The organism is Rhodanobacter sp. GW835-FHT13D09 (assembly GCF_058793995.1).
Genome location: NZ_JBXAGL010000001.1, coordinates 143,934 through 199,228 on the forward strand (window position 1 = coordinate 143,934; position 55,295 = coordinate 199,228).

General features: G+C 68.1%; 57 protein-coding genes, 2 tRNA genes and 1 riboswitch (2 of these 60 cut by a window edge). Of the genes, 34 read left to right on the top strand and 25 right to left on the bottom strand.

Annotated elements, in window-relative coordinates; genetic code table 11:
* The 6 genes from AC1Q5A_RS00730 to AC1Q5A_RS00755 form a co-directional block, all read right to left on the bottom strand.
* Positions 1-932 carry the beginning of a GldG family protein gene (locus tag AC1Q5A_RS00730; protein ID WP_492697248.1) on the bottom strand. The gene continues 979 nt to the left of window position 1, outside the view, so the window shows 932 of its 1,911 coding nt (coding positions 1-932); it begins with the start codon at positions 930-932; its stop codon lies off the left edge, out of view.
* A 4-nt stretch (positions 933-936) separates the two neighbouring features.
* On the bottom strand, positions 937-1,671 hold the full coding sequence (locus tag AC1Q5A_RS00735; RefSeq protein ID WP_492697250.1) for an ABC transporter permease subunit: 735 nt from the start codon (positions 1,669-1,671) through the stop codon (positions 937-939).
* Positions 1,668-2,609 (bottom strand): ATP-binding cassette domain-containing protein, encoded by a 942-nt coding sequence (locus AC1Q5A_RS00740; protein WP_492697251.1) that lies wholly within the window; start codon positions 2,607-2,609, stop codon positions 1,668-1,670. The genes AC1Q5A_RS00735 and AC1Q5A_RS00740 overlap by 4 nt, the downstream gene beginning before the upstream one ends.
* A gap of 180 nt (positions 2,610-2,789) precedes the next feature.
* Positions 2,790-4,151, bottom strand: coding sequence for an SRPBCC family protein (locus tag AC1Q5A_RS00745; protein WP_492697253.1), 1,362 nt, complete (start codon positions 4,149-4,151; stop codon positions 2,790-2,792).
* A gap of 234 nt (positions 4,152-4,385) precedes the next feature.
* Positions 4,386-5,027, bottom strand: coding sequence for a response regulator (locus AC1Q5A_RS00750; RefSeq protein ID WP_492697254.1), 642 nt, complete (start codon positions 5,025-5,027; stop codon positions 4,386-4,388).
* Positions 5,028-5,133: 106 nt separating this feature from the next.
* The gene (locus tag AC1Q5A_RS00755) at positions 5,134-6,357 is read right to left on the bottom strand and encodes a sensor histidine kinase (protein WP_492697256.1); all 1,224 of its coding nucleotides are present in this window, start codon (positions 6,355-6,357) and stop codon (positions 5,134-5,136) included.
* A gap of 191 nt (positions 6,358-6,548) precedes the next feature.
* On the opposite strand from AC1Q5A_RS00755, the gene AC1Q5A_RS00760 reads away from it, so the two are divergent.
* From AC1Q5A_RS00760 to AC1Q5A_RS00780, 5 genes are all read left to right on the top strand, one after another.
* Positions 6,549-7,169 (top strand): GNAT family N-acetyltransferase, encoded by a 621-nt coding sequence (locus AC1Q5A_RS00760; RefSeq protein ID WP_492697258.1) that lies wholly within the window; start codon positions 6,549-6,551, stop codon positions 7,167-7,169.
* Between the two features lie 8 nt (positions 7,170-7,177).
* The gene (gene minC / locus AC1Q5A_RS00765; protein ID WP_492697260.1) at positions 7,178-7,921 is read left to right on the top strand and encodes a septum site-determining protein MinC; all 744 of its coding nucleotides are present in this window, start codon (positions 7,178-7,180) and stop codon (positions 7,919-7,921) included.
* 37 nt (positions 7,922-7,958) lie between these two features.
* Positions 7,959-8,774 (top strand): septum site-determining protein MinD, encoded by an 816-nt coding sequence (gene minD / locus AC1Q5A_RS00770; protein WP_492697262.1) that lies wholly within the window; start codon positions 7,959-7,961, stop codon positions 8,772-8,774.
* A 5-nt stretch (positions 8,775-8,779) separates the two neighbouring features.
* Positions 8,780-9,064, top strand: a complete 285-nt coding sequence (minE, locus tag AC1Q5A_RS00775; RefSeq protein WP_492697264.1) for a cell division topological specificity factor MinE — start codon at positions 8,780-8,782, stop codon at positions 9,062-9,064.
* Positions 9,065-9,156: 92 nt separating this feature from the next.
* A complete protein-coding gene (locus AC1Q5A_RS00780; protein WP_492697266.1) occupies positions 9,157-9,651 on the top strand; it encodes a hypothetical protein in 495 nt (164 codons plus the stop codon).
* 10 nt (positions 9,652-9,661) lie between these two features.
* Here AC1Q5A_RS00780 and chaB read toward each other — a convergent pair whose 3' ends face one another.
* The 4 genes from chaB to AC1Q5A_RS00800 all read right to left on the bottom strand — a co-directional run bounded on the left by chaB (position 9,662) and on the right by AC1Q5A_RS00800 (position 11,980).
* A complete protein-coding gene (gene chaB / locus AC1Q5A_RS00785) occupies positions 9,662-9,889 on the bottom strand; it encodes a putative cation transport regulator ChaB (RefSeq protein WP_492697268.1) in 228 nt (75 codons plus the stop codon).
* 105 nt (positions 9,890-9,994) lie between these two features.
* Entirely contained in the window at positions 9,995-10,585 is a 591-nt protein-coding gene (locus tag AC1Q5A_RS00790) for a DNA-3-methyladenine glycosylase (protein WP_492697270.1), read from the bottom strand.
* Positions 10,586-10,648: 63 nt separating this feature from the next.
* Positions 10,649-11,110: a carboxymuconolactone decarboxylase family protein gene (locus AC1Q5A_RS00795; protein WP_492697272.1), complete on the bottom strand. Its 462-nt coding sequence runs from the start codon at positions 11,108-11,110 to the stop codon at positions 10,649-10,651.
* 33 nt (positions 11,111-11,143) lie between these two features.
* Positions 11,144-11,980, bottom strand: a complete 837-nt coding sequence (locus AC1Q5A_RS00800) for an isocitrate lyase/PEP mutase family protein (RefSeq protein WP_492697273.1) — start codon at positions 11,978-11,980, stop codon at positions 11,144-11,146.
* A 140-nt stretch (positions 11,981-12,120) separates the two neighbouring features.
* Here AC1Q5A_RS00800 and AC1Q5A_RS00805 point away from each other — a divergent pair, with 140 nt between their 5' ends.
* Together AC1Q5A_RS00805 and AC1Q5A_RS00810 are read left to right on the top strand one after the other, a co-directional pair.
* The gene (locus tag AC1Q5A_RS00805; protein ID WP_492697275.1) at positions 12,121-13,881 is read left to right on the top strand and encodes a DUF885 domain-containing protein; all 1,761 of its coding nucleotides are present in this window, start codon (positions 12,121-12,123) and stop codon (positions 13,879-13,881) included.
* Positions 13,882-14,181: 300 nt separating this feature from the next.
* A complete protein-coding gene (locus AC1Q5A_RS00810; protein ID WP_492697277.1) occupies positions 14,182-15,324 on the top strand; it encodes a T6SS phospholipase effector Tle1-like catalytic domain-containing protein in 1,143 nt (380 codons plus the stop codon).
* Between the two features lie 15 nt (positions 15,325-15,339).
* Here the strand turns inward: AC1Q5A_RS00810 and AC1Q5A_RS00815 are convergent, their stop codons facing one another.
* A complete protein-coding gene (locus AC1Q5A_RS00815) occupies positions 15,340-16,605 on the bottom strand; it encodes a multidrug effflux MFS transporter (RefSeq protein WP_492697279.1) in 1,266 nt (421 codons plus the stop codon).
* Between the two features lie 77 nt (positions 16,606-16,682).
* Positions 16,683-16,777: riboswitch (Fluoride riboswitch) on the top strand.
* Positions 16,778-16,846: 69 nt separating this feature from the next.
* On the opposite strand from AC1Q5A_RS00815, the gene crcB reads away from it, so the two are divergent.
* From crcB to AC1Q5A_RS00865, 10 genes are all read left to right on the top strand, one after another.
* On the top strand, positions 16,847-17,233 hold the full coding sequence (crcB, locus tag AC1Q5A_RS00820) for a fluoride efflux transporter CrcB (protein WP_492697281.1): 387 nt from the start codon (positions 16,847-16,849) through the stop codon (positions 17,231-17,233).
* A 13-nt stretch (positions 17,234-17,246) separates the two neighbouring features.
* Positions 17,247-17,585, top strand: coding sequence for a DUF190 domain-containing protein (locus tag AC1Q5A_RS00825; RefSeq protein ID WP_492697283.1), 339 nt, complete (start codon positions 17,247-17,249; stop codon positions 17,583-17,585).
* A gap of 14 nt (positions 17,586-17,599) precedes the next feature.
* Positions 17,600-18,733, top strand: a complete 1,134-nt coding sequence (gene cfa / locus AC1Q5A_RS00830) for a cyclopropane fatty acyl phospholipid synthase (protein ID WP_492698077.1) — start codon at positions 17,600-17,602, stop codon at positions 18,731-18,733.
* 222 nt (positions 18,734-18,955) lie between these two features.
* The gene (locus AC1Q5A_RS00835; protein WP_492697285.1) at positions 18,956-20,311 is read left to right on the top strand and encodes a dihydrolipoyl dehydrogenase family protein; all 1,356 of its coding nucleotides are present in this window, start codon (positions 18,956-18,958) and stop codon (positions 20,309-20,311) included.
* Positions 20,312-20,612: 301 nt separating this feature from the next.
* Positions 20,613-21,020 carry an MAPEG family protein gene (locus AC1Q5A_RS00840; RefSeq protein WP_492697287.1) on the top strand — a complete coding sequence of 136 codons (408 nt, stop codon included), beginning with the start codon at positions 20,613-20,615 and terminating at the stop codon, positions 21,018-21,020.
* A gap of 96 nt (positions 21,021-21,116) precedes the next feature.
* Entirely contained in the window at positions 21,117-21,989 is an 873-nt protein-coding gene (locus AC1Q5A_RS00845) for a TraB/GumN family protein (RefSeq protein WP_492697289.1), read from the top strand.
* Between the two features lie 186 nt (positions 21,990-22,175).
* Positions 22,176-24,413: a DNA topoisomerase IV subunit A gene (gene parC / locus AC1Q5A_RS00850; RefSeq protein ID WP_492697291.1), complete on the top strand. Its 2,238-nt coding sequence runs from the start codon at positions 22,176-22,178 to the stop codon at positions 24,411-24,413.
* A gap of 203 nt (positions 24,414-24,616) precedes the next feature.
* Complete coding sequence (locus AC1Q5A_RS00855; RefSeq protein WP_492697293.1) at positions 24,617-25,042, top strand: hypothetical protein; 426 nt, start codon at positions 24,617-24,619, stop codon at positions 25,040-25,042.
* 71 nt (positions 25,043-25,113) lie between these two features.
* Positions 25,114-25,434: a lipoate-protein ligase small subunit gene (lplB, locus tag AC1Q5A_RS00860; protein ID WP_492697295.1), complete on the top strand. Its 321-nt coding sequence runs from the start codon at positions 25,114-25,116 to the stop codon at positions 25,432-25,434.
* On the top strand, positions 25,431-26,207 hold the full coding sequence (locus AC1Q5A_RS00865) for a lipoate--protein ligase family protein (RefSeq protein ID WP_492697296.1): 777 nt from the start codon (positions 25,431-25,433) through the stop codon (positions 26,205-26,207). Before lplB ends, AC1Q5A_RS00865 begins: the two co-directional genes overlap by 4 nt.
* 179 nt (positions 26,208-26,386) lie before the next feature.
* On the opposite strand, the gene AC1Q5A_RS00870 is transcribed toward AC1Q5A_RS00865, so the two are convergent.
* The gene (locus AC1Q5A_RS00870) at positions 26,387-26,875 is read right to left on the bottom strand and encodes an NUDIX hydrolase (RefSeq protein WP_492697298.1); all 489 of its coding nucleotides are present in this window, start codon (positions 26,873-26,875) and stop codon (positions 26,387-26,389) included.
* Between the two features lie 138 nt (positions 26,876-27,013).
* Between AC1Q5A_RS00870 and AC1Q5A_RS00875 the strand changes: the two genes are divergently transcribed.
* The 3 genes from AC1Q5A_RS00875 to tatA are packed head-to-tail and all read left to right on the top strand — an operon-like array spanning position 27,014 to position 30,425.
* Positions 27,014-27,799 (top strand): phosphodiester glycosidase family protein, encoded by a 786-nt coding sequence (locus tag AC1Q5A_RS00875; protein ID WP_492698078.1) that lies wholly within the window; start codon positions 27,014-27,016, stop codon positions 27,797-27,799.
* Positions 27,796-30,225, top strand: a complete 2,430-nt coding sequence (locus AC1Q5A_RS00880; protein ID WP_492697300.1) for a penicillin acylase family protein — start codon at positions 27,796-27,798, stop codon at positions 30,223-30,225. Before AC1Q5A_RS00875 ends, AC1Q5A_RS00880 begins: the two co-directional genes overlap by 4 nt.
* Before the next feature lie 5 nt (positions 30,226-30,230).
* Positions 30,231-30,425, top strand: coding sequence for a twin-arginine translocase TatA/TatE family subunit (gene tatA / locus AC1Q5A_RS00885; RefSeq protein ID WP_492698080.1), 195 nt, complete (start codon positions 30,231-30,233; stop codon positions 30,423-30,425).
* Between the two features lie 54 nt (positions 30,426-30,479).
* Here the strand turns inward: tatA and AC1Q5A_RS00890 are convergent, their stop codons facing one another.
* The 3 genes from AC1Q5A_RS00890 to AC1Q5A_RS00900 form a co-directional block, all read right to left on the bottom strand.
* Positions 30,480-30,971 carry a group I truncated hemoglobin gene (locus tag AC1Q5A_RS00890; RefSeq protein ID WP_492697302.1) on the bottom strand — a complete coding sequence of 164 codons (492 nt, stop codon included), beginning with the start codon at positions 30,969-30,971 and terminating at the stop codon, positions 30,480-30,482.
* Positions 30,972-30,998: 27 nt separating this feature from the next.
* Positions 30,999-31,904, bottom strand: coding sequence for a DUF3034 family protein (locus AC1Q5A_RS00895; RefSeq protein WP_492697305.1), 906 nt, complete (start codon positions 31,902-31,904; stop codon positions 30,999-31,001).
* Positions 31,905-31,992: 88 nt separating this feature from the next.
* Positions 31,993-32,355 carry a COG4315 family predicted lipoprotein gene (locus tag AC1Q5A_RS00900; RefSeq protein WP_492697307.1) on the bottom strand — a complete coding sequence of 121 codons (363 nt, stop codon included), beginning with the start codon at positions 32,353-32,355 and terminating at the stop codon, positions 31,993-31,995.
* Between the two features lie 194 nt (positions 32,356-32,549).
* Between AC1Q5A_RS00900 and AC1Q5A_RS00905 the strand changes: the two genes are divergently transcribed.
* The 11 genes from AC1Q5A_RS00905 to AC1Q5A_RS00955 all read left to right on the top strand — a co-directional run bounded on the left by AC1Q5A_RS00905 (position 32,550) and on the right by AC1Q5A_RS00955 (position 42,809).
* A complete protein-coding gene (locus AC1Q5A_RS00905) occupies positions 32,550-33,110 on the top strand; it encodes a sigma-70 family RNA polymerase sigma factor (protein WP_492697311.1) in 561 nt (186 codons plus the stop codon).
* Complete coding sequence (locus tag AC1Q5A_RS00910) at positions 33,107-33,898, top strand: anti-sigma factor (protein WP_492697316.1); 792 nt, start codon at positions 33,107-33,109, stop codon at positions 33,896-33,898. Before AC1Q5A_RS00905 ends, AC1Q5A_RS00910 begins: the two co-directional genes overlap by 4 nt.
* Before the next feature lie 34 nt (positions 33,899-33,932).
* Positions 33,933-35,351: a cryptochrome/photolyase family protein gene (locus tag AC1Q5A_RS00915; RefSeq protein ID WP_492697321.1), complete on the top strand. Its 1,419-nt coding sequence runs from the start codon at positions 33,933-33,935 to the stop codon at positions 35,349-35,351.
* Between the two features lie 92 nt (positions 35,352-35,443).
* On the top strand, positions 35,444-36,439 hold the full coding sequence (locus tag AC1Q5A_RS00920) for an acyl-CoA desaturase (protein WP_492697326.1): 996 nt from the start codon (positions 35,444-35,446) through the stop codon (positions 36,437-36,439).
* 3 nt (positions 36,440-36,442) lie between these two features.
* Positions 36,443-37,738: an NAD(P)/FAD-dependent oxidoreductase gene (locus tag AC1Q5A_RS00925; protein WP_492697331.1), complete on the top strand. Its 1,296-nt coding sequence runs from the start codon at positions 36,443-36,445 to the stop codon at positions 37,736-37,738.
* Entirely contained in the window at positions 37,735-38,517 is a 783-nt protein-coding gene (locus tag AC1Q5A_RS00930) for a DUF1365 domain-containing protein (protein WP_492697333.1), read from the top strand. Before AC1Q5A_RS00925 ends, AC1Q5A_RS00930 begins: the two co-directional genes overlap by 4 nt.
* 22 nt (positions 38,518-38,539) lie before the next feature.
* Entirely contained in the window at positions 38,540-39,832 is a 1,293-nt protein-coding gene (locus tag AC1Q5A_RS00935) for a class I SAM-dependent methyltransferase (RefSeq protein ID WP_492697335.1), read from the top strand.
* Complete coding sequence (locus tag AC1Q5A_RS00940; RefSeq protein WP_492697337.1) at positions 39,829-40,380, top strand: DUF2878 domain-containing protein; 552 nt, start codon at positions 39,829-39,831, stop codon at positions 40,378-40,380. The genes AC1Q5A_RS00935 and AC1Q5A_RS00940 overlap by 4 nt, the downstream gene beginning before the upstream one ends.
* Entirely contained in the window at positions 40,377-41,159 is a 783-nt protein-coding gene (locus AC1Q5A_RS00945; protein WP_492697339.1) for a DUF1295 domain-containing protein, read from the top strand. Before AC1Q5A_RS00940 ends, AC1Q5A_RS00945 begins: the two co-directional genes overlap by 4 nt.
* Positions 41,156-42,232: an SAM-dependent methyltransferase gene (locus tag AC1Q5A_RS00950; protein WP_492697341.1), complete on the top strand. Its 1,077-nt coding sequence runs from the start codon at positions 41,156-41,158 to the stop codon at positions 42,230-42,232. Before AC1Q5A_RS00945 ends, AC1Q5A_RS00950 begins: the two co-directional genes overlap by 4 nt.
* Before the next feature lie 31 nt (positions 42,233-42,263).
* A complete protein-coding gene (locus tag AC1Q5A_RS00955) occupies positions 42,264-42,809 on the top strand; it encodes a lipocalin family protein (RefSeq protein ID WP_492697343.1) in 546 nt (181 codons plus the stop codon).
* 5 nt (positions 42,810-42,814) lie between these two features.
* On the opposite strand, the gene dapE is transcribed toward AC1Q5A_RS00955, so the two are convergent.
* The 5 genes from dapE to dapD are packed head-to-tail and all read right to left on the bottom strand — an operon-like array spanning position 42,815 to position 46,923.
* Entirely contained in the window at positions 42,815-43,954 is a 1,140-nt protein-coding gene (dapE, locus tag AC1Q5A_RS00960) for a succinyl-diaminopimelate desuccinylase (protein ID WP_492697345.1), read from the bottom strand.
* A 37-nt stretch (positions 43,955-43,991) separates the two neighbouring features.
* The gene (locus AC1Q5A_RS00965; protein WP_492697347.1) at positions 43,992-45,053 is read right to left on the bottom strand and encodes a VIT1/CCC1 transporter family protein; all 1,062 of its coding nucleotides are present in this window, start codon (positions 45,051-45,053) and stop codon (positions 43,992-43,994) included.
* Positions 45,046-45,561, bottom strand: a complete 516-nt coding sequence (locus tag AC1Q5A_RS00970; protein ID WP_492697349.1) for a DUF2165 family protein — start codon at positions 45,559-45,561, stop codon at positions 45,046-45,048. The genes AC1Q5A_RS00965 and AC1Q5A_RS00970 overlap by 8 nt, the downstream gene beginning before the upstream one ends.
* A gap of 7 nt (positions 45,562-45,568) precedes the next feature.
* Positions 45,569-45,925, bottom strand: a complete 357-nt coding sequence (locus tag AC1Q5A_RS00975) for a Spx/MgsR family RNA polymerase-binding regulatory protein (RefSeq protein ID WP_492697351.1) — start codon at positions 45,923-45,925, stop codon at positions 45,569-45,571.
* Complete coding sequence (gene dapD, locus AC1Q5A_RS00980; RefSeq protein ID WP_492697352.1) at positions 45,922-46,923, bottom strand: 2,3,4,5-tetrahydropyridine-2,6-dicarboxylate N-succinyltransferase; 1,002 nt, start codon at positions 46,921-46,923, stop codon at positions 45,922-45,924. The genes AC1Q5A_RS00975 and dapD overlap by 4 nt, the downstream gene beginning before the upstream one ends.
* A 90-nt stretch (positions 46,924-47,013) precedes the next feature.
* Here dapD and AC1Q5A_RS00985 point away from each other — a divergent pair, with 90 nt between their 5' ends.
* Both AC1Q5A_RS00985 and AC1Q5A_RS00990 read left to right on the top strand, forming a co-directional pair.
* Positions 47,014-47,295 carry a hypothetical protein gene (locus tag AC1Q5A_RS00985; protein ID WP_492697354.1) on the top strand — a complete coding sequence of 94 codons (282 nt, stop codon included), beginning with the start codon at positions 47,014-47,016 and terminating at the stop codon, positions 47,293-47,295.
* 89 nt (positions 47,296-47,384) lie between these two features.
* On the top strand, positions 47,385-47,702 hold the full coding sequence (locus AC1Q5A_RS00990; protein WP_492697356.1) for a hypothetical protein: 318 nt from the start codon (positions 47,385-47,387) through the stop codon (positions 47,700-47,702).
* Between the two features lie 204 nt (positions 47,703-47,906).
* Here AC1Q5A_RS00990 and AC1Q5A_RS00995 read toward each other — a convergent pair.
* A tRNA-Val gene (locus AC1Q5A_RS00995) sits at positions 47,907-47,981 on the bottom strand.
* 94 nt (positions 47,982-48,075) lie between these two features.
* Entirely contained in the window at positions 48,076-50,100 is a 2,025-nt protein-coding gene (uvrB, locus tag AC1Q5A_RS01000; RefSeq protein WP_492697358.1) for an excinuclease ABC subunit UvrB, read from the bottom strand.
* Between the two features lie 197 nt (positions 50,101-50,297).
* Between uvrB and AC1Q5A_RS01005 the strand changes: the two genes are divergently transcribed.
* A complete protein-coding gene (locus AC1Q5A_RS01005) occupies positions 50,298-50,807 on the top strand; it encodes a GspH/FimT family pseudopilin (protein ID WP_492697360.1) in 510 nt (169 codons plus the stop codon).
* A gap of 107 nt (positions 50,808-50,914) precedes the next feature.
* Here AC1Q5A_RS01005 and AC1Q5A_RS01010 read toward each other — a convergent pair.
* The 3 genes from AC1Q5A_RS01010 to AC1Q5A_RS01020 all read right to left on the bottom strand — a co-directional run.
* Positions 50,915-50,991, bottom strand: a tRNA-Asn gene (locus AC1Q5A_RS01010).
* 68 nt (positions 50,992-51,059) lie between these two features.
* Entirely contained in the window at positions 51,060-52,460 is a 1,401-nt protein-coding gene (ppnN, locus tag AC1Q5A_RS01015) for a nucleotide 5'-monophosphate nucleosidase PpnN (protein WP_492697362.1), read from the bottom strand.
* 166 nt (positions 52,461-52,626) lie between these two features.
* A protein-coding gene (locus AC1Q5A_RS01020) for a TonB-dependent receptor (RefSeq protein ID WP_492697364.1) crosses the window boundary here: on the bottom strand, positions 52,627-55,295 show its 3' portion. 646 nt of this gene lie beyond the right edge of the window; 2,669 of the gene's 3,315 nt are visible here — the last part of the coding sequence; its start codon lies beyond the right edge, outside the window; it ends in the stop codon at positions 52,627-52,629.

Sequence of the window (55,295 nt, forward strand, 5' to 3'; positions counted from 1 at the left end):
AGCCGCGGCAGGTCGGAGGCATGGTCCGGGAACGTGATGCTGTCGGGCGCGTACGGCGAGGTGTCGAGTTCCGCGTCGGGGTCGACGAACACCGCCAGATGGCCGCCGCGCAGCACGTACTGGTCGATCGCGTACTGCGCATCGGGCGGCAGCCGCTTGGGGTGGATCAGCAGCAATACCCTGATGTTGTCGTCGACCGTGCGCAATGTGGCCGGGTCCAGCATCTTCACGTCGAACAGCTGGCCCAGCTGCTGCAGCACTGCCCACCGCTGCTCGCCGAGCACCGGGTTGCCGTCGACCGGCAACGAGCTGATCACGCCGACCACCGGCTTGCTGGCCTGGTTCAACTCGTACAGCAGCCGGGCGATATCATATTCGAGGAAGGCCTCGCGCGCCGGGTCGAAGAACGCGATCGCCAGCGTCTTGTCCGGCACGCGCTCGTCGCCGCCTTCGCTGCTGTCGGCACTGCCCGACATCACGCTGCCGGCCAGCCCGAAGAACACCCGCTCGCCGTTGCTGCCGCCATTGGCCGCGGTCAGGCCGCTGCCTTCGGCACTGGCTTCGTCGTCGGAATACGGCACCGGGTCGACGATCTGCAGGCGGATGCGGCCGTGCGAACGCGCCACCATCTCCTGCAGCATTTCGCGCACGCGTTGCTCGTAGCTGCGCAGTTGCGGCAGGTCGCGTGTGGCATGCTCGGAAAAATACAGGGTCAGCCGCAACGGCCGCTGCAGCTTGTCGACGATGTGCAGCGTGCCGGGCGTCAGCGTGTACAGCTTGTCGGTGGTGAGGTCGATCCGTGATCCGTGCAGCCAGCGGCTGCTGACCACGATCAACGGCACGAACAGCAGCACCAGCAGGACCAGCGCGCCATACAGCACGCCGCGCCGGGTCGGCTTGGTGAACAGGCGATGCGGACGCGGGCGGGGCATGGGGTCAGCGTGTCCGTTTCAGGTCGAGCAACAGCACGCCGGCGGTCAGCCAGCCGACCATGCTGAGCAGGAAGTAGACCAGGTCGCGGGTGTCCAGCACGCCGCGCGCGATCGCCTCGAAGTGCCGCAGCATGGACAGGTGCGCCACCGCGTTGATCAGCTTGCGCGGCAAGGTGCCGGAGAAGAAATCCTGCACCTGCGGCTGGCCGACCAGGATCAGCAGCACGCACACCAGCGCGGTAAGGATGAACGCCACCACCTGGCTGCGGGTCAGCGCGGACAGGCAGGCGCCGATCGCGATGAAGCTGCCGGCCATCAGCCAGCTGCCCAGGTAGCTGGCCAGGATCACCCCGTTGTCCGGCGACCCCAGGTAGTTGACGGTGATCCAGATCGGGAACGTCAGCACCAGCGCCAGCCCGATGAACAGCCACGCGGCGAGGAACTTCCCGAGCATCGCCTGCCACAGCGTCAGCGGCAGGGTCAGCAGCAGTTCCAGCGTGCCGCCCTTGACCTCCTCCGCCCACATGCGCATGGTGATCGCCGGCACCAGGATCAGGTACAGCCACGGATGCATCGTGAAGAACGGCTGCAGGTCGGCCTGGCCGCGCTCGTAGAAGTCGCCCGCATAGAAGGTGAGGATGCCCGCCAGTACCAGGAAGATCACCAGGAACACGTACGCCACCGGCGTCACGAAGTAGCTGCGCAGCTCGCGCCGCAACACCGCGTCGACCGGACTCATGCGCGCCTCTCCGCGACGTCGCCGCCGGTGGTGATCTGGCGGAACACCTCGTCGAGCCGGCCGCGCTCGAGCTGGATCTCCGACACCTCCAGGCCCTGCTCGCGCAACAGTGTCTCGACCGGCTCCAGGATCCGCGCGCCCGGTTTCGGAAACACGGTGATGCGGCCGTCCAGCGGGTCGACCTCGATCGCCGCCACCTGCGGCAGGCGGCCCAGCATCTCCTGCGACATGCCGCTGCCCGGCGCGCTGAACGACACCGCACCATGATAGCGCGAGCGCGCCTCCAGCTCGGCCGGGGTGGCGTCTGCCAGGAGCCGGCCGCGGGCGATGATCACCACCCGGTTGCACAGCGCGTGCACTTCCTCCAGCAGATGCGTGGAGACCAGGATGGTGCGGTCACGCGCCATCACGTCGATCAGCTGGCGCACCGCGTGCTTCTGGTTCGGGTCGAGGCCGTCGGTAGGTTCATCCAGCATCAGCACCGGTGGATCGTGCAGGATCGCCTGGGCCAGCCCGACACGCCGGCGCAGGCCCTTCGACAGCGTCTCGATGCACAGCCCCAGCACTTCCTCCAGCTGCAGCTGCTGCACCACCGCGTCGTAGCGCCGGTAAGCGGCCTCGGCCCTGAGCCCGCGCATGCGCAGGATGAACTGCAGGAACTCGCGCACCGTCATCTCGCCGTAACTGGGGGCGCCTTCGGGCAAATAGCCCAGCGCGCGCCTGGCCTGCAGCGGCTCGCGGCCGACATCGTGCCCGCACACCCGTGCGGTGCCCGAGGTGGGTACCAGGAACCCGGCGATCATGCGCATCGCGGTGGACTTGCCGGCACCGTTGGGACCGAGCAGCCCCAGCACCTGGCCCGGCTCGACGCGGATGCTCAGCGCGTCCACTGCGGTCAGGTTGCCATAGCGTCGGGTGAGCTGGTCGGTTTCGATCATGTCCGCTGGAGGGCTGTGACGGGGCATCGCGTCGAACGCGCGGCTGCGGGGGTGGCGGCGCGGATCGCCCTGCAATGTACCGCAAGACACCGGCAAAGTTCGGCGCCGGACGCATCGCCGGAAAAGAAAAGGCCCCTCCTGGACGGAAGGGCCTTTCGCCATGCGCCAACCACGCCTGGCTTACTTGCCGGCGCTGGCCGCCTTGGCCGGTGCCGCGGCACTGACGGCCGGAGCCGGTGCCGCGGCGGGCGCTGCCGGTGCACCGTCGAGGCTCGGCGGCTGCACGCCGGCTTCCTGCTCGGGGGTCTTTTCCGGCGCGTTGCTGACCGGCAGGTACACCGCGTACTTCGCATAGGCGGTGATGTTGCCGCCGGCGTCCTTCACTTCCGGCGTCACGACGAGGTCGTACGGGCGGTTGACCACGTCGTCGAACTTGTAGCCGTGGGTCTGCGCATAGGCCTTGAGCATGTCGCGGGTCTGCGGCACGCCGGCGAAGGTACCGTTCCAGATGCCTTTCAGCGCGGCGCCGCCGAAGGCCAACGTGGCGCGCACGTTGCCGTCCACCACCAGGCGGCCGTAGCGGTCGCGGCTGCCGACGGCGACATTGCTGTCCGCAGCGGCGGCCGTGCTGCCGGCAGCAGCCGGTGCGGCGGCATCGATCGCCGGCGGAGCGGCCGCGGTTAGCTGCTCGGCATGGCCGTTGACGGTCAGCGTGCTGGAGTCGATCGGATACGCCACGTCGAAGCTGAAGGTCTGGTCGCCGTAGTTGGTGGTGATCAGGATCCGCGAGCCGGTGACGTGCACACCCAGCTTCTTGGCGGCGGCCTGCACTTCGGTGTTCGCCTTGGCGACGGCGTCGTCGACCGCCTCGATGCCGTTCTTGCGCTCGATCGAGGTGGACACCAGCAGCACCGGGGTCGGCTGGGTCTGCTCGATGTACGGGATCAGCTGGCTGTAGTCGATGTTGGGGACGCCGGCCAGCACGTTCTGCAGGTTGTTCAGGCTGAACTGGATGAACGAATCCGGATCGCCATGGATGTACAGGTTGGCGAAGCGGTTGACCAGGTTCCAGCCGTACGAGACGTCATACGACCAGGTCACCTGGGTCAGCTGGCCGCGGCTGCCCTGGCGCTCCAGGTCCAGCGTGAAATGCTTGTCCAGGCCGCGCCAGTTGTTGTCCAGGTTCCACACGATGCTGGCGTTCTTGGTGTTGCCGTCGATCTTGTCGAACTCCGGCGTGGCGCTGGCGATGGTCAGGCCACCCTTGCCGAGCTTGGCGTCGGAGCTGGTCCAGCTGACCTCGGCGCCGGGGCCGTAGGACTTGCCGGAGAAGCTGAACTGGACGTTCGGGTCGAGCGAGCGAAGCACCGCGTAATCCGGCAGCCGGCGGTAGTTGTCGAGCACGTCATAGACCTGGCGCATGTCCTTGCCGATGACCAGCTGGCGTTCCACATGGCCGCTACCGGGCATGACCACAGCTGCCAGGACACCGATCAATGCGACGATGACCAGGGCAACAAGAAATTCAAAGACACGCATCATTCCAGAGTTCTCCGAAGCGTCTTTACGCCATACCTGAAGTGTCGCCCCGGCCGCCACACAGGCCTGCCGGGAGGATTGGCCGGGGCTCGTGGCGAGGGGGTCGGCAAACGCCGAAGCAACGGATGTTACTTGCTCGCGGGCTGGAACGCCATCGGCCCGCATCGACGGCTTCGCCGGACCCGAAACGGGCCGCGGCAAGCCCTCCGGCGGCCCGAATGCGGCTCCCCCGCCGGCTCAGACGATGCCCATCTCCAGCGCCTTCAACACGGCGCGCGTGCGATCGCGCACGCCCAGCTTGGAGAGGATGTTGGAGACGTGGTTCTTCACCGTGCCCTCGGCGACCTTCAGCGAGTTGGCGATTTCCTTGTTGCTGTAGCCGCCGGACAGCAGGCGCAGGATCTCGGTCTCGCGCTCGGTCAGCGGGTCCGGCTGCTCCAGGCTGGTGAACTGGTTCTGCATCCGCGCCACCCCGGCCATCAGGCGCTGGGTGACCATCGGCGCCACCAGCGAGCCGCCGCCGGCCACCGTGCGCACGGCCTCGACCAGCTGCTCCAGCGAGACATCCTTCAGCAGGTAGCCGCGCGCCCCGGCCTTGAGGCCCTGCAGCACCAGCTGGTCGTCGTCGAATGTGGTCAGGATGATCGTGGGCGGCAGCTCGTTGCGGGCGGACAGCGCCTGCAGTACCTCCAGCCCGCTCATGTTCGGCATGCGCAGGTCCAGTAGCACCACGTCGGGCTTGATCCGGGGGATGTCGGCCACTGCCTGGGCGCCGTCGGCGCACTCGGCCACCACGCGGATGTCCTCGGCCAGGTCCAGCAGCGAGCGGACGCCCTGGCGTACCAGATTCTGGTCGTCGACGAGACAGACGGAAATCATCGCGGATCCTCAGGCAAGCGTGACTCAAGCAAGTAATGCTGACAGCCGGCTGGCCGGGCCGCTGCCGACACCGGCGCATTTTCGCACGCCGCGCGGGCCGCCAAGACTACGACACATTCAACGCCGGCGGCTCGAACCGGGTCGGCGCGTGCGCCAGCGCCGCGTGCTCGCCCAGCGGCAGCCGCACGGTCAGCGCGAAACCCTGGCTCATGCCGGTGTCCAGCACCACGCTGCCACCGAATTCGGCCAGCCGTTCGCGCATGCCGGACAGGCCGTTGCCCGGCTCGACCTGGTCGGCGCCACGGCCATCGTCGCGCGCATGCAGGCCGATCAGGTCGTCCGCGGCGTAGGCGAAGTTGAGCCACAGGTTGCGCGCGCCGGCGTGCCTGGCCGTATTGGTGATGACTTCCTGCGCGCAGCGCAGCAGCACCTGCGCACGGCGCGGGTCCTCCACGCTGAAACGCGGCGGCATCACCACGTGCACGTTCAGGCCGGGCACGCCCTCGGCGAGGCTGCGCAACGCCTGGGTCAGGTCGATCGCGTCGTCCTGGCGCAACTCGCTGACCACCTCGCGCACGTCGGCCAGCAGCAGCTTGGCTGTGCTCTGCGCCTTGCGCACGTGCGCGTCGGCCGCCTCGTTGGTGAGGTGGCTGGCCACTTCCAGGTTCAGGCTCAATGCGGTCAGGTGGTGGCCGATCAGGTCGTGCAGGTCGCGCGCGATGCGCATGCGTTCGGCGATCCGGCTGGATTCGGCCAGCAGCGCGCGGGTAGCCCGCAACTCGGCGTTGAGCCGGCGCTGCAGCTCGCGCTGCTCGGCCTGCTGGCTCGCCACCGTCGAGGTGATGAACACCAGCACCGAGATCCCCAGGTAGATGCTGGCCTGCAGGAAGCCCAACGCGACGCTGTGGTCGTACTCGGGAAACGTGGCGAAGACCGCCACCAGGCTCAGGTGCTGCAGCACCAGCCAGGACACCGCCAGCCAGAACGGCAGCAGCCACGGCAGCACCAGCGAGGCAACCACCATCAGCATCGCCGACAGCCCGCTGTGGCTGTACCAGCCCACCGCCACCGCCGCCGCCGTCATCAGCGTCAGCCCCAGCAGCTTCAGCACCGGATAGCGCCGCGAACCGAGGTTGCTGGTCAGCATCCAGTACATCAGGCCGAAGATCAGGTAGCACAGCGTCCACAGCAGCAGCGAGAAGTTCGGCCGCTGCAACTGGTTCAGCCGCTCGGTGGCCCAGTTGGTGATCAGCGGCGTGCCCACCGACAGGTAGGTGAAGAAGCCCGCGTAGCGGAGCAGGCGGATGTGGTTGAAGAAGGGCCAGCGCATGGCCGCATCATTGGCTGAACGCGCATCCCGCGCAATGCGCGGGAAGTCATGGCCGTGGCGCCATCGACGGCTTTACGAAGCTTTTACATGTGCCCTTGCGGGATGTAAGGACCCCGGCCGCATGTCATAATGGGCCATTGCGCGAGGCCGCCGGTCGACCTTGTCCCGATTCCACCATTGCGGAGCAACGAATGGCCCTTGCCATCCGCGACGTGCGCGAGCACGACCTGGATGCCGTACTGGCGCTCAACAACGCCGCCGGTCGCTCCATCCTCGCCCTTGATACCGCCCAGCTGCGCTACTTCCACGAGCACGCCGAGTATTTCCGCGTGGCCGAGATCGACGGCCACCTGGCCGGGTTCCTGATCGCACTGCGCGAGGGCGGCGATTACGAAAGCCCGAACTACCGCTGGTTCGCCGGACACTATCCGCAGTTCGTCTACATCGACCGTATCGTGATCGCGAACGCCTATCGCCGCCACGGCCTGGGCCGCATCTTCTACTGCGACGTGCACAGCTACGCGGAAGCGCGCGTGCCGCTGCTCACCTGCGAGGTGTTCCTGGAGCCGCGCGACGACGTGGTGGTGCTGTTCCACGGCACCTACGGCTTCCAGGAAGTGGGCCAGCAGCGCATGGGCGAGCACGGTCCGAAAGTCAGCCTGCTGGCCCGCGACCTGCCCAGCTACGCCTACGTCCGCGACACCTGGCTCGAACACGGTGGCCTGCCCGACGTGCCCTGGCTGGCCGAGCGTGAGCGCCCTTTCCTGCATGACTCCACCCCGCGCCGCCTCGCCGGAGAGCGGCGCCCGTGAATGCAAGAATGGATGCCAATGATGCTTGCGACCTGCGCTTCGGCCAGGTCGGCATTGCCTGCGTGCGCGTGCGCCGGGTCGACGCCGCCGCGTTGTGCGACGAGCTCGAGCGCCGCATGCGCGCCGCACCGCAGATGTTCGCCCGTGCCGCGGTGGTGCTGGATCTGAGCCACCTGCCCGCCTTGCCCGACGATGGCGCCGTCGACGCCCTGCTGGAAGCCGTGCGCAGCGCCGGCATGCTGCCGGTGGGCCTGGCCTACGGCACCAGCGAGACCGAGGCGCTGGCCAAACGCATGGGCCTGCCGCTGATCGCCAAGTTCCGCGCCGCCTACGAACCTGCCGCCGGGGCACCGGCACCCGCGGTCGAGCCCATCGCGCAGATCCAGCGCGAACCGATCCTGTCGGCGCCGGCGCCGGGCAGCATGCAGGGAACGCTGCACCATGCCGGTTCGGTGCGCTCGGGCCAGCAGGTCTACGCGCGGGACCGCGACCTGATCGTCACCGGCGCCGTCGCCAACGGCGCCGAGGTGATCGCCGACGGCAACATCCACATCTACGGCAGCCTGCGCGGCCGCGCCATGGCCGGCGCGCAGGGCGACGGCAAGGCGCGCATCTTCGTGTCCGACTTCCGCGCCGAACTGGTGGCGATCGCCGGGCAATACCGGGTGTTCGAGCAGATCCCCCGCGACCTCGACGGCCAGTCCGTGCAATGCTGGCTCGAAGGCGACAAGCTGTTGATCGCCAGGCTGTAACCCCTTACAACAAGAACAATCATGCGGAGATGGGCCCTTGACTGCTGAGATTATCGTTGTCACCTCCGGCAAAGGCGGCGTCGGCAAGACGACGACCAGCGCTTCCCTCGCCACCGGCCTGGCCATGGCCGGCAAGAAAGTCGCCGTGATCGACTTCGACGTCGGCCTGCGCAACCTCGACCTGATCATGGGCTGCGAGCGGCGCGTGGTGTACGACTTCGTCAACGTCGTCCACGGCGAAGCCACGCTGAAGCAGGCGCTGATCAAGGACAAGCGCCATGACAACCTGTTCGTGCTGGCCGCCAGCCAGACCCGCGACAAGGACGCGCTGACCCAGGAAGGCGTCGAGAAGGTGCTCGACGGGCTGTCCGAGGACGGCTTCGACTACGTGGTCTGCGACTCCCCGGCGGGTATCGAGAAAGGCGCCCACCTGGCGATGTACTTCGCCGACCACGCGGTGGTGGTGGTCAACCCGGAGGTTTCCTCGGTGCGCGACTCCGACCGCATCCTCGGCCTGCTCGCCAGCAAGACCCGGCGCGCGGAGAAGGGCGAGAGCCCGGTCATCCAGCACCTGCTGCTGACCCGCTACAACCCGGCGCGGGTGGCGATCGGCGAGATGCTCAGCGTGAAGGACGTCGAGGAGATCCTCGGCATCGAGGTGGTCGGCGTGATCCCCGAGTCGGAGAACGTGCTGACCGCCTCCAACAACGGCATCCCGGTGATCGTCGATACCGAGTCGCAGGCCGGCCAGGCCTACAGCGACACCGTGGCCCGCATCCTCGGTGAAGAGCGCCCCCTGCGCTTCATCGACGTGCCCAAGAAGGGCTTCCTGCAGCGCGTGTTCGGAGGTTGATCGCGATGGGTATTCTTGATTTCCTGAAGCGCAAGCCCGAGGCCACCGCCACGGTCGCACGGGAACGCCTGCGCATCATCGTGGCGCAGGAGCGTTCCACCCGCGGCGCGCCGGACTACCTGCCGATGATGCGCAACGAACTGCTCGAAGTGATCAAGAAATACGTCCACGTCGACCTCGACGCGATCAGCATCAATTTCGAGCGCGACAGCGGCCACGAGATCCTCGAGCTTTCGGTCACCCTGCCGGAAGGCAAGCAGGCGCCCAAGAGCGAAGCCAAGACCGGCTGAGTCGCTGCCGCCGCTGCCTGTCCACCGGGCGACCGAACCGCGTCTGCCCGGTGCCTCTCCATCGAAGCCACCTGCGCCCGACGCGCACGCCCATGCACCCCGACACTCCCCTTTCTCCCGGCGACCCGACCGGCACCGTGCTGCGCCTGGGCCAGATCGGCTTCATGGCGCCGGCCGCCCTGCTCGGCCGCTTCGGCCTGCAGCTGCAGCGGGTGGCGCCGGGCGAGCCGATTCCCGGCAGCTTCTGGGGCGACGAGGAGGCCGGCATCATCGGCAGCACCGTCTACGCCCGCGACGACACCCCGGTGCATTCGCTGCTGCACGAAGCCGGCCACCTGATCGTGCTGCCACCGGAAAGACGTCCAGACGTCCATACCGACGCCACCGACTCGATCGAGGAAGAGGACGCCACCTGCTTCCTGCAGATCGTGCTGGCCGACGAGCTTCCCGGCGTGGGGCGCGCACGCCTGATGGCCGACATGGACGCCTGGGGTTATACCTTCCGACTCGGCTCGGCCCACGCGTGGTTCGAGCAGGACGCAGCCAGCGCCCGCGAATTCCTCCAGGCACGCGGCCTGCCGCACTGACCGGCGGCCGCTACTTCGCGTGCCAGTCGCCGTCGGCGCCCTTGCTGTACTTCTTCTTCACCGCTGCCCAGGCCACCTTGTGCGCGGCCTCCTCGCGCGACTCGCTGCCGCGACGCTCATCCTTGTCGGCATACTCGTCCCAGGCGCTGTTGAACGCCTCCTTGTAGATTTCCTGCGCATGCTTCGGCACATGGCTGCGCACGGCATCGGGCAGTTCGCTGATGGATGAATACGGCATGGCTCCGGCTCCGCAGCTGATGAAACGATGCCGGCAACCGTGGACCAGGCGCGATCAAACCTCCGTCAACTTCATGTTGCCGCCGCCGTAACCACGGCCCTGCGCTCAGCGACGCGAGACGTGCAGGTCGCGGGGCACATACCAGCGCCAGGGCTGCTCCACCGCCCGGCTGATGCCGACGCGCGCCGTGGCCACGGGCGCAACGGGCGGCGGCACGCCGTCGTCGACGATGCTGAATCCGCCGGCGCCGTCGACCAGGTCGATGCCGTCCTGCGCGCGGTCGATGCCCATGGCCCGGCACAATCGTGCCGGCCCGCGGCACAGGTCGCGGTCGCTGCGGCAACCTGGCCGCGCCGCACGCATCGCGGCCAACCCGGTCAGCGGCGCCAGCGCACGCAGCAACACCGCGACGCCTTCGCCCTGCTCGCCGCACACCGGGTTGCAGCACCAGTGCATGCCATAGGTGAAATACACATAGAGCAGCCCCGGTGCACCGAACATCGTCGCGTTGCGTGCCGTGCGGCCGCGCCAGGAATGCGCAGCCGCATCCGCCGCCCCGCAGTAGGCCTCGGTTTCCACGATGCGGCCGCTGCGGCCGTCCGCATTCAGCAACACCTTGTTCAGCAGATCGGGGGCGACCGCGCGCGAATCGCGCCGGTAGAACGCGCGATCCAGCGTTACCGCACGCTCAGCCATGCACACGCGGCCACGCCGCGGGAACCGACGCCCGCGTTCGACGCGACACTGCCCGCGTCATGCTCAGCCTGCCGGCTTCGTCTGGTAGCTGCCCACGTCCGCGCGAAAACCGATCGCCAGGCGGTTCCAGCCGTTGATGGTGATGATGGCCAGGGTGAGGTCGACCATCGACTTGTCGTCGAACTGCGCGTGCACCTCCTCGTACAGCGCATCGGGCAGTTCATTCGTCGACACCAGGGTGACCGCCTCGGCCCAGGCCAGCGCGGCCCGCTCGCGTGCCGAGTAGAACGGCGCCTCGCGCCATGCCGCCAGCACGTGCAGGCGTTGCTCCGTCTCGCCGGCGGCGCGCGCGTCCTTGCTGTGCATGTCCAGGCAGTACGCGCAGCCGTTGATCTGCGACACCCGCATCTTCACCAATTCGATCAGCGAATGCTCCAGGCCGGAGCCCTGCACATACATCTCCATGCCCAGCATGGCCTTCAGGCCCGCGGGTGCCGCCTTGCGGTAGTCGATACGCTTGCTCATTGCAGACTCCTCGATGAAAAACTGCTGCGCCGCTCAGCCGCGCTCGAACAGCCGCTGCGCGTCCGTGTAGGTGAACGTGGCGGCCAAACCGTCGAAGCGGCTGCTCTCCAGCAACGCTGCCGCCGCGTGATCCACGGCCGCCAGCGCCAGCGTGGCGAAACGCGTGGCCGTGCTCACGCGGGCCACGCCGAGCCGGGCCAGTTCGGCCAGGTCGGGCATGCCGGGGCCGGCGGCCACGTTGACCGGGGCAGCGACCGCCTGCACCAGCGCGGCCAGCGTGGCGCGGTCGCCCAGCCCGATCGGATAGATGCCATCGGCGCCCGCCGCCAGATAGGCCTGCGCACGCTGCACGGCATCGGCGAGCGGTGCAGCCGGGTCGGCAGCGTGTTGCATCCAATTGTCCACCCGTGCGTTGATCACGATCGGCACGCCAGCCGCATCGGCTGCCCCGCGTGCGGCGCGGATGCGGGCCGCGGCTTCCCCGACGGGTCGCAGCGGGCCGTGGCCGGGGCGGCCGTCCTCCAGGTTGATGCCCACCGCGCCGGCCGCGATCACCGCGCGCACCGTGGCGGCCACCGCCTCCGGCGTCTCGCCGTAGCCGGTCTCGATATCCGCCGTTACCGGCAGCTCGACCACCCGCGTGATCCGCGCGATCGCCGCCAGCACCTCGGCCAGCGGCGCCCGTTCGCCGTCGGCGTAGCCGAGCGACCAAGCCATGCCGGCGCTGGTGGTGGCGACCGCGGCGAAGCCGCGTTGCGCGAACAGCCGCGCGCTGCCCGCATCCCACGCGTTCGGCAACAGCAGGATCGCCGTGCGGTCGTGCATCCTGCGAAACACCTGCGCCCGGTCGATCTGCACCTGCTGGTCCATCGCTTGCAACCCTCGTCCGCCGACGGCGGTGAAACACGCAGCGTACGCCGCTTGCGCCCCGCGCGGAAACTGCTGAAAAATGGCCGCTTCCGGTGCCGGCAATCCCACGCCGATGGCACGCCCTTCGAAAGAGAACCAGCATGCTCCGAACCACACGCCTCCTGCTCGGCCTGGTCGCCGCGCTGACGCTGGGCAGCGCCACGGCGGCGGCCGCCGACAGCGCCGCCGCGGACCAGGCCTTCATGCACCTGGCCGACGGCTACTTCGACAGCTACTACTTCCCGGCCAACCCCTCCACCGCCACCATCGACGGCATCCACGCCTACGACGACAAGCTCGAGGGCTACTCGCGCGCCGACATCGAGGCCAACGTCAAGGCGCTCAGGCAATGGGAGCGGCGCGTGGCGGCGGTCGATCCCGCGCCGCTGGGCGAACGCGTACGTGGCGACCGCGAGCTGGTGCTGAACAACATCCGCAGCACCCTGCTGACGCTGGAGACGATCCGGCCATGGCAGAAGAACCCGGACATCTATTCCAGCGGCATCACCAGCAGCGCGTTCACCCTGATGGAACGCAAGTTCGCCCCGCCGGAAACCCGCCTGCGCGCGCTGATCGCACGCGAACGGCTGATGCCGGCAGTGCTCGCCGCGGCACGCCAGAATCTCGACAACCCGCCGAAGATCTACGTGCAGATCGCGCTGGAACAGCTGCCGGGGCTGGTGCAGTTCTTCCGCAACGACGTGCCGGCGGCCTTCACCGCGGTCGCCGACGGGGAGCTGAAGCGGCAATTCGCCAGCAGCAACGCCGCCGTGATCCAGGCGCTGGAGGATTACCAGGGGTGGCTGAAGAGCGACGTGCTGCCGGGCGCGCACGGCGACTTCCGCATCGGCGCCGCCGCGTTCCGCGACAAGCTGAAGTACGACGAGATGGTCACCCTGCCGCTGGACCGGCTGCTCGCCATCGACATGGCCGACCTGCGCCAGAACCAGCGCCGTTTCGCCGAGGTGGCGCACCAGCTCGACCCGGCCAAGACCCCGCGCCAGGTGCTGGCGGAACTCGGCTCCGACTACCCTCCCCCGGACAAGCTGCTCGACAGCTTCCGCGCCACCTTCGACCACCTGACCGCCTTCATCCGGCAGAAGCGGATCATCACGATTCCCTCGGACGTGCGGCCGATCCTGGAGGAAACCCCGCCATTCATGCGTGCCACCACGTTCGCCTCGATGGACACGCCCGGGCCGTACGAGACCGTCGCCAAGGAGGCCTACTTCAACGTCACCCTGCCCGAGCCCGGCTGGAACAGCCAGCGCACGCAGGAGTTCATGGCGCAGTTCAACTACCCGGTGATCAGCTCCGTCGCCACCCACGAGGCCTATCCCGGCCACTACATCCAGTTCCTGTGGATGCAGCGCCTCGATGACCGCGTGCGCAAGCTGCTCGGCGCCAACACCAACATCGAGGGCTGGGCGCACTACTGCGAGCAGATGATGCTGGACGCTGGGCTGGCGCAGTTCGAGTTTCCGCACGACCGACGCCAGCAGTTGCTGCTGCGGCTCGGCCAGCTGCAGGATGCCCTGCTGCGCAACGCGCGCTTCGTGGTCGGCATCAAGCTGCATACCGGGCAGATGACGATGGACCAGGCGGTCGACTTCTTCGTCAACGAGGGCTACCAGTCGCGTGCCGTCGGCGAGGTCGAGACCAAGCGCGGCACAGCCGATCCCACCTACCTGTACTACACCTTGGGCAAGCTGCAGATCCTGAAGCTGCGCGCCGATCTCGAGGCGCGGCAGGGCAAGGACTTCAACCTGATGGCGTTCCACGACGGCTTCATGCAGCAGGGCTCCGCACCGATCAGCATCGTGCGCCGGGCGATGCTGCACGACGACTCGCCCACCCTGTAGGGAGTCTCGAATAACCCGTCATTCCTGCGCAAGCAGGAATCCGGGTCAGCATATTTCTCAGCCGTTGCTTGAGGTCCCGAATAGCCCGTCATTCCTGCGCAAGCAGGAATCCAGTGCCTTCCAAGCTCTTGAAAAGCAACGGCGCTGGATCCCAGCTTGCGCTGGGATGACGAACGAAAGCGGGTTTTCGAGGTTCCCTGCAGGAAGGCAGCCGTCGCGGCCACGGTTGCCGGCGACACTGGCCGCGGGCGGCATCACCACCTAGAGTCGCCGCAGGCGAAGTGGAAGGTGGAGGGCGCCATGGCCACGCGCAGGCTCGTGCTGCTGTTCGACGGCACCTGGAACAAGCCCGAATCGAACACCAACGTCGAGCGCCTGCGCCGGCTGCTGGCACCGCGCGACGACGCCGACAACGCGCAGCTGGTCAACTACATCCCTGGCGTGGGCGTGAAGCCCGGGCTGGCCCACCTGCTCGGCGGCGCGTTCGGCTACGGCCTGTCCGACAACGTGCTCGATGGCTACCGCTGGCTGTGCGAGACCTGGCAGCCCGGCGACCTGCTCTACCTGTTCGGCTTCAGCCGCGGCGCCTATACCGCACGCAGCCTCGGCGGCCTGATCCGCAAGTGCGGTCTGCTCCGCTGCGACACCCACGGCAGCGTGGCCAGGGCCGACGTTTCCGCCGCCTACGCGTTCTACCGCGACCGCCGCAGCAAGCCCGACGACCCGGCTGCGGTGGCATTCCGCGCCAGCCATTCGGTGGTGATCGACATCCACTTCATCGGCGTGTGGGATACCGTCGGCTCGCTCGGCATCCCGGGCACCGCCTCGTGGTTTCCGTTTGCGCGCAAGCGCTACCAGTTCCACGACACCGAACTCAGCAAGATCGTGAAATACGCCTATCAGGCGCTGGCGCTGGACGAGCACCGCGCCGACTTCGCGCCCACGGTATGGACGCGCAACCCGTACACGGTGAAGCCCGGCGAGACGCTGACCTCGAAGAAACCCGGGCAGATCGAGATCGAGCAGCGCTGGTTCATCGGCGCGCACTCCGACGTCGGTGGCGGCAACGAGCGCGACGGCGCCGGGCGCCGGCCCGATCCGCTGCCCGACCTGCCGCTGGCGTGGCTGCAGCACAAGGCGATCGACGCCGGCCTGGGCTGCCGCGAGTTGCTGCTGCCATCGGTCGACGCCGACAGCGGCATGCCGCGCAATTCGTACCGGGAGTTCATGGGCGGCATCTACAAGGAATTCAAGCCGCCGTTCGACCGCCTGCTCGGCACCGGCGTCAACGAGAAGATCGACGCCTCGGTATGGCAGCGCTGGCTCGCCGACGCCAGCTACCGTTCACCGTCGCTGGTCCGGGCGCTGGCCGATGCCTCCGTGCTGATACCGGCGGAATCGGCGCTGGACGTTGCGGCGCCGACGCCGCCTTCGCCGGTCTGACCCGGTCTGCTCCTCTCAGCGCGGTTCGGCGATTTCCGCCTGCATCGCCGCCGTCCCGGTGTCGGCCAGCGGCTGCTCCAGCGGATAGCGCGTGATGCGGTGATACCACCACCACGCCAGCACGCCGAGCGAAGTCAGCGCCGACGCCCCCAGCGCCAGATGCAGCATGCTCGCCGACAGCAGCGGCGACATCACCCCGGCCACGAAACTGCACAGCAGCAGGCTGGCGAAGGCCTGCACCGAGGAAATCCCGCCGCGACGGTGCGAAAAGCGATCCAGCAGCAACAACGTGAGGGTCGGGAACGCCAGCTGCACGCCGATGCCGTGTAGGATCAGCGGCAGCATCGACCACGGCAATCGCGGCACGGGGAGCAGCAGCGCCAGCAGCAGGTGCGCCGCGCACGCCAGCAGCATCACCGCATAACCCAGGCTCACCGTCGACTTCGCGCTGTGCCGCCCGGCCATCCGCCCGGACAGCCAGGCGCCGCCGATCAGGCCGCCCACCACCGGCAGGAACAGCCACGGAAAGCCCTGCGCCGACAGCCGCAGCAGCCCGCGCACGATATGCGGCGCCGAGGCGATGTACAGGAACAGCCCGGCGAAATTGACCGAGCTGGAAACCAGCAGCGGCCAGAACAGCCGGTCGCGGCCGAACGCGAGGTAGCCGGCCAGCAGCGGCCTGGGCGCAAATCTGGTACGCCGCGCCGGCGGATGGGTTTCGTCCAGGAACAGCTGCAGGGCCAGCGCCAGCAGCACGGTGAACGCGGCCAGCAGCCAGAAGATGCCGTGCCAGCCATCCAGCGACAGCAGCAGCGCGCCGACCATCGGCGCGATCACCGGCGCCACCCCGAAGATCATCATCACCTGCGACATCAGCCGTTGCGCAGCCGGTCCTTCCAGGCTGTCGCGGATCACCGCGCGCCCCACCACCAACCCGGCGCCGGCGCACATGCCCTGCAGGCCGCGGCAGGCCAGCAGCATCGCGAACGAGGTGGACGTCGCCGCGCCCACCGATGCCAGCGCATACACCAGCAAGCCGGCGACGACCACCGGCTTGCGCCCGACCGCGTCGGAGATCGCACCATGGAACAGGCTCATCACGGCATAGGTGACCAGGTACACGCTGATCAGCTGCTGCAGCGCCGCGGCGTCCACGCCGAAGCGCGCGCCGACCAGCGGAAACGCCGGGAACACCGCGTCGATCGAGAACGGCCCGATCATCGACAGCGCGGCCAGCAGCCAGGGCAGGCTGCGGCGCACGGGACGATGGGCTGGGCTCATGGCGGCACGGTGGCGACGAGGGGCCGCGCAGTATAGAGCTGCTGCGCTTGACGATCGACCAGCCCGATCCATTAGGATGTCCGCTCGGAGATGGCATGCCTCCTGTTCCGGCACCTTCGGGACAAACCGCTACTCGCGATCCCGCGTTGAAGCTGATGATGCCTGCACCTCCGGTTCCCGGCGGCGCAGGCGCGCCTGCCGCCGCGGCAACCGGACACTTTCACTGTCGGGAGGCACGCACGTGGGCTTGAACGGATTTGTGGCAATCGGCGTCGGCGGCGCCCTGGGCTGCTGGCTGCGCTGGGGTCTGGGCGTGCTGCTCAACCCCGTCTTCCCCACGCTGCCGCTGGGCACGCTGGCGGCGAACCTCGTCGGCGGCCTGCTGATGGGCTGCGTGATGGGCCTGTTCGACCACTTCCAGACGCTGTCACCGGCGCTGCGGCTGTTCGTGTTCACCGGTTTTCTCGGCGGGCTGACCACGTTCTCCACCTTCTCGGCCGAGTCGGCCACGCTGCTGCTGCGCCAGCAGTACCTGTGGTTCAGCGGCCACCTGGCCGTGCATGTGGCTGGCTCGCTGGCGATGACCGTGCTCGGCATCGCCCTCACCCGCAGCCTCTTGCACCACTGACCGGGAGCACCGCATGAACCAGGAAAACCTGCAGCAAGGCGTACACCTGTATTTCTACTGCCACTCGCGCGCGAAGCACGACGGCATGCTGCTTTCCGAGTGGCTGCTCGAACAGGCCAAGGCCCACGGCCTGGGCGGCGGCTCGGTGTTCCGCGCGATCGCCGGCTTCGGCCGGCATGGCGTGCTGCACGAGGAGCAGTTCTTCGAGCTGGCCGACGACCTGCCAGTCAGGATCGAGTTCCTGCTGCGCGAGGAACAGGCCGAGCTGCTGCTGCAGCTGGTGCGCCGTGCGGGCGTCGACGCAACGTATGCATATTCGCCGGCAAGCTTTGCGGTACTGGGCGAACACTGACCACGGATCCATTCATTGACGAGGCGCGCATGAGCCAGGACGACTTGAAGAATCGTGCCAGCGAGCTGCTCGAACAGGCCGGTATCCACATCGACGGCGACGCCCCGACCGACCTGCGCGTGCACGACGAACGCCTGTACGCGCGCGTGTTCGCGCATGGCTCGCTCGGCCTGGGCGAGGCCTACATGGACGGCTGGTGGGATGCCGACGACCTGCCCGCGCTGTTCGCCCGCCTGCTGACAGCCGGGCTGGACCAGGAACTGAAGACGCTCGATACCCTGCTCGCCCACCTCAAGGCGCGCTTCATCAACCTGCAGCGCGGCGAGCGCGCGTTCGAGATCGGCAAGGTCCACTACGACCTCGGCAACGACCTGTTCCACGCCATGCTGGGCAAGCGCCTGGTGTATTCCTGCGGCTACTGGTCCAAGGCCGGCAACCTCGACGACGCACAGGCAGCCAAGCTCGATCTGGTCTGCCGCAAGCTGCAGCTGAAGACCGGCCAGCGCGTGCTGGACATCGGCTGCGGCTGGGGCGAGGCGCTGAAGTACGCGGCCGAACACTACGGCGTCGAGGGCGTCGGCATCACCGTCTCGCAGCAGCAGGCCGATTACGCGCGCGAGCTGTGCACCGGGCTGCCGATCGAGATCCGCCTGCAGGACTACCGCGAGGTCAACGAGCAGTTCGACGCGGTGTATTCGATCGGCATGTTCGAGCACGTCGGCGGCAAGAACTACCGCACCTACTTCGAGACGGTGCGCCGCTGCCTCAAGAACGACGGCCTGTCGCTGCTGCACTGCATCGGCAGCAACGGCGCGCCGGCGCAACCCGATCCGTGGATCGAGAAGTACATCTTCCCGAACTCGATGATCCCCGCCGCCAGCCAGGTCGCCGCCGCGCTGGAGGACCTGTTCGTGGTCGAGGACTGGCACAACTTCGGCGCCGACTACGACCGCACCCTGAGCGCATGGCGCGCCAACGTCGAAGCCGCCTGGCCCAGCCTGCCGCCGAGCTACGACGAACGCTTCCGCCGCATGTGGCGCTACTACCTCGCCGTCTCCGCCGCGGTATTCCGCAGCCGCCGCGACCAGCTGTGGCAACTCACCCTGAGCCCGCACGGCGTGCCGGGCGGGTGTCGCGTGCCGCGGTGAGCCGCCCCCTCGGTTGCCCGCGCAGCGGCCATGGCGAAGAAACGCCACACGGCCAGTTCCTGTCCCGCCCGAACGGCGGCCGCATGGCGATGTACGATGACCACTTGCCCCAAAGAGCCTTGGGCACAAGACGCCCCTGCAAGCGATGCAAGCGTGGCGTCAGAAGCGGCGCGATCTCTCTGTTGGACGACTGAATAACCAGACGGGACTGGACCGAATGCCATGACCGATGCATACGACTATGACCTGCTCGTGATCGGCGCCGGCACCGGTGGCAATGGCGTCGCCCGGATGGCCGCGATGGCGGGCTGGAACGTCGCCATCATCGACAGCCTGCCCTATGGTGGCACCTGTGCGTTGCGCGGGTGCGACCCCAAAAAGATGCTGATCGCCGTCACCGAAGGCGTGGAATGGGCGCACAACCTGAAGGGCAAAGGGCTCGACGCCCACACCTCGATCGACTGGCCCGCCATGATGGCGTTCAAGCGCACCTTTACCGATGCCATGCCGTCACGAATCGAGGCGGGAATGCAGCGCGCACGAGTGGCCACGCTGCACGGCGACGTGCGTTTTACCGGTCCGGATACGGTCGAGGTCAACGGCGCCACGCTGCGCGCGAAGTACTTCCACTTGGCCACCGGCGCACGGCCGATGACGCTGAACATCCCCGGCGAAGATCTGCTGCTCACCAGCACTGAGTTTCTTGAGCTGCCGGAGACACCGCAGAAGATCGTCTTCGTCGGCGGCGGCTTCATCGCCATGGAGTTCGCCCATGTGGCCAGGCGGGCGGGAGCCAGCGAAGTCACCGTCCTCGAGATGGCCGAGCGCCCCTTGAGTAATTTCGATCCGGATCTGGTCGATCTCTTGGCCGATGCCACGACCGAATTGGGCATCCATCTGCAAACCCAGGCCAAGGTCCGGAAGATCGAGCAGACCGGCGAGGCATATACCGTGACCTATGAAACGCCCTTTGGCGTTAAGACCCTCACCTGCGAGCGTGTCGTGCATGGCGGCGGCCGGGTGCCGAACATCGAGCACTTGAATCTGGCGGCGGCGGGCGTCGAAAGCGGTCGGCGCGGCATCACGGTGAGTCCCTACATGCGAACCACCAATCCCGCGATTTTCGCCGCCGGCGATTGTGCCGATAGCGGCCCGAACCTCACGCCGGTTTCGGCTTACGAGGCACGCATTGCGGGCAAGAACCTACTGGCCGGCAAAGACGAGCACGCGATCCAATACCCGCCGATCCCGAGTGTTGTGTTCACGTTGCCGCCGGTGGCCGCCGTCGGACTGTCCGAAGCCACGGCGCGCGAGCGCGGCCTCCAGTTCGACGTCAAATTCGAGAAAACCAGCGGCTGGTATTCCTCGCTGCGCGTCGGGGCGCGCAGAAGCGCTTACAAGACGCTCGTCGAGCGCGGGACGGGCCTGATCCTGGGCGCGCATGTGATGGGGCCCGGTGCCGAGGAACAAATCAACCTGTTCGCGATGGCGATGGGTGCGGGCCTGACCGCCAAGCAGATCAAGGCCACCATCTTTGCCTATCCGAGCTTCGCCTCCGACATTAGTTCGATGGTGTAGTTCCGGCGCGACGACGCGCTCGCGCGGGGTGGGCCACCGATGCGAGAACGGCATGGCCCGCTGCGGCGCGTACACCCGGCCACCTCGGGCAAGGCATCCGCTTCGTGGACCGACGCGGTGGTCAGGGGCGCTAAGATGATCGATGCATGACGTCACACGACCTGTTGCGAAATAACGGGACCGAAATAACGGGACGGAGGAAATTGAGTCGGCTCTTCGAGCAAAGTAGACGCAGGTGATCAATTTGACTTGATCACCTACGCCCCCGAAATCATCACCACACGCGAATCGCAGACCGGACATGACCACCTCAGCCCTGGTACTCACTCTGTTCCTTGCCTGGACACTGCTCCTGCTGGTCGTCATGGAGGCGGTGCGCAGCCACCTCGTGGTCACGGGCCGCGTCCGTTCGAATGAGTTCAAGCCCGACAACTCGAATATCTCGCCGTTCATGCAGCGGCTCGCCCGCGCACACGCAAACTGCGTCGAGAGCCTGCCGGTCTTCGGCGGCCTGCTGCTGGTCGCCATCGCGACAGGCCGGGCGGAAGTCACGGATCCGCTCGCGCCCTGGCTGCTGGGCGCCCGGATCGTCCAGTCCGGCATCCACCTGGCCTCGACCAGCGTCATCGCCGTCAATGCCCGCTTCACCGCCTTCGCCGTGCAGATGAGCATCGGCGTCTATTGGGCCTGGAAGCTGCTTGGCCTGTAGCCACGGACGGTCATCGCAAACCCACACGGGCTCGATGCCGGGACTTTTTCCTCTCGGCCGATTGAACAACTACGAGCCTGCCGCGACACTCCCCGCATGAAGCGCTCGCTCACCCTGCGCCTGCTCGCCTGCCTCGCCCTGCTGTTCGCCTGCACGTCGGTGCTGGCGAAACCGGCCCTGTGGGTGGTGAAGAACGCCGACACCACGATCTACCTGTTCGGTACCGTGCACCTGCTGCCGAACGACGCCAGCTGGCATTACCCGGCGCTGGACCGCGCGCTCTCGAACAGCCGGACGCTGTATATCGAGCTGGTCGACGACGATGTGGCAAACATGGCCGCGCTGATGCTGCGCCACGGCATGGACCCGGCGCACCCGCTGTCGACCCAGCTCGGCGAGGCGGATGCGCAGCGGCTGCGCATCCTCGCGAACCAGGCCGGCGTACCCGGCGGCATGCAGACGCTGGACATGATGCGCCCGTGGCTGGCCGCGCTGACGCTCACCGTGTCGCCGCTGCTGAAGGCCGGGCTCGATCCGGAGCATGGCGTGGACAAGCAGCTGAAGGCGCAGGCATCCGCGGCCGGCAAGCCGGTGCTGGGGCTGGAAACCGCCGAGCAGCAGATCCGCCTGCTCGCCGACATGCCGCGCGCCGTGGAGCTGGACTTCCTGCGCTCGACCATGCGCGAGGCGGCGGACGACTCGGCCAAGTTCACCAGGCTGATCGACGCCTGGAAGGCCGGCGACGTCGATGCGATCGCCCGCATCGGCAACGACGACATGCGCCGGCGCGAGCCGAAGCTGTACCAGCTGCTGCTGGTACAGCGCAACGAGGCCTGGGCAACGAAGATCGCCACGATGCTGCAGCAGCCCGGCACCGTCTTCATCGCGGTCGGCGCCGCCCACCTGGCCGGGCCGGACAGCGTGCAGGCGCAGTTGCGGCAGCTGGGCATCGAGGCGATGCGCCAGTAGACACCGCCTGCCCCGCACCGTAGGGCGGGCACCGCCCGCCGGCTTTTGACCGGTTGCGGCAAAGAGCGGCGGGCGGTGCCCGCCCTACGCAACGGCCGACCTTGCGCTCCTACAAGTACCGGGCGCTTTCTGGCACCATCGACCGGCTATCCCGCGCGTCGCGCGCCACTTCCCTGATCCAACCCCATGAACCTGCAAGCCAATTACGAACAGATCCCGCTCAAGGAATACGCCGAGCGGGCCTATCTCGACTACTCGATGTACGTGGTGCTGGACCGCGCGCTGCCGTTCGTGGGCGACGGCCTGAAGCCGGTGCAGCGGCGCATCATCTACGCGATGAGCGAGCTGGGCCTGGCCGCCACGGCGAAGCCGAAAAAGTCGGCGCGCACCATCGGCGACGTGATCGGCAAGTTCCATCCGCACGGCGATTCCTCGTGCTACGAGGCGATGGTGCTGATGGCGCAGCCGTTCTCGTACCGCTACCCGCTGGTCGACGGCCAGGGCAACTTCGGCTCGCCGGACGACCCGAAAAGCTTCGCGGCCATGCGCTACACCGAGAGCAAGCTCAGCCCGATCGCCGAGGCGCTGCTGGGCGAGCTGGGCCAGGGCACGGTGGACTGGGTGCCGAACTTCGACGGCACGCTGGAGGAACCGAGCTGGCTGCCTTCGCGCGTGCCGCACGTGCTGCTCAACGGCTCGATGGGCATCGCGGTGGGCATGGCCACCGACATCCCGCCGCACAACCTGCGCGAGCTGGCCAGCGCGTGCATCCGCCTGCTGGACGAGCCGGACGCCACCATCGCCGACCTGTGCGAGCACGTGCGCGGACCGGATTACCCGACCGAGGCGGAGATCATCACCCCGCGCGCCGACCTGCTGGCGATGTACCAGAGCGGCGGCGGCTCGGTGCGCGCCCGCGCGGTGTACCGGCGCGAGGAAGGCAACATCGTGATCACCGCGCTGCCGCACCAGGTCAGCCCGTCGAAGATCCTCGAACAGATCGCCGCGCAGATGCGCGCGAAGAAGCTGCCGATGATCGAGGACCTGCGCGACGAATCCGACCACGAGAACCCGATCCGGCTGGTGATCGTGCCGCGCTCGAACCGCGTCGACGCGGACGAGACCATGCAGCACCTGTTCGCCACCACCGACCTGGAGAAGAGCTTCCGCGTCAACCTCAACATGATCGGCCTGGACGGCCGGCCGCAGGTGAAGGATCTGAAGAAGATCCTCGCCGAGTGGCTGAGCTTCCGCACCAGCACGGTCACCCGCCGGCTCAACCACCGCCTGGCCAAGGTCGAGCGCCGCCTGCACCTGCTGGAAGGCCTGCGCATCGCCTACCTCAACCTCGACGAAGTGATCCGCATCGTGCGCAGCGAGGACGAGCCGAAGCCGGTGCTGATGGCGCGCTTCAAGCTCAGCGAGGAGCAGACCGACTACATCCTGGAGACCCGCCTGCGCCAGCTGGCCCGGCTCGAGGAGATGAAGATCAACGCCGAGCGCGACCAACTCGAAGAGGAGCGCGCGCGCATCAACGTGCTGCTGAAATCGCCGGCCAAGCTGAAAGGCCTGATCAAGGACGAGCTGCGCGCCGACGCCGAGAAGTTCGGCGATGCGCGCCGTTCGCCGCTGGTCGAGCGCGAGGCCGCCCAGGCGCTGGACGAGAGCGCGCTGGTGGCCAGCGAGCCGGTCACCGTGGTGCTCTCGCAGAAGGGCTGGGCACGCGCCGCCAAGGGCCACGACATCGACGCCGACGCGCTCAACTACCGCGAGGGCGATGGCCTGCTCGCCGCGGTGAAGGCGCGCACCACCCAGCAGGTCGCGTTCATCGATTCCACCGGCCGCGCCTACTCCACGCCGGCGCACACCCTGCCTTCGGCGCGCGGCAACGGCGAGCCGCTGACCGGCCGCTTCAGCCCCGCCGCCGGCGCCAGCTTCGACGCGCTGATCGCCGGCGACAACGACACCCGGCTGGTGCTCGCCACCGACTTCGGCTACGGCTTCGTCACCCGCTTCGAGGCGCTCACCGGGCGCAACAAGGCCGGCAAGCAGATCATCACGCTCAGCGACGGCGCCAGGGTGCTGGCGCCGCAGGCCAGCGCCGACCCGGCGCGCGACCGCATCGTGGTGGTCAGCAGCGAAGGCCACCTGCTGATGTTCTCGGTGGCCGAACTGCCGGAACTGGACAAGGGCAAGGGCAACAAGCTGATCGAGATTCCGAAGAAGCAGCTGGCGGAGGGCGAGCGCGTGGCCGGCGTGGCGGTGGTCGCCGAGGGCAAGGGCGAGGTCACGATGTACGCCGGCGCGCGCAAGCTCACCCTGAAGTGGGCCGACCTGGTGGAATACGGCGGCAACCGCGCCACCCGCGGCGGCCTGCTGCCGCGCGGCCTGCGCCGGGTGGAGCGGATCGAGACCACCGGCTGAGCCAACCAACGATCCATCCGTAGGACAGCTTCGTAGGGCGGGCCATGCCCGCCGGCTCTTCGACAGGCATCGCGGCCAACAGCGGCGGGCAATGCCCGCCCTACGGCGAGAGGCAGGAACTTGTCGTCGTCGCGCCTTTCCAAGAGAAATGTACACGCCGACGCGGCATAGCGCGTTGGCTACGTGACACCCCCGGAGCACGCATGCACATCCCTCGGTTTCTTCCTGCCCTGCTGGTCACCGTGCTGACCGCACCGGCATGGGCACAAAACACCGGCAAACCGCTGAACCTGAAACTGCCGCCCGGCGACCTGCCAGCCACCAGCAGCACCACGGCCGCGCCGGCCCACGACGCGCCCGGCACGTACTACGGCGACACCAGCGGGCGCATGGGCAACACCGCGGCCGCCGCCGAAAACCGGCCCGACTGTGACGACTCCACCTACAACCAGCCGCAGATGCACGGCAGCGTCGGCATGGGCGTGGTCGGCGGCAACCACGTGAGCGGCAATTACCAGACCGGCACGGTGAACCTCAGCCAGGCGTTCGGCAGCTGCGACGACCCGGCAGGCGGCGTCAGCATTTCAGTCGGCGCCGACAGCGGCCACTTCCACGGCCGCGGCCACTGAGCGGGCACCGCGGTGCCGGCATCGCCCGCGAATGACCGGCATCATCGCCAGCCGCAGCGGAACCGGGCAGGATGACGATCCTTACGGCGGAGCAACGGCGCATGCACGGCGAATACAAGATGCCCGGCGGCAAGCTGGTGGTGATCGACCTCGAGCTGCGCAACGGCCGCCTTGCCGACGTGCAGCTGAGCGGCGATTTCTTCCTCGAACCGGACAGCGCGCTGGAAGTGATCAACCACGCGCTGGAAGGCCAGCCGGAGCAGGCCGACGAAACCGCGCTCGCCGCCCGTGTGCGCGCTGTACTCGGCGCCGACGTGATGATGTACGGTCTTTCGCCGGAAGCGATCGCGGTGGCCGTACGCCGCGCCCTGCACAAGGAACCCGCCGCATGATGCGCACCGACTGGCGCGACCACGACTGGCAGCTGATCCACACCGCGCCGCAATCGCCCACCCTGCACATGGCGCTGGACGACGTGCTGACCTGCGAGGTCGGCGCCGGCCGCCGCGCGCCCACCCTGCGCATCTGGGAATGGGCCTCGCCGGCGGTGGTGATCGGCCGCTTCCAGTCGCTGCGCAACGAAGTGGACGGCGCGGCGGCGCGCCGCCACGGCATCGAGGTGGTGCGCCGGGTCTCCGGCGGCGGCGCGATGTTCATCGAGCCGGGCAACACCATCACCTACTCGATCTACGCACCGCAGACGCTGGTCAAGGGCCTGTCGTTCCAGCAGGCCTACGCCTTCCTCGACGAGTGGGTGCTGGAGGCGCTGGCCGAACTGGGCATCAAGGCGTGGTACCAGCCGCTCAACGACATCACCTCCGAGGGCGGCAAGATCGCCGGCGCCGCCCAGGTCCATCGCGGCGGCGCGGTGCTGCACCACGTCACCATGGCCTACGACATCGACGCGGCGAAGATGCTCGAAGTGCTGCGCATCGGCCGCGAGAAACTGTCCGACAAGGGTACCCGGAGCGCCGCCAAGCGGGTCGACCCGCTGCGCAGCCAGACCGGTCTGCCGCGCGAGGCGGTGATCGGGCGCATGGTCGCCACCTTCCGCCGCCTGCACGGCCTCAGCGACGACCGCCTGCGCGCCGGCGAGCTCGCCCAGGCCGAGGCGCTCGCCCAGAGCAAGTTCAGCAGCCCGGGCTGGATCGGCGACGTGGCCTGACGTGCGTCCGTTCCACGCCGCCAGTCGCGTAGGGCGGGCACTGCCCGCCGCTCCTTGGCAATGGCGTATCGAAAAGCCGGCGGGCAGTGCCCGCCCTACGCAGCGAGGCGTTTCGCAGCTTCGCCCGACCTGGCTGCAGATCACCGCCGCGACGATGCGAATGATCGGCGCGTCGCCACTCACAACCGGCTGTACGACCACGACTGCATGCGGCCGTCCCTGTACGGCATCACGCCGTGGAACGGGCGCGGGTCGGCGTCGAACACCAGTGGCAGGAAGTGGCGGTCGCCCTCCCACATCGGCAGTTCCATCAGGCGCGCCCGCGGCACCCATTCCAGCGTGCCCTCGTGGTTGCCCTGGTGCGCCTCGCCGCTGAAGGCGTCGATCAGGAAGATGAAGCCCAGCCAGTCCTCGCCATGCTTGCCGAAGCCGGGCCAGTTCAAGGTGCCGCGCAACTGCATCGACCCGCACTCGATGCCGGCCTCCTCGCGGATCTCGCGGCGCATGCAGGCGGCGATGTCCTCGCCCGGCTCCATCTTGCCGCCGAGGCCGTTGTACTTGCCCAGGTGCAGGTCGTCCGGGCGGGCGTTGCGATGGATCATCAGCACTTCGCTGCGATCGGGCGACAACACATAACCGAGCGTCGCCACTATCGGGGTATAGGGCATGGGCGGGCACCGCGAAAAGGACCCAGTTTAGCGGCAGCCGTCGCACCGCGCAGGTGCGGACTTGCACCCGCACGGCCGGGCGGCGACCATCCATGGATGCGCCTATCCGTTTTCCCGCCCCACCCTCGTCCGATCCAGCTGCTGCGGCGCGTGCTGCCGCACGGGCTGTTGACCTTGCTGCTGCTCGTCGGCGCGTCCGGCTGTGCCCCGGGTGCACGGGCGCTGGACAGCCGCGAGCTGGCGTTCGAAGGCCAGAACTACCGCGTCGTGCACGTGAACCTGAAACGCGAGGAGCTGAGCCTGCACTGGCGCGAACCGGCCAGCGGCCAGCCGTTCGGCAGCATCGAGACGCTGCGCCAGTGGGGCGAGCAGCGTGGCCGGCGGCTGCTGTTCGCCGCCAACGCCGGCATCTACGATCACAAGTTCGCGCCGCTCGGCCTGCACGTGGAGAACGGCAAGACCGTGGTGCCGCTGAACCTGGCCCACGGCAACCCCGCCTCGGGCAATTTCTCGCTGCTGCCCAACGGCGTGTTCGCGGTGTATCCGGACGGCCATGCCGCGGTGCGCACCAGCGCCGCGTTCAAGGCCGAGGGCAGGAGCGCGCAGTGGGCGACCCAGTCCGGGCCGATGCTGCTGATCGACGGCAAGCTCAACGAGCAGTTCCTCGACGACTCCGCGAGCATGAAGTGGCGCAGCGGCGTGTGCGCACGCACGCCGACCGAGGTGATCTTTGCGGTGAGCGAAACCCCCGTGAACTTCCATGCGTTCGGACGGCTGTTCCGCGACAAGCTGGGCTGCCGCGACGCCCTCTACCTGGACGGCAGCATCTCGCAGCTGTACGTGGACGGTGAAGGCTACGCCGGGGCGCCGGCCTTCATGGTCAAGCCCTACGCCGGCATCTTCGCGGTGTTCGCCAAGCCATGACACCCCGTCGCCGGCGCGTCCTGCGCGCCCTGCTGTGGACGCTGCTGGCGCTGTCGCTGGCTGCCCTGCTCGCGCTCGGGTGGCTGCTTGCCGGCAGCCGTGCGCAGCTCGACGGCACGCGCCGGGCCGCGGGCCTGACGGCGCCGGTCAGTATCGGCCGCGACGCGCTGGGCACGGTCACCCTCGAAGGGAAAAACCGCACCGACATCAGCTACGCGCTGGGCTACGTGCACGCGCAGGAGCGCTTCTTCGCGATGGACCTGATGCGTCGCGTGAGCGCCGGCGAGCTGTCCGCGCTGGTCGGGCCGGCCGCGCTGAAGGCCGATCTCGACCATCGCCGCCATCGCCTGCGCGCCGTGGCCATGGCCGCCTACGCGCAACTGCCGCCGGAGCAGCGGCACGAACTCGACCGCTACCGCGACGGTGTCAACGCCGGTCTCGCCGACCTGCGCGTGCGGCCGTGGGAATACCTGCTGCTGGACAGCCAGCCGCAACCGTGGCGCCCGGAAGACAGCATGCTGGTGATCGCCGCGATGTACCTGGACCTGAACAGCGGCGGCCGCAACGAACGCGAGCTGCGCATGGCGCAGATGCGTGCGGTGCTGCCCGGCGCGCTGGTGGATTTCCTGCTGGCGCCCGACCCCGACTGGGAGGCGCCGCTGAGCGGACAGCTGTCGCGCCCGCCGCTGATCCCGGCCGCCGACGTGTACGACCTGCGCCGGTTCGCGCCGGCCGCCGCCCCGGCGACAGGCATTTCCACGCCCGCGCTGGCCGCCGCGCTGGCCCCGGCGCTGGACGCGCCGCGCCCCGGCAGCAACAGCTTCGCGGTGGCCGGCACACTCACCGGCAGCGGCGCGGCGATGCTGGCCAACGACATGCACCTGGACCTGCGCGTGCCGAACATCTGGTTCCGCACCCGCCTGCGCTACCCCGACCCCACCGCGCCAGGCGGCCAGCGCGACGTCAACGGCGTCAGCCTGCCCGGCACGCCGGCGATCATCGTCGGCTCCAACGGCCAGATCGCCTGGGGTTTCACCAACAGCTACGGCGACTGGCAGGACTGGGTGCGCGTGTTGCGCGATCCCGCCGACGCGACGCGCTACAAGGTGCCGGACGGCTGGGCCACGGTCGACGTCCACGAGGAGCACATCCAGGTCAAGGGTCACCCCGACACCATCCTCAGGGTCGAGGACACACGCTGGGGTCCGCTCATGGGGGAGGACACCGACGGCACGCCGCTGGCGCTGGCGTGGATCGGCAGCCGGCCGCACGGCTACAACCTCGAGCTGATGCAACTGGAACACGCCACCGACGTGGCCGCCGCGCTCGACCTGGCGCCCCGGCTCGGCATGCCGCCGCAGAACCTGCTGGTCGCCGACCGCGCCGGGCACATCGGCTGGACCATCGCCGGCAACAGCATTCCGCGGCGCGCCGGCATCGACCCGCTGCTGCCGTCGGACTGGTCGAAACCCGGCAGCGGCTGGCAAGGCTGGGCTGCACCCGCCAGCTACCCGCGCATCGAGAACCCCGCCGGCGGCCGGCTGTGGACGGCGAACAACCGCACCGTCGACGGCGATGCGCTGGCCCTGCTCGGCAACGGCGGCCACGACCTCGGCGCCCGCGCGCAGCAGATCCGCGACGATCTGCGGGCCCGCGCCAGCTTCACGCCCGGCGGCCTGCTCGACATCCAGCTCGACGACCGCGCCGTGTTCCTCACCCGTTGGCAGCGCCTGCTGCAGGACACCCTGGCCGACAGCACCGAACCGTCGCTGCAGCAGTTGCGCCAGCTCACCATGCGCTGGCGCGAACGCGCCGCCGTCGACAGCGTCGACTACCGGCTGGTGCGCGCGTTCCGCGACCGGGTCGGCAAAGCCGTGCTGGCGCCGTTCGCGGCACGGGTGCAGCAGCGCTACCCCGACTTCAGCTGGCCCGGCGAGAACAGCGCGGAAGCGGCCGTGTGGGCATTGCTGTGCGCGCAGCCCGCATACCTGCTCGATCCGAAATATTCCGACTGGCACGCCCTGCTCGTCGACGCGGCCCGCCAGGTGGCAGCCGAACTCGGCCGGAAACCCGGCGGCCTCGCCGCGCGCCGTTGGGGCGAACGCAACCGCAGCGGCATCCACCACCCGCTGTCCGCCGCGCTGCCGTCGTGGCTGAGCCACTTCATCGACATGCCCGACCAGCCGATCCCCGGCGACAACAACATGCCGCACGTCGCCGCGCCCGGCTTCGGCGCCTCCGAGCACCTGGACGTGGCGCCCGGCCATGAAGCCCACGGCATCCTCAACATGCCGGGCGGCCAGAGCGACCACCCGCTGTCGCCGTACTTTGGCGCGGGCCACGATGACTGGGTCAAAGGGCGGCCGACCCCGCTGCTGCCGGGCGCGACGCGGCACACGCTGCGGCTGCAACCCGCCGCGCACTGATCGGACTGGACAGTTTTTCGGATTGGATCGTGCTGCTGGTGCTGGCGCTGCTGGTCTTCGGCACCGGCAAGCTGCGCAACGCCGGCCGCGACCTCGGCGGCGCCATCGCCGACTTCCGCAAGGGGCTCCGCGACATCCCACCGGGCGAGGCCGCGCCGCCGGCGATCCGTCCGGATGCCGGCAACGAACGACAGCCCTGACGCGACGCTTCCTCGCAACATCGGGCCCGCCAGGCGGAACCCGCCGGCATGCACTTACCTGGTGATGACCGCCGGATGCATCGGCGCCAGCTTCGCCAGCAGCTTGTTCTGCGCGCGGAACGGCACCTTGTTCTTGTCCATCGCCGTCTGCAGGTCCTCCACCAGCGCATTGAAGGCCGCGCGGTTGATGCCGAGGTTGCGATGCACCTTCTCCATGTCCCTGCCGGTATAGGTGCACGGGCCGTCGAGGATCACGCAGAACTGGTCGACCAGCTCCGCCTTGATGTGCTCACGGTCGGCGGCGGCGAAATACGGCCGCGTGCGCGCGTCCGCCATCAGGTTGGTCATGAAGTCGTTCATCAGCGCCACCAGCCCCGGCTTGCCGCCGAACTGGTCGAACACCGGCTTGAGCGCGGGATCGCGCGGCGCACTGGCGGCCATCGCCGCCGACTCCGGCGACATCGGCGCGGCCTCCTGCGCGATGGCGCCCTGGGCAAACAGCAACGCGATGGCGAGCAGCGCGGTGCGCGAAAGACATGTGTACATGGACGTACTCCGAAGCGAGGGGAATGATCAGAAACCGACCTGCACCGAGGCATACAGGCCGCGTTGCCTGTCCTTGATGACGATGTTGCCGAGGTCCGCATACGCCAGCGTCAGCGAGACATGCTTGGTCGGCGCCCAGGCGACGAACGCGTCGTACCAGTCGTCCTCCTTCGCGATGCCGAGATTGTTCGGCTTCTGCCGATACTCCGCACCGACCGCCCAGTTGCGGCTGAGCAGGTACGCCACCGAGCCTTCGAATTCCGGCTTGTACGCGTTGTTCCTGTCGCCGCCGAAACCGAGGATGCCGATCTGGTTGGCCCTGGTCATGCGCAGCGTGGCGTTGACCAGCAGGCTCTGGCCGAGGAACAGTTTGGTCGCGTTGACGTAGTAATCGGTGCCTTCATCCGACTTGGCGCCCACGAAAGCCAGCACGGCTGTCTGGTTGTTTTTCTTGCGCTGCGCACCGATCGACACCTGCGGCATCCAGCTGTCCTGGTCGAGCACCACGTCGCCGAACAGGCGAACTTTCACGCCGATGATGTTCTGCCGGAACGTGAAGCCGCGGCCCAGTCCCAGCGCCGCCCCCACCTGTTCGGTGTCGAAACGCTGCTGCGCGAACGACACCTCCACGCGGTTGTACAGACCGACCATCGCACCGACTTCGTTGACGTGGTAGTCCGGCAGGTTGATGTGGGTGACGAACGCGTTGGCGCCGATCTCGTCACCGGTGCCGTAACCGCCGATCACCGCCCACGGCGTCAGTCCGCCACCGGCCGAGCCCTCGACCTGCGACACGCCGCCGGTGAGCAGCAGCTTGTTGCTGAACGCGGGTGCGCCGACGTCATCGGCCGCCATGGCCGCCGATGACGCCAGGCAAACGCCGAGCGCGCATCCGGTCAGCCAGGCGATCCGGTTCCTTCGATTGTTCTGCATGGGTATCCCCTTCAGGACGCGCGGAATGCGCATGTGCATGCAGGTACGCAGGACATCGCCGGACGGATGCACGCGGATGTGGATTGCATCAATGCACCACGTGCCAGCTGCCGTTAACGCCATCGCCGGCGCGATCGCCCGGCTTGTCGTCGCCGGCGAAGAGGTACAGCGGAGACCCCCGATAGACCCATTGGCGGCTGCCGTCGGCCCGCGTGGCCAGCCGGTAATCGCCGGCGGCCTCGCTGCCGGCATCGGCCAGATACGGCGGCCAGGCGACCGCGCACGGACCGCTGCAATAGCTGTGGCCGGACGCGGCATCGGCGTCGTAGCGGTACAAGGTGTGGCCGCCGCCGTCGACCAGCAGGCCCTGCGCATCGCGCCGCGGAAGGGATGCCGCCGCGGCCGCCCCGCTCAGCATCAACAACGCGACAGCCCATCGGGAAACGTTCATGGCGAGGCCTCCGGCACGCAGGCCCGTTGCCTGCTCCAGCTTGTACGCAACAGCCGACTGCACGGACGCACGCAAGGCGGTGGCGCCGCCGGACGGACCGCTTGCCAGCGCGCAAGGTCCCTTTTCATGCTATGAAACGTAACCTCCCGTCGCTGCACGCCGGCCGGAACCGATCACTACAGGATGGTTTGCCCATGAGTGTCAGCAGTCCTGCCGAGCGTGACGAGCTGAATCAGCTGTTGCTGCAGACCGGCCGCAACGACCAGAAGGCGTTTGCCGAGCTTTACCGGCGCACCTCGTCCAAACTGTTCGGCGTGTGCCTGCGCATGCTGCGCGACCGCGGCGAGGCGGAGGACGTGCTGCAGGAAACCTACACCACGGTATGGCGCCGCGCCGCCACGTTCGATGTGGCCAAGGCCAGCGCGATCACCTGGCTGGTCACGCTGTCGCGCAACAAGGCGATCGACCGGCTGCGCCAGCATCGCGAGGAGCTGCTGGACGATCCGGCACAACTCGACGAAACGGTGGACGAACAACCCACGCCGGCGGCCAGCGCGGAAACCAGCCGGGAATATCGACGGCTGCAGCACTGCCTGGATGAACTGGAACCGCAACAGCAGCGTTCGGTGCGTGCAGCCTTTTTCACCGGCGCCACGTATAACGAACTGGCGACACGATGCAAGGTGCCGCTCGGCACCATGAAAAGCTGGATCCGCCGCAGCCTGATGCAACTCCGCACGTGCCTGGACTCATGAACACGCCCATCGATGACGGCAACCACAACCTGCGCTACGCCGAGTACGTGCTTGGCGTGCTGGACGCCGACACCCGCGCCGAAGTGGCGCGCGAGGTGCTGGCCTCGGACGAGGCCGCCACCGCCGTGGCCTTGTGGCAGCGCCGGCTGATTCCGCTGGCCGAGACCGTCGGCGACGTCGCGCCCGCCCCGTATGTGTGGGCGCGCATCCACGACGCCCTGCAACTGGATGCGCCGGCCCGCGCGCCGCTGGCGCAGCCGCGCCGCGGACTGTGGAACAACCTGCCGCTGTGGCACTGGCTCGGCATCGGCGCCAGCGCGGTGGCCGTGGTGCTGCTGGTGGTGGTCTCGCTTCCTCGTCCGGCGCCAGCGCCCAAGGTGGCCGCCATCGCCTACATGGCCTCGACCATCCAGCAGGACAACGGCACCACCGGCTGGACCGCCACCATGGATCTGCAGCACGCGCGCATGGTCGTGGTGCCGGCGACGCCGGTCGCATTCGCGCAGGGACGTGCACCGCAGCTGTGGCTGATTCCGGCCGGCGAAAAACCCATCTCGGTGGGCATGATCGCGCGTGACAAGCCCACCACGATCGCGCTCGATCCGGCCCTGCTGGCGCGGCTCGGGCCGACCGCCGCGCTCGCCGTGTCGGTGGAACCGGTCGGCGGCTCGCCGACCGGCCAGCCGACCGGTGCGGTGATCGCCAAGGGCGCGATCGGCGCGGCACCGGATGCCGGTGGCAAGGTGGCCATCCTCGGCAACCTGCGGACGGATCGACCCTGGATCTGAACACGCTGGATCTGAACACGACGACCGTCCGCCCATGAGCACGGCCATCGTGCTGTTCCGGCGCGACCTGCGCCTGGCCGACAACCCCGCCCTGGGCGCCGCCTGCGCGGCGCATGCGCAGGTACTGCCGGTGTATGTCCACGCCCCCGGCGAGGACGGCGCATGGCCGGCTGGCGCGGCCAGCCGCTGGTGGCTGCACCATTCGCTGGTCGCACTCGATGCTCAGTTGCGCACGCACCGTGCCTCACTGCACCTGCGCCTGGGCGACACGCTGGAGCAATTGCGCGATCTGATCCGCCACAGCGGCGCCGGCGCGGTGTACTGCAACCGATTGTACGAACCGGCCTCGATCGCCCGCGACACGCGCATCAAGAGCGCGCTGCGCGCGGAAGGCGTCGAAGTACACAGCCACAACGCGGCATTGTGGTGCGAGCCGTGGACGATCGCCACGCAGCAGGGCGATCCGTACCGGGTGTTCACGCCGTACTGGCGCAAGCTGCGGCCGCAACTGCAGCCGTCCGAACCGCTGTCCGAGGCCGCCCTGCCCGGCTGGCGCGCACTGCCCGGTGGCCTGCCGCTGGAAGCCCTCGGCCTGCTGCCGCGCATCCCCTGGGATGCCGGGCTGGCCGGGGCGTGGCAACCAGGCGAGCGCGGCGCGCACGAGCAGCTGGAAATCTTCGCCGACGACGCGATCGGCGACTACGCACACGCGCGCGACCTGCCCGCGCGACACGGCACCTCGCGGCTGTCGCCGCACCTGCATGCCGGCGAGATCTCGCCACGGCAGATCCACGCCGAACTCGATCGCCGCGCACGCGTGACGGACGCGAGGCGCCGGCCCGACATCGAGCCATACCTGCGCGAACTGGGTTGGCGCGAATTCGCCCACCACCTGCTGTTCCATTTCCCGCAGACGCCGACCGACAACTTCAACCCGCGCTTCGCCGGTTTCCATTGGGAACCGCGCGATGCCGCCGCACTGGAACGCTGGCAGCACGGCCGCACCGGCATCCCGCTGGTCGACGCCGGCATGCGCGAGCTGTGGCACACCGGCTGGATGCACAACCGCGTGCGCATGATCGCCGCCAGCTTCCTGACCAAGAACCTGCGCCAGCACTGGCAGCACGGCGCGCGCTGGTTCTGGGACACACTGGTGGACGCGGATCTGGCCAACAACACGCTCGGTTGGCAATGGGTGGCCGGCTGCGGCGCCGACGCGGCACCGTATTTCCGCGTATTCAACCCGGTCACGCAGGCGAAGAAGTTCGATCCCGACGGCGTCTACCTGAGACGCTGGCTGCCCGAACTGGCCGATGCTCCCACGGCCCTGCTGCACGAGCCGTGGAAGGATCCCGCCCTGCTCGAGCGCAGCGGCTATCCGGCGCCAATGGTGGATCTGGCCGCTTCGCGGCAGCACGCGCTGGACGCCTACCCGGCCCGCGGCAGGCCCTGACCGGATCGGCAGGCGAAATTCCTGCCGGATCCATGCATCCGTTCCGCCCTCTTGGTCGTATCTGTCGGTGACACGCAGACAGGTACGTTCCCATGGCAAGCGTCATACCCCACCCGGACATGCAGCACGACGGCATTCCGCCCGCCCCTGTCGGCAGGGCCGATTCGCGCCGGTGGCTGGCTCGCACCGTGCGCCGCTGGTTCGACACCAGCGCCGTCGTGGCGATCGACGCGAGCCGCGAGGATCGGATCGACTGGCTGCGCGCCGCGCCGTTCGTCGCCATGCACCTGGCCTGCCTCGGGGTGATCTGGACCGGCGTGTCGCCCACCGCGCTGATCGTGGCGGGCGCGCTCTACGTGGTACGCATGTTCGCGCTGACCGCGTTCTACCACCGCTACTTCTCGCACCGCACCTTCCGCACCTCACGCGCGGTGCAACTCGTGTTCGCCGTGATCGGCGCATCGTGCGTGCAGCGCGGGCCGCTGTGGTGGGCAGCGCATCATCGCCACCACCACCGCGTGGCGGACAGCGCGACCGATCCGCATTCGCCGCGCGTGCACGGCTTCCTGTGGAGCCATGCGGGCTGGTTCCTCACTCCGCGCAATTTCCGCACCGATCTGGCGCGCGTGCCGGACCTGGCGAAGTTTCCGGAGCTGCGCTGGCTCGACCGTTTCGACATCGCCATCCCGGTCGCGCTCGCCATTGCGCTGTACGGCCTGGGCGAGCTGCTGCAGCACGTGGCGCCACAGCTGGGCACCACCGGCGGCCAGCTGCTGACCTGGGGTTTCTTCGTCTCGACCATCGTGCTGTTCCACGCCACGGTGACGATCAACTCGCTGGCGCACCGTTTCGGCAAACGCCGTTTCGATACGAAGGACGACAGCCGCAACAACGCATGGCTGGCGCTGCTCACGTTCGGCGAGGGCTGGCACAACAACCATCATTTTTTTCCGGGCTCCAGCCGCCAGGGCTTCCGCTGGTGGGAAGTGGACCTGACCTGGTACGGACTGAAGCTGATGGCGATGCTGGGCCTGGTCCACGGACTGAAGCCCGTTCCCGCGTGGGTAATGGCCAGGGCGCGGAGCTGAGCCATGCGCATCGCCGTCGTGGGATCGGGCATTGCGGGGCTGGCGTCGGCGTGGCTGTTGTCGCGCCAGCATGAAGTGACGCTGTTCGAGGCAGCCGGCTATTTCGGCGGCCACACGCATACGCACGAAGTGGAGCAGCAGGGTCGCCGCTACCGCATCGACAGCGGCTTCATCGTGCACAACCCGAGCCACTATCCGCTGCTGACGCGGATGTTCGAGCAGCTGGGCGTGCACTCGCAGCCGACGACCATGAGCTTCTCGCTGCACAACGAAGCCAGTGGGCTGGAATACAACGCGACCACGCTGGATACGTTGTTCTGCCAGCGGCGCAACCTGCTCTCGCCGCGCTTCATCGGCATGGTGCGCGACCTGGCGCGCTTCTACCGCGAGGCGCCGGCGCTGCTGCACGCGACGGGGCCGGGACCGACCCTGGGCGACTATCTCGCCGCGCATGGCTATGGTGCCGCCTTCCGTGAGGAGCATCTGGTGCCGATGGCGTCGGCGCTGTGGTCGTCGCCGGCCAGCCGGATCCTCGGCTTTCCCGCGCGCTACCTGGTGCAGTTCATGGCCAACCACCAGATGCTGCAGGTCAGCGGGCGCCCGCAGTGGCGCGTGGTCAAGGGCGGCTCGTCGACCTATGTGGAGGCGCTGCGCGCGCGCTGGCCGGTGCGCGAACGGCTTGCCTGCCCGGTGCGCTCGGTACGCCGTCACGCCGGCGGCGTGGAGGTCCACAGTGCCGCCGGCGCGGAACATTTCGATCACCTCGTGCTGGCCTGCCACAGCGACCAGGCGCTCGCCCTGCTGGCCGACGCGGACGAGCGCGAGCACGCGATCCTCGGCGCGATGCCTTACCAGACCAACGACACCGTGCTGCACACCGACGCCCGCGTGCTGCCGGTGCGACGCAAGGCATGGGCGGCATGGAACGCGTGGCTGCCGCGCGACCCCGACGCGGCATGCACGGTCAGCTACTGCATGAACCTGCTGCAGGGCATCGCATCGCCGGAACCTTTCGTGGTCACGCTCAATCGCAGCGACGCCATCGACCCGGAAAAAGTGCTGGCGCGCATGCAGTACCACCATCCGGTCTACAGCCATGCCTCGGTCGCCGCGCAGTCGCGCAAGGCGGAGATCCAGGGCCGGCGCCACACCTGGTTCGCCGGCGCCTACTGGGGCTGGGGTTTCCACGAGGACGGCATGCGCAGCGCGGCGGAAATCGCCGCCGCCTTCGGCGTGCGCTGGCTCGAAGGCAGGAGCCCGGCGCCGGAGGCGCCGCGCGCCGAGGAGTTGGCGGCGTGAACGCCAGGGCCGGCCATGCGGCGCCGCTGGCCAGCGCGGTGTATGAAGGCGTGGTGCGCCATCGCCGGCTGGCACCGCATCCGCACGCGTTCAATTACCGGATGGCCCAGCTCTATCTCGATCTGGACGAACTGGATCGGGTGTTCGGGCAGCGCTGGCTGTGGTCGACGGAGCACGCGAATGTCGCGCGGTTCCGGCGCGGTGACTATCTCGGCCCGGTAGACAGGCCGCTGGCCGACGCCGTGCGCCAGCGCGTGGAGCAGGCCATCGGCTGGCGCCCGGCGGGACCGATCCGCCTGCTCACCCACCTGCGTTATTTCGGCTTCGTGTTCAACCCGGTCAGCTTCTACTACTGCTTCGCCGCCGATGGCATGACGCTCGAGTGCGTGGTCGCCGAGATCACCAACACGCCGTGGAAGGAACGCCACGCCTACGTGCTGCCGACCGGGACCGCGCACAGGCACGGACGCGCAATGCACTGGACGTTCGCCAAGACCTTCCACGTCTCGCCGTTCATGCCGATGGATCGCAGCTACGACTGGGGCTTCACCGTGCCGGGCGACCACCTGCACGTGCACATGGACGTGCTGCGTGACGGCCGGCGCGAATTCGACGCCAGCCTCAACCTGCAGCGCCGGCCGTTGAACGGCGCGTCGCTGGCCCGTGTGCTGTGGCGCTACCCGCTGATGACGGCGCAGGTCGTCGGCGCCATCCACTGGCAGGCGCTGCGGCTGTGGCTGAAGCGCAACCCGATCCACGACCACCCCGCCCTTCTCTGAAACCGCCGCACCGAGGTTTGCAATGAACGAGATTGCCAAGACCGCCACGTACGACAGCAACCGCCCGGCTGCGCTCGACCGCTTCCTGCGCCGGCAGCTGTTCGACCAGCTGGGCCGGTTGCGCCACGGCCGCGTGCTGCTGACCGACGACGGCGAGCAGCGGGAGTTCGGCGAGCCCGCGGCCAGCCATGCGGAGCTGCAGGTCCGCATGGAGATCCTCGACCCGGCGTTCTACCGCGCCGTGACGATGAACGGCAGCGTGGGCGCGGGCGAGGCGTACATGGACGGCCTGTGGCGCTGCGACAACCTGGTGGCGCTGATGCAACTGCTGCTGCGCAATCGCGACCTGCTCGACGGCATGGAAACCGGCCTGGCCCGGCTCGGCGGCATCGCGCTGCGCTGCTGGCATGCGCTGCGCCGGAACACGCGCGACGGCAGTCGCCGCAACATCGCCGCGCACTACGATCTCGGCAACGATTTCTTCAGCCTGTTCCTGTCGCCGGACCTGATGTACTCCTCGGCGCTCTGGGCCGATCCGGCCGACACGCTGGAAGACGCCTCCACCCGCAAGCTCGAATGCATCTGCCGCAAGCTCGATCTCAAGCCCGCCGACCGCGTGGTCGAGATCGGCACCGGCTGGGGCGGCTTCGCGCTGTACGCGGCGCGGCACTACGGCTGCCACGTCACCACCACCACGATCTCGCGCGAGCAGCACGCGCTGGCCAGCGAACGGGTCGCCGCCGCCGGCATGGGCGATCGCGTGACCCTGCTGCTGGAAGATTACCGCGACCTCCGCGGCCAGTACGACAAGCTGGTCTCGATCGAGATGGTCGAGGCGATCGGCGCGCCGTATCTGGACGTCTATTTCGGCCAGCTCGGTGCGCTGCTGAAACCCGACGGGCTGGCCCTGCTGCAGGCGATCACGATCGAGGACCACCGCTACCGGCAGGCACTGAACTCGGTCGATTTCATCAAGCGGCACGTGTTCCCGGGCAGTTTCATCCCCTCGATCCACGCACTGCTGGCGGCGAAGACCCGCTCCAGCGACCTCGCACTGATCGGGCTGGAGGATTTCGGCGCCTCGTACGCGCTGACCCTGAAGGCCTGGCGCGGGCGTTTCATGGCAAAGCTGGCGCAGGTGCGTGCGCAGGGTTTCGACGAGCGCTTCATCCGCATGTGGGAGTTCTATCTCGCGTATTGCGAAGGCGGCTTCCGCGAACGTTCGATCGGCGTGTCGCACCTGCTGCTGGCCAGGCCCGGCCATCGCCCGGCGACGGCGCTGCCGGCGGCTCCGGCAACCGGCCTCTCTGCGTGAAATTCTGGACCAGCCTCCTCGGTTACCAGCTGGTCTGGTTTGCTGCGGTGATCGGCGCCAGCCACCGCCTGGCATGGCCGGGAGTTGCGGGCATGCTGCTCTACGCCAGCAGCCAGCTGCTGCTGGCGCGCCAGTACCGGGTCGACCTCACGCTGATGGCCACCGCGCTCATGTTCGGCTTCATGCTGGATGGCGGGCTGATGCGCGCGGGCGTACTCAGCTACGCAGCGGCAGGGCCGGCTCCGGCGATTGCGCCGGTATGGATCCTCGCCTTGTGGATGACTTTCGCGCTGACCCTCAGCCAGTCGCTTGCCTGGTTGCAGACGCGGCTGGGGCTGGCCGCCCTGCTGGGCCTGGTCGGCGGCCCGCTGGCCTACCTCGGCGCCGCGCGCGGCTGGCACGTGGTGGACTTCGCCGAACCCGCCTGGCGCGGGCTGCTCGGCCTCGGCGTCGGCTGGGCAGCGGCGGTGCCGGCGCTGGCCTGGCTGGCCCGACGCATGCGCGTGGACCTGCCGCGACCGGATGCCCTGCGAGGTCATGCCCGATGAATTTCTGGCTGCAGATAGCCGGCCTGTGGCTGCTGGCCGGGGTGATGATGAGCCTCGGCTGGCGGTGGCAGCGCCGACGCCGCAACGCCGGCATCGTCGACGTGCTGTGGGCCTGCGGCGTCGGCGGCGCCGCGGTGTGCTTCGCCCTCTTTGGTGATGGCGCGATCGCGCCACGGGCGATCCTGGCCGTGCTCGGCGGCAGCTGGGGCTGGCGCCTGGCCACGCATCTGTGGACGCGCGTGCGCGGTGAGCCGGAGGATGGGCGCTACCAGAACCTGCGCGCGCACTGGCGGGGCAGCCAGTGGAGGTTCTTCGCGTTCTTCCAGTTCCAGGCGGCGTTGATCGTGCTGTTCGCGCTGCCGTTCGCGGCGGTCGCGCGCAACCCCGGCACCTCCCTTCCATGGATCGCATTGGCTGTCGCGATCTGGCTGGTCGGCGTGGCTGGCGAAACCATTGCCGACCGCCAGCTCGCGCGCTTCCGCGCCAATCCGGCCAACCACGGCCTTACCTGCCGCGACGGGCTGTGGCGCTACTCGCGCCACCCGAATTATTTCTTCGAGTGGATCCACTGGTTCGCCTATGTCTGCCTTGCCCTGGGCTCGCCGATCGCATGGCTGGCCTGGGCCGGCCCGCTGGTGATGTACGTGTTCCTGCGCTGGATCAGCGGCATTCCGTACACCGAGACGCAGGCACTGCGCAGCCGTGGCGACGACTACCGCGCCTATCAACGCAGCACCTCGATGCTGATTCCCTGGTTTCCGAAAAGGAGCGATCCATGAACATTTCCGCCGCCATCTCCGACTTGCCGGAGCCGCCCGCCAGCGGCCTGCTCGGCCTGGCCGAACGCGGCTGCATTCCCGATGCGCTGCTGCGCCAGGGCATCCGCCGCCTGTGCGCGCAGCGCCTGCGCGAGGAAATGGCCGGCAGCCTCGATGAGCAGGCTGCGCGCTTCGCCGAACGGATCGACATGCTGCGGCACAGCCCGGTGGCGATCCACACCGATGCCGCCAACGCCCAGCACTATGAACTGCCGCCCGCGTTCTTCGAACTGTGCCTCGGCCACCGCCTGAAGTACTCCGGCTGCTACTACCCGCGTGGCGACAAATCGCTCGACGAAGCCGAAGACGCCATGCTGGACCTGTACGGCGAACGCGCCGAGCTTGCCGATGGCCAGCGCATCCTCGAACTCGGCTGCGGCTGGGGCTCGCTCACGCTGTGGATGGCCGAGCGCTACCCGAACGCGCAGATCGTCGCCGTGTCCAACTCGAAGCAGCAACGGGAGTACATCGAGGCGACGTGCCGGCAGCGCGGCCTGTCCAACGTGCGCGTGATCACCCGCGACGTGAACCGGCTGGAGCTGGAAGTCGCGCAATTCGACCGCTGCGTCTCGGTGGAAATGTTCGAGCACATGCGCAACTACGAGATCCTGCTCGGCCGCATCGCCAGCTGGCTGAAGCCCGGCGGCAAGCTGTTCGTGCACATCTTCGCGCACCGGACGCTGATGTACCCGTTCGAGACCGACGGCGCGGACAACTGGATGGGCCGGCACTTCTTCACCGGCGGCCTGATGCCGGCGTCGGACACCCTGCTGTGGTTCCAGCGCGACCTGCGGATCGAGCAGCGCTGGCACGTGGACGGCACGCACTACCAGCGCAGCGCCAACCACTGGCTGGCGAACCAGGATGCGCACAGGGAGCAGGTGCTGGCCGTGCTCGCCGCGGCCTACGGTCGCCAGGCCGCGCCGCTGTGGTTCCAGCGCTGGCGCATGTTCTGGATGTCGTGCGCCGAGCTGTTCGGCTATGCCGGCGGCCAGCAATGGCTGGTGGCGCACTACCGCTTCGTGCGGCCCTGAGCCGCGCATCCTTCGACCACCCGGAGCCCACATGTCCCCGTCCCGAATCCTGCTGATGGCGCTTGGCCTGCTCGTCGCCGGCCACGCCGCCCGTGCCGCCGAACCGCCGATTGCACCGGTGGCGCACGTCGACCTGCCCCGTTTCATGGGCAGGTGGTACGTGATCGCCACCATCCCCACCCGCTTCGAGAAGAACGCGTACGACCCGGTGGAGACCTATACGCTGCAGCCGGACGGCAGCGTCTACACCGAGTTCCATTTCCGCGACGGCGGCTTCGGCGAACCTCTCAGGGCGATCCATTCCACCGGCTTCGTGAAGCCGGGCAGCGGCAATGCGGTATGGGGCGTGCAGCTGTTCTGGCCGCTGAAGGCGCAGTACATCGTCGCCTACCTGAAGGACGACTACAGCCAGACCATCGTTGCCCGCGATGCCCGCGACTACACCTGGATCATGGCGCGCACGCCGACCGTGTCGGCAGCCGACTACGACGCGCTGGTCGCGCGCGTGGTGCGGATGGGCTATCCGGCCGCGAAGATCCGCAAGGCGCCGCAGCAGTCGCCGGCCGCCACCGACTGAGGCAGTCAGGCCGCGGCCAGCAGCCGCTCGCAGATGGCGCGGTACAGCTGCGGCAACCGCTCCAGCTCGTCGAGCGACACGCACTCGTCGACCTTGTGGATGGTCGCATTGACCGGGCCGAGCTCGACCACCTCGGCACCGAGCGGCGCGATGAAGCGGCCGTCGGAGGTGCCGCCGCCGGTGCTCTGTTCGGGATCGAGGCCGCACAGCTCGCGGCACACCGCCACCACGGTTTCGCGCAGGAGGCCGCCGGGCGGGGTGAGGAAGGGTTCGCCGGACAGGTTCCAGTCCAGTGCGTAGTCCAGGCCGTGGCGTTGCAGGATCGCCTCGGTGCGCGCGCGCAGATCCTCCGCGCGGCTGGCGGTGCAGTAGCGGAAGTTGATGAGCGCGGCGAGCTCGCCGGGAATCACGTTGTTCGCGCCGGTACCCGCATTGAGGTTGGAGACCTGGAACGAGGTGGGCGGGAAATCGCCGTTGCCCTCGCCCCAGCGCTCGGCCGCCAGCTCGGCCAGCGCAGGAGCGAACGCGTGGATCGGATTCAGCGCCTTTTCCGGATAGGCCACGTGGCCCTGTATGCCACGCACGACGAGCGTGCCGGACAGCGAGCCGCGACGTCCCACCCGAATCAGGTCGCCCAGCCGCTCCTTCGCCGACGGCTCGCCCACCACGCACCAGTCGATACGCTCGCCGCGCGCACGGAAAAGCTCGGCCACCCTGCGCACGCCGTCGAGGTTGGTCGGGCCCTCCTCGTCGCTGGTCAGCAACAGGCCGATCCGGCCGCGATGGTCCGGATGCGCCGCCACGAACTGCTCCAGCGCCACCACCATCGCCGCCACCGAGCCTTTCATGTCGGCGGCGCCGCGGCCGTATAGACGGCCATCCCTGACAGCTGGCTCGAACGGCGGGCTTTGCCACGCGGCTTCCGGACCGCTCGGCACCACGTCGGTATGGCCGAGGAAGACCAGCGTGGGACCGCCCGCGCCGTGCGTGGCCCACAGGTTGTCCACCTCGCCGTAGCGAAGGTGCTCGACGGCAAAGCCGGCACGCGCCAGCCGCCCGCCGATCAGCGGCAGGCAGCCGGCATCCTCGGGCGTCACCGAGCGGCGGCGGATCAGGTCACGGGCGAGTTCGAGGGCGTCGGACATGGGGACTCGGGATGCGGCGGTGGCCCAGCATATCAAGCTAGCCCAGCACCACGCCCAGCAGGTGGCCCACCATGTAGGTGATCGCGGCTGCAGCGGTGGTGATGGCGAACTGGCGCGTGATCGAGAACAGCATGCCGCGACCGGTGAACAGCGCGGTGCCGATGCCGATCAGGGCCAGCCCGGCGGCGGTCGAACATACGCTGCCCAGCAGGGCGGCGTGGCCGCCGAGGAAAAAATACGGCGCCACCGGAAACAGCGCGCCAAAAGCGAACAGGCAGAACGAGGAGATCGCCGCGCTCCAGGCCGAGCCACCCAGTTCGCCCGGATCGACGCCCAGATCCTCGCGCACCAGCATGTCCAGCGCCGCGCGCGGCGTCTCGACGATGTGTTCGGCCAGGTGTTCGGCGGCGTCCGGTTCCAACCCCTTGTCGCGATAGATGCCGGCGATGTGCGCGAGGCCGTCTTCGGGCGACACCGCCAGCCGCTCGGCGCGTTCGGTGATCTGCGCCTGGTAGAACTCGCGCGAACTGTTCACCGACAGCCACTCGCCCAGCGCCATCGAACAGGCGCCGGCGACCAGGCCGGCCAGACCGGCCAGCAGCACCGCGCGATCGCCCGAGGCGGCGCCGGCCATGCCCATCACCAGGCTGACGTTGGAGACCAGCCCGTCGTTCGCACCCAGCACCGCGGCGCGCAGGGTATTGCCGCTCCGGGTGCGATGGCGGTAACCGTTTGCGGCAACCTGCGGCGGCGGCACGAAATGATCGCGATGGCCGCTGCGATCGACCGGCGTGGCGCCGTGGTCGGCATGCTCCAGCCGCACCACGGTCGGCATCACGAACTCGGTACCGAAACGCTGTGCGAGCCAGGCCAGAGCGCGCACGCGCAAGCCGACCCGTGGTGGCGGCACGCGCTCGCCCAGTTCGTTCAGGCGCGCCTCCCAGAACTGCGCATTGGCCTGTTCGCCGGCGGCGATGCGGCGGTAGGCGTGACCCAGCCGTGCATCGACGGCCAGCTCGGCCAGCCGCGCGTACAACACGGCGTTGTCGCGTTCGATGCGCAGGTTGCCGCGGAAGCGCCGTGCCCGGTGGTCATTCATCGCCGCGTCCCTGTGCGCAATCGTCAAGTTCGTCTTCACGCTGGCCGAGATGGACCAGCGCGACCAGCAGCACCATCACGAAGCGGAACGCACTGGCCAGGCCGTTCCACTGCGTGGACATCCACATGCCGAACCATTCGCCGCCGATCGCCATGAAGCCGCCCAGCCACAGCAATACGCCGAGCATGAGCCCCGCCACGGCGAGGCGCCTGGCGCGCTGGAACGTCGCCGCGGGTGTGCGGCGCGCGCGCCACATGCGCCAGGCGCCGACGCCGCACAGCACAGCGGCCAGCGTTTCGGTGGCGATGATCAGCACGTAGGCGGCGTGCTGCAGCAGCGGCGCGTGGATCGCGCGGTAGTGGATGGCGGCGTCGGGGAAGATCGAGTCCATCGCCAGCACGTGCTGCACGAAGGCGAGGTTGCTGCCGTAGTCGGTGAGGTTGCCGAACGCGACCAGCGCCAGCCACAGCGCGATCGTCGCCACCAGCACGATCTTCGAGAGTCGCACCGGCGGGTCAGCGCGCGAACAGCTTCTTGAAGCCGTTGTCGGTGAAGCCCACGCTCACCGCGCCATCGGGCTGCACCACCACCGGGCGGCGGATCAGCGCCGGATACTCCTTCAGCAGCAGGGTCCACTCCGGGTCGCTGCCGGGGTTCTTGCGTTGCGGCAGCAGGTTGCGCCAGGTGGTGGAGGACTTGTTGACCAGCTTCTCCCAGCCGCCGAGCCGCGCCGCCCAGTCCTTCAGCGTCGCCGCCAGCACCGGGTTGGCACGGTAGTCGACAAAGTCGTGCGCCACCTCGAAGCGGGCCAGCCAGTTGCGCGCCTTGCGGCAGGTATCGCAGGTGGGCAAGCCGTACAGCATGGGTTTCATTCGCCGCTCCGCAGCAACTCGTTGATGCTGGTCTTGCCGCGGGTCTTCTCGTCCACCTGCTTGACGATGATCGCCGCGTACAGGCTGTGGCTTCCATCCTTTGCCGGCAGGCTGCCGGCCACCACCACGCTGCCGGCGGGCACGCGGCCGTAACCGACCTCGCCGGTGGCGCGGTTGTAGATACGGGTGGACTGGCCCAGGAACACGCCCATGCCGATCACGCTGCCCTTCTCCACCACCACGCCCTCGACCACCTCGGAGCGCGCGCCGATGAAGCAGCCGTCCTCGATGATGGTGGGGTTGGCCTGCAGCGGCTCCAGCACGCCGCCGATGCCGACACCGCCGGACAGATGCACGCCCGCACCGATCTGCGCGCAGGAGCCGACCGTGGCCCAGGTATCGACCATCGTGCCCGCACCCACGTAAGCGCCGATATTGACGTAGCTCGGCATCAGCACCGCGTCCTTCGCGATGTGCGCGCCGCGGCGCACCAGCGCGCCGGGCACCACCCGCGCGCCCAGCCGCTGCAGTTCCGCATCGTTGCCGTGGGCGAAGCGCAGCGGCACCTTGTCGAACGCCTGCGCCGGGCCGCCGTCGACCACGTGGTTGTCGTTGATGCGGAAGTACAGCAGCACCGCCTTCTTGATCCACTGGTTCACCGTCCAGCCGCCGTGGCCGTCCGGCTCGGCGACGCGGCGCTCGCCGGATTCGAGCAGGTCGAGGACCTGGCCGATGGCCGGTCGCAGGTGGGTCTCGATCTCGGCCTGGGTGAGTGCGTTGCGGCGCTCGAAGGCGTCGTCGATCAGGGTTTCGATAGCTTGCATGGGGCTCGTTCGCTTGGGGTCGCCACCGGGTGCGGTGGCGGCCAGGAATACATGTCGCGGCGATGGTGGCCGCGACCGGGTCCGGCCATCGGCGATGGCAGGCCCTCCATTCTTCCACAGCCGGCCCGGAAGCCGCGAATCGGATCGTAGCCGGCCGGGCACGGAACGTGGCATTTCACCGCGTCAAGACGGGGGCTATGCCCATCATGCGCCACGGCCCGCCATGCGGTGCCCCTCCGTCCACCCGCCCCGGAGAATCGAGATATGCGCGAGCAGATCAACGAGGGTTCCATGGTTTTCGTCGCCGACGGCAGCGAAGGCATCGGCTCGGTCCGCGAGATCCGGCACGGGTTGCCCGAACTGCTGGTCTATATCGAAAACGCCGGCGACTTCGTGATACCGATGTCGGCCGTCAAGGCCGTCCACTCCGGCAAGGTCGTCCTCGATTTCGACCAGTTGGACCTGCGCCTGCGCAACGCCATCCGCCATGCGCGCGACTCGGAAGATCCGGACTATCTGTCGCCCGCTTCGACGGAGGACGAATAGGCCCCTGCATCCGCCTGCCCGTTGCCGGTGGCATGAACCGGGTTGCCGATACGATGGCCCCCCGGTTGTGGCGGCGGCGGCCTGCGGGCATGAACGACAAAGACAAGAGAAGACTGGACCGGCGACTCGACCGCCTGGAGCGGGAGCTGCCGAAGGGGAGCGGCCGCTGGATCCGCTGGCTGCGCTCGCCCCCGGCACGCCGGGTGCGCCTCCCTGCGGGGTTGTTGCTCGTCGTGGGAGGAGTGTTCAGCATCCTGCCGGTCCTCGGCTTGTGGATGCTGCCGCTCGGCCTGTTGCTGCTGGCCCAGGACCTGCCTTTCCTGCGCCGCCCGATGGGGCGGGCCCTGGTCTGGACGGAACGACGCTGGCGGCGCTGGAAACGCCGGCGTCAACGTGCGAACGGGTAGTCACCGGAGCATGCTGCCCAAGGATATGGCCATGCTCGGTCGCCGCCGCAGCCAACTGCTTCGATCCGAGGGAACCCGGCCAGGCTTCAACAGACAAAAAGTTCCGGCCGGAAATATCCCTGAATGGCGTCGGTCCGGGGTCAGCGGCCACCAGAAACAGAAACGGCGCCAAGCCCGAAAGCCGCGCCGTTGCTGGATTCAAGGTGGTGGGCGGTACAAGGATCGAACTTGTGACCCCTACCATGTCAAGGTAGTGCTCTACCGCTGAGCTAACCGCCCGCTTCGCGCCGATGTACCGGCTACGCGAGCCGCGCAGTATACGGGAGCCGCCGACGCTCGACAATATCCCGCGAGGGGCGACGCCGCCACCGGCTCAGCGCAGGGCCTGTTCGCGCAGCTGGTGGATCTGGTCGCGCAGACGGGCGGCATCCTCGAACTCGAGGTTCTGCGCGTGCTTGTACATCTGCGCCTCGAGTTTCCTGATCGCACCGGCCGCCTGCTGGGGACTGAGTCTGGCGTATTCGGCCGCTGGCTCGGCCACCGCGGCGCGACTGCGCGTCGAGGATTTGCCGCCGCGGCGGTTGCCCGCCTCGCTGCGCGCGCCTTCCATGATGTCGGCGATGCGCCGCACCACGGTTTTCGGGGTGATGCCATGCGCCTCGTTGAAGGCAACCTGCTTCTCGCGGCGGCGGGCGGTCTCGTCCATCGCCGCCTGCATCGAGCGGGTGACGTTGTCGGCATACAGGATCGCCTTGCCGCGCACGTTGCGTGCGGCGCGGCCGATGGTCTGGATCAACGAACCGGTGGAGCGCAGGAAGCCCTCCTTGTCGGCGTCGAGCACCGCCACCAGCGACACCTCGGGCATGTCCAGGCCTTCGCGCAGCAGGTTGATGCCGACCAGCACGTCGAACTCGCCCAGGCGCAGGTCGCGGATGATCTCGCTGCGTTCGACCGTCTCGATGTCCGAGTGCAGGTAGCGCACCCTCACGTCGTGCTCGGCCAGGTATTCGGTAAGGTTCTCGGCCATCCGCTTGGTCAGCGTGGTGACCAGCACGCGGTCGCCCATTGCCACGCGCTTGTGTACTTCGCTGAGCAGGTCGTCGACCTGGGTGCGCACCGGGCGCACTTCCACTTCGGGATCGATCAGGCCGGTCGGTCGCACCACCAGCTCGGTCACCGCATCGCCGGACTTGTGCAATTCGTAGTCGCGCGGCGTGGCGGAGACGTAGATCGCGCGCGGCACGCGCTCTTCCCATTCCTCGAAGCGCAGCGGCCGGTTGTCCATCGCCGACGGCAGGCGGAAGCCGAACTCGACCAGGGTTTCCTTGCGCGAGCGGTCGCCCTTGTACATCGCGCCGAGCTGCGGCACGGTGACGTGCGATTCGTCCACCACCAGCAGACCGTCGGCCGGCAGGTAGTCGAACAGCGTGGGCGGCGGCTCGCCCGGCGCGCGCCTCGTCAGGTGGCGCGAGTAGTTCTCGATGCCCTGGCAGTAGCCGACCTCGGCCATCATCTCCAGGTCGAAGCGGGTGCGCTGCTCCAGCCGCTGCGCCTCGACCAGCTTGTTTTCCTTGTAGAGATATTCCAGCCGTTCCTTCAGCTCGACCTTGATCGTCTCGATCGCGTTGAGCACGCTTTCGCGCGTGCTGGCGTAGTGCGTGCGCGGATAGACCGTATAGCGTGGCACCCTGCGCATCGTCTCGCCGGTGAGCGGGTCGAACAGCGCCAGGTTCTCCACCTCGCCGTCGAACAGCTCGATGCGCAGCGCCTCGGTTTCCGACTCGGCTGGAAACACGTCGATGACCTCGCCGCGCACGCGATAGGTGCCGCGGCGCAGCTCCATTTCATTGCGGGTGTACTGCAGCTCGGTCAGCTGGTGGATCAGCTTGCGCTGGTCGATCCGCTCGCCCTTGGCCAGGATCAGCCGCAGGCTCAGGTAGTCCTCGGGATTGCCCAGGCCGTAGATCGCAGAGACGGTGGCGACGATGATCGAATCCCGTCGCGACAGCAGCGCCTTGGTCGCCGACAGGCGCATCTGCTCGATGTGTTCGTTGATCGAGGCATCCTTCTCGATGAAGGTGTCCGAGGCCACCACGTAGGCTTCCGGCTGGTAGTAGTCGTAATAGCTGACGAAGTACTCCACCGCGTTGTGCGGAAAGAACTCCCTGAACTCGCCGTACAGCTGCGCCGCCAGCGTCTTGTTCGGCGCCATCACGATGGTCGGGCGCTGCACCCGCTCGATCACGTTGGCGATGGTGTAGGTCTTGCCCGAGCCGGTCACGCCGAGCAGGGTCTGCGCGGCCAGGCCGGCCTCGAAGCCCTCGGACAGGCACTGGATCGCCTGCGGCTGGTCGCCGGCGGGCTTGTAGGGGGCGTCGAGCTGGAAGCGGTCGGTCATCGGCTACAGGTGTGGGCGCGGCAGGTCATTTTAAATCGGACCTGCTGACAGGAAGCGTCAGCAGGGGCCGACAACCGTATCGGCACCGGGCTGCTGGCCGCATGGCGCCAACGCCCTAGCATGAACCTCCCGGACCCGCAGGAAGCGACGCCGTGACGACCTCCAGGCATCCGGCACCTTGCCTGCTGCAACATGGCATGACCCTGATCGAGCAGATCGTGGTGCTCCTGAGCATCACTGCCGTCACCAGCATCTCCATACCGGTGATGGCGAAGCTGCTTGGCCGCAATCATCTGCAGGTTGCCCAGGCGGATTTCATCACGGCACTGCGACACGCCCGCGAAACCGCCATCATGAGCGGCAGGCGCACGCTGCTCTGCCCGTCTCGCGATGGCAGCAGCTGCAGCGAGGGCTCGCACTGGGAAGACGGCTGGCTGCTCGCCCACGACGCGGACCACAACGACCAACCCGACAACCGGCCGCTTCGCGTCGGATCCGGTTACCGTGACAAGCTGATCATCCGGAGCAGCAGCGCCCGGCCCATCGTGCGCTTCCATCCCGACGGCACCGCCCGTGGCAGCAACCTCACCCTGCTGTTCTGCCAGCGATCCGGTGCGGAACGGGCACTCAGCGTGGTGGTCTCCAATGCCGGCCGCGTCCGCGGCGCTCCGGCGAGCCGGGCGCAGGCCGCCAGCTGCAGGGAATAGGCGGGGCGAAAACACGAAAGCCGGCATCAAGCCGGCCTTCGTGCGATGTCTGGCGTCCCGTGCCTGGCTTGCTGCATGCCGGCGAAGTGGTGCGCAGCAAGCGGAATTGGCGCCCGAAGTTGGACTCGAACCAACGACCCCCTGATTAACAGTCAAGTGCTCTAACCGGCTGAGCTATTCGGGCGGGAGCTGCGTAGTTTGTAGATTGGCCGGCAGGCTGTCAAGCCGCCGCCGCGCATTCGAGGCTGTCCTTCAGCCGGTGATGACGCGGTAGCACGGCACGTAGGCCGCGCCTCCAGGCAGCTTCATGCGGTGCTGCTCCACGAAGGCCTGCAGCAGCTTGTCCAGCGCCTGCATGATGTCGCGGTCGCCGTCGATGTCAAACGGGCCGTTCTGCTCGATCGCCTTCACGCCCTCCTCCTTCACGTTGCCGGCGACGATGCCGGAGAACGCCCGGCGCAGGTCCGCCGCCAGCTCGTGCCGCGGGCGGCCGTGGTGCAGCTGCAGCGCACGCATCGCCTCGTGGGTGGGGCGGAACGGCTGCTGGAATTCCAGCGGGATCTGCAGCGCCCAGTTGAAGAAGAACGCATCCTTGGTGTCGAGCCGGTTGTGGCGCACCTTTTCCAGGCCCTTGAGCATCGTGCGCGCCACCACCTCCGGGTCGTCCACGATGATCTGGTAGTGCCGCGCCACTTCGTCGCCCAGGGCCAGACGCAGGAAGCGGTCGATCTGCTCGAAGTAGGCGGCCGACTGGCGCGGCCCGGTGAAGATCAGCGGGAACGGCGTGCTGGCGTTGTCCGGGTGCAGCAGGATGCCGAGCAGGTAGAGGATCTCCTCGGCCGTGCCGACGCCGCCGGGAAACACGATGATGCCGTGGCCCAGGCGCACGAATGCCTCCAGCCGCTTCTCGATGTCCGGCATGATCACCAGGTGGTTGACGATCGGGTTCGGCGATTCGGCCGCGATGATGCCCGGTTCGGTGATGCCGATGTAGCGGTTGTGCCGGCGCCGCTGCTTGGCGTGCGAGATGGTCGCCCCCTTCATCGGCCCCTTCATCGCACCGGGGCCGCAGCCGGTGCAGATGTCCAGTCCGCGCAGGCCGAGCTGGTAGCCCACCGACTTGGTGTAATCGTATTCCTCGCGCGAGATCGAGTGGCCGCCCCAGCACACCACCAGGTTCGGATCGATCTGCGGCTTCAGGATGCGCGCGTTGCGCAGGATCTCGAACACGCCCTGGGTCAGCGCGGCGGAGGCGTCCAGGTCGAAGCCGATCTGCTCCAGCTGGGTCGACACGTACACGATGTCGCGCACCACCGCCACCAGCAGCTCGTTGATGCCGCGGATGATCTGCCCATCCACGAACGCCTGTGCCGGCGCGTTGGTCAGTTCGATCTTCATGCCGCGATCCTGCTGCAGCACCTGGATATCGAAATCCGGGTACTGCTCCAGCATCGCCCGCGGGTCGTCGCTGACGTTGCCGGAGGTCAGCACCGCCAGCGCGCAGCGCCGCAGCAGCGCATGCAGGCCCGAGCCACTGGCGCCGCGCAGGCGGGCCACTTCGTTGCGGGAGAGGACATCCAGCCCGCCGATCGGCGAGATGCGGGCACTGACTGTCTTGGTGGTTCCGGAAAGGTCGGCGTACTGCGTGTTCATCGAATCTCCATGGTCCTGTGACAGGCACTGCCTTCATGCAGGGCAGACCGCCTAGCTTCATGGCAGGTGCGGGACAGGGTCAAGTACCGGCCGGCGTCCTTGCGCCGGCCAACAAAAAGCCGGCGCCCTCGCGGGCGCCGGCCAGGATTTCCGAACGAAGGACGACTCAGAACGTGTAACGCAGGGTGGCCAGGATCGACCAGCGCTGAGTCGGGCCATTCAACTCGTCGGCGCGCGGCAGCGGCAGCGGGCTGTAGTTGCCGCTGCTGTCCTTGTAGGCCGCCTTGCTGATGTCGTAGATGTACTTGCCATCGGCACCCACGCCGGCGAAATCGGCGAGGTTGCGAACCAGCGGGAAGCTGGCGCGGTGGTCGACACCCCATTTCTTGTTGAGCATGTTGCCAACGTTGTAGATGTCCAGCCGGATCACGCCCTTGTTGCCCTTGAACAGGCCCGGGATCTCCTGGCTGAAGCTCAGGTCGATCTGATTGATCCAGGGAGCGCGGGCACCGTTGCGGCTGGCGATCTCGCCCTTGTGGTCGCGCAGGTACTTGTTGCTGTCGATGTACGCCCAGAACGAATCCTTCTGCGCCTGCGTGGTGCCCGGTGCGAAATTGATATCGCCCTTGTTCGGGATGTAGGCCAGGTCGGAGGTGAAGCCGTCGCCGTTGGCGTCGTTGCCGAAGCGCCAGCTGTACGGGGTACCCGAGTGGCCGTCATAGAACATGGTGGCGCTGGTGGCGTAGTCGCCGAAGAAACGGTGCTGCCAGGTCAGCGAGGCGATCACCCGCTTCGGGATCGAGTAGCTGGAGGTGCTCGCCTTGTTCTGGTTCGGGTTCACCCAGACGTTGTTGCTGAAGCTCGAACGGGCCACGCTCGAAGTACCCGGGTTCACCTCCGTGGCGCGACTCCAGGTGAAGCCGACCATGCCGGACCACTCGTCCGCAAACGGCTTCTTCAGGGAGAGGCTGAGGCTGTCGGCACTGCCCCGACCGCTGTTGGCCAGGTTGATCACCGCATCGCCGAACGCCTGATTGGCATTCGCGCGCGCGGTGTTGCCGCTGCTGCCGCCCGCCGGATTCTTGTAATAGGTGAAGCGGCCGTCCGGCAGCACGCCGGTGGGTGCGCCGATATTGAGGTTCTGGTACCAGATCGCGTTGCGGTTCTTGATGTGCTCGTAATCCGCGGTGAACAGCAGCCCCCACCACGGCAGCTCGCGATCGAAGCCGAGCGACATCTTCCACACGCTGGGAAGCTGGAAGTTGTCGCTGACCGTGCTGACCGCCATCTGCGCGCCCTTGGCGCCGGGAATCGGCGCCGAGCCGCCATTCTGGCCGTACGGGTTGGCGCTGAACGGCGGCAGGCCGGTGGTGGTGTTGCACGCGCTCTGCGTCGGACCGCAGTTGTACTGCACCTGGGTCACGCCCGAGTTCTGGTAGATGTTGCCCAGCCACACGCTCGGCGGGTTGGAGATGAACAGGCCGGCACCGCCGCGCAGCTGGGTCAGGCGCTCGGTGTCGAAGGCGTAGTTGAACGACATCCGCGGCTGCACCTGGCGGTTGCCATTGATCGTGCTGGTGTTGGTGCGGCCGAAACCACCCTTGGCCGAAACGCAGTTGGCAGCCACCACGGCCACCCCGGGGGCAGCCGCATAGCACGGGTTGTACAGCGGCCGGTCACCGGTCAGCGGGATGTCGACACGGAAACCGTACTGCACCGACAGGTTGTGGTTCACCTGCCAGGTGTCCTGCAGGAAGATGCCGTATTCCTTCAACTCGAAGTTGGCGGTGACCTCGCTCAGGCTGAGGCCCGCCGCCGGTGCGTTGTAACGGTACTGGTAATAGGTGCCGGCATTGAAATTGGCCAGCGAGTTGAACTGGTAGCTGCCGAACGCATTCTGCAGGAACAGGTTGTAGTACTGGCCGCGCTGGAAGTCGAAACCGCCCTTGACCGTGTGGTCGCCCAGGTAGAGCGTGCCGGCCCACGCCGCATTCAGCGTCCTCACGTGCAGCGCATTGGCCTGGCTGGAGTATTCGGTACCGAACTCCACGCCCGGCGAGCTGCTGGAGCTGTAGCAACCGTTGACGCTGTTCAGGCACACCGAGACGTCCGGCTGGGCGACGCCGTTGTACGGGCCACGGTTCTGCTTGAAGTCGGCGTAGGAAAGGGTGGTGTCGGTGGAGAAGACATCCGACCAGTCGTCGTAGAAGTGCAGTGCGTAGCTCTTGTTGTCGACGTTGGTCTTGTACCAGCCGCTGGAGAGCACCAGGATGTTGTTGTTGCCGGTGATGATCGGCTTGTTTTCCTTGGTCTGGCTGTAGGTGAAGCTGGCGCGGTGGTTGTTGGTGATGTTCCAGTCGATCTTGGCGAGGTAGCGCTTGTCCTGCAGATCGGTGTTGCCGCCGCCGAGGCCGCCGACGTCAAAGCCCTTGGCCTTGGCTGCCGCGGTGATGGCGTCGACGTTCTGCTGGGTCAGGCCGCGGATCTGGGTGGTCGCGCCGGAGCCCTGCACGCCGTACTGGGAGGACGGGCCGATCTGCTTGCTCTTCTCGTACGAGGCGAAGAAGAACAGCTCGTCCTTGATGATCGGGCCGCCGACGGTGCCGCCGGCGGTCCAGGTACGGCGGAAGCCGCCGTAAGGCTGGTCGTTGTAGTCGGCGATCATCCTGTCGCGATTCTGGAACGCGTAGTACACCGAACCATGGAAATCGTTGGTACCGCTCTTGGTCACGGCGTTGACGATCGCGCCGACGCCGCGACGCGTGGCCACGTCGTAGTTGGCGGTCGAGATGTTGTATTCCTGGATCGTGTCCTGCGAAATCGGCGTGCCTAGGG

Excerpts from the sequence above, each read along its gene's own strand:
- AC1Q5A_RS00735 (WP_492697250.1), bottom strand. The coding sequence starts at position 1,671 with ATGAGTCCGGTCGACGCGGTGTTGCGGCGCGAGCTGCGCAGCTACTTC.
- AC1Q5A_RS00740 (WP_492697251.1), bottom strand. The coding sequence starts at position 2,609 with ATGATCGAAACCGACCAGCTCACCCGACGCTATGGCAACCTGACCGCA.
- AC1Q5A_RS00745 (WP_492697253.1), bottom strand. The coding sequence starts at position 4,151 with ATGATGCGTGTCTTTGAATTTCTTGTTGCCCTGGTCATCGTCGCATTG.
- AC1Q5A_RS00750 (WP_492697254.1), bottom strand. The coding sequence starts at position 5,027 with ATGATTTCCGTCTGTCTCGTCGACGACCAGAATCTGGTACGCCAGGGC.
- AC1Q5A_RS00755 (WP_492697256.1), bottom strand. The coding sequence starts at position 6,357 with ATGCGCTGGCCCTTCTTCAACCACATCCGCCTGCTCCGCTACGCGGGC.
- AC1Q5A_RS00760 (WP_492697258.1), top strand. The coding sequence starts at position 6,549 with ATGGCCCTTGCCATCCGCGACGTGCGCGAGCACGACCTGGATGCCGTA.
- minC (WP_492697260.1), top strand. The coding sequence starts at position 7,178 with ATGGATGCCAATGATGCTTGCGACCTGCGCTTCGGCCAGGTCGGCATT.
- minE (WP_492697264.1), top strand. The coding sequence starts at position 8,780 with ATGGGTATTCTTGATTTCCTGAAGCGCAAGCCCGAGGCCACCGCCACG.
- AC1Q5A_RS00780 (WP_492697266.1), top strand. The coding sequence starts at position 9,157 with ATGCACCCCGACACTCCCCTTTCTCCCGGCGACCCGACCGGCACCGTG.
- chaB (WP_492697268.1), bottom strand. The coding sequence starts at position 9,889 with ATGCCGTATTCATCCATCAGCGAACTGCCCGATGCCGTGCGCAGCCAT.
- AC1Q5A_RS00790 (WP_492697270.1), bottom strand. The coding sequence starts at position 10,585 with ATGGCTGAGCGTGCGGTAACGCTGGATCGCGCGTTCTACCGGCGCGAT.
- AC1Q5A_RS00795 (WP_492697272.1), bottom strand. The coding sequence starts at position 11,110 with ATGAGCAAGCGTATCGACTACCGCAAGGCGGCACCCGCGGGCCTGAAG.
- AC1Q5A_RS00800 (WP_492697273.1), bottom strand. The coding sequence starts at position 11,980 with ATGGACCAGCAGGTGCAGATCGACCGGGCGCAGGTGTTTCGCAGGATG.
- AC1Q5A_RS00805 (WP_492697275.1), top strand. The coding sequence starts at position 12,121 with ATGCTCCGAACCACACGCCTCCTGCTCGGCCTGGTCGCCGCGCTGACG.
- AC1Q5A_RS00810 (WP_492697277.1), top strand. The coding sequence starts at position 14,182 with ATGGCCACGCGCAGGCTCGTGCTGCTGTTCGACGGCACCTGGAACAAG.
- AC1Q5A_RS00815 (WP_492697279.1), bottom strand. The coding sequence starts at position 16,605 with ATGAGCCCAGCCCATCGTCCCGTGCGCCGCAGCCTGCCCTGGCTGCTG.
- AC1Q5A_RS00825 (WP_492697283.1), top strand. The coding sequence starts at position 17,247 with ATGAACCAGGAAAACCTGCAGCAAGGCGTACACCTGTATTTCTACTGC.
- AC1Q5A_RS00835 (WP_492697285.1), top strand. The coding sequence starts at position 18,956 with ATGACCGATGCATACGACTATGACCTGCTCGTGATCGGCGCCGGCACC.
- AC1Q5A_RS00840 (WP_492697287.1), top strand. The coding sequence starts at position 20,613 with ATGACCACCTCAGCCCTGGTACTCACTCTGTTCCTTGCCTGGACACTG.
- AC1Q5A_RS00845 (WP_492697289.1), top strand. The coding sequence starts at position 21,117 with ATGAAGCGCTCGCTCACCCTGCGCCTGCTCGCCTGCCTCGCCCTGCTG.
- parC (WP_492697291.1), top strand. The coding sequence starts at position 22,176 with ATGAACCTGCAAGCCAATTACGAACAGATCCCGCTCAAGGAATACGCC.
- AC1Q5A_RS00855 (WP_492697293.1), top strand. The coding sequence starts at position 24,617 with ATGCACATCCCTCGGTTTCTTCCTGCCCTGCTGGTCACCGTGCTGACC.
- lplB (WP_492697295.1), top strand. The coding sequence starts at position 25,114 with ATGACGATCCTTACGGCGGAGCAACGGCGCATGCACGGCGAATACAAG.
- AC1Q5A_RS00865 (WP_492697296.1), top strand. The coding sequence starts at position 25,431 with ATGATGCGCACCGACTGGCGCGACCACGACTGGCAGCTGATCCACACC.
- AC1Q5A_RS00870 (WP_492697298.1), bottom strand. The coding sequence starts at position 26,875 with ATGCCCTATACCCCGATAGTGGCGACGCTCGGTTATGTGTTGTCGCCC.
- AC1Q5A_RS00880 (WP_492697300.1), top strand. The coding sequence starts at position 27,796 with ATGACACCCCGTCGCCGGCGCGTCCTGCGCGCCCTGCTGTGGACGCTG.
- AC1Q5A_RS00890 (WP_492697302.1), bottom strand. The coding sequence starts at position 30,971 with ATGTACACATGTCTTTCGCGCACCGCGCTGCTCGCCATCGCGTTGCTG.
- AC1Q5A_RS00895 (WP_492697305.1), bottom strand. The coding sequence starts at position 31,904 with ATGCAGAACAATCGAAGGAACCGGATCGCCTGGCTGACCGGATGCGCG.
- AC1Q5A_RS00900 (WP_492697307.1), bottom strand. The coding sequence starts at position 32,355 with ATGAACGTTTCCCGATGGGCTGTCGCGTTGTTGATGCTGAGCGGGGCG.
- AC1Q5A_RS00905 (WP_492697311.1), top strand. The coding sequence starts at position 32,550 with ATGAGTGTCAGCAGTCCTGCCGAGCGTGACGAGCTGAATCAGCTGTTG.
- AC1Q5A_RS00910 (WP_492697316.1), top strand. The coding sequence starts at position 33,107 with ATGAACACGCCCATCGATGACGGCAACCACAACCTGCGCTACGCCGAG.
- AC1Q5A_RS00915 (WP_492697321.1), top strand. The coding sequence starts at position 33,933 with ATGAGCACGGCCATCGTGCTGTTCCGGCGCGACCTGCGCCTGGCCGAC.
- AC1Q5A_RS00920 (WP_492697326.1), top strand. The coding sequence starts at position 35,444 with ATGGCAAGCGTCATACCCCACCCGGACATGCAGCACGACGGCATTCCG.
- AC1Q5A_RS00925 (WP_492697331.1), top strand. The coding sequence starts at position 36,443 with ATGCGCATCGCCGTCGTGGGATCGGGCATTGCGGGGCTGGCGTCGGCG.
- AC1Q5A_RS00935 (WP_492697335.1), top strand. The coding sequence starts at position 38,540 with ATGAACGAGATTGCCAAGACCGCCACGTACGACAGCAACCGCCCGGCT.
- AC1Q5A_RS00945 (WP_492697339.1), top strand. The coding sequence starts at position 40,377 with ATGAATTTCTGGCTGCAGATAGCCGGCCTGTGGCTGCTGGCCGGGGTG.
- AC1Q5A_RS00950 (WP_492697341.1), top strand. The coding sequence starts at position 41,156 with ATGAACATTTCCGCCGCCATCTCCGACTTGCCGGAGCCGCCCGCCAGC.
- AC1Q5A_RS00955 (WP_492697343.1), top strand. The coding sequence starts at position 42,264 with ATGTCCCCGTCCCGAATCCTGCTGATGGCGCTTGGCCTGCTCGTCGCC.
- dapE (WP_492697345.1), bottom strand. The coding sequence starts at position 43,954 with ATGTCCGACGCCCTCGAACTCGCCCGTGACCTGATCCGCCGCCGCTCG.
- AC1Q5A_RS00965 (WP_492697347.1), bottom strand. The coding sequence starts at position 45,053 with ATGAATGACCACCGGGCACGGCGCTTCCGCGGCAACCTGCGCATCGAA.
- AC1Q5A_RS00975 (WP_492697351.1), bottom strand. The coding sequence starts at position 45,925 with ATGAAACCCATGCTGTACGGCTTGCCCACCTGCGATACCTGCCGCAAG.
- dapD (WP_492697352.1), bottom strand. The coding sequence starts at position 46,923 with ATGCCACGTTCCGTGCCCGGCCGGCTACGATCCGATTCGCGGCTTCCG.
- AC1Q5A_RS00985 (WP_492697354.1), top strand. The coding sequence starts at position 47,014 with ATGCGCGAGCAGATCAACGAGGGTTCCATGGTTTTCGTCGCCGACGGC.
- AC1Q5A_RS00990 (WP_492697356.1), top strand. The coding sequence starts at position 47,385 with ATGAACGACAAAGACAAGAGAAGACTGGACCGGCGACTCGACCGCCTG.
- uvrB (WP_492697358.1), bottom strand. The coding sequence starts at position 50,100 with ATGACCGACCGCTTCCAGCTCGACGCCCCCTACAAGCCCGCCGGCGAC.
- AC1Q5A_RS01005 (WP_492697360.1), top strand. The coding sequence starts at position 50,298 with ATGACCCTGATCGAGCAGATCGTGGTGCTCCTGAGCATCACTGCCGTC.
- ppnN (WP_492697362.1), bottom strand. The coding sequence starts at position 52,460 with ATGAACACGCAGTACGCCGACCTTTCCGGAACCACCAAGACAGTCAGT.